A 57259-nucleotide genomic window follows, 5' to 3' on the forward strand; every position below is an offset into this window, starting at 1 on the left:
CGGGCGCTCATGGCAGGCAGGCGTTGGCTATGCTGCAAGTGTCCCGATCACGCCAGCAAGAGCTTATGGACGATCAAACCGATGACTCGTCAAAAGAGCCGGGCAAGCCGCCGACTTTCTGGCAAATGCTGCACAGCATCATGGCTGCAGCCTTTGGCGTGCAAAGCAACAGGAATCGCCAGCGCGATTTCACTCATGGCAAACCCATCCACTTCCTGCTGCTCGGTCTGTTATTTACCGGACTCTTCGCCCTGACGCTGTTTGGCATCGTGCAACTGGTGCTTTATTTCGCCTCAGGCTGAAGCTGCGGCAGCATGTTTTTCAGGGCGAACGGCGAGTCACCATCGAGCGGCTCACGCCGCAAAACCTGCGGATCAAGGTGGTAACGTTCGAGTTTCGCCGCCTCCAGAAAACGTCGGGCGTCATGGCGCTCGACCAGTTCCAGAACCCGCACGCTACGCTCGCCGATCCGCTTGCGGGTCCGGGCATCGGCAGTATCGTAGTCATGCAACAGAAGCATGGCCCAGCCGCCAATGGTGAAATGCCCGGTCGCCAACACACTCAAGCGGCCATTCAACTGCGCCTGCAGCGACACCGCGGTGCCGTTGATGGCACTGAACAGAATGTCCTTGCCGGGTTCTCCACCTCGCTCGCGCAATGCATCCATGGCACCGAAAGCCATTTGCTCATTCGCGGCCCAGATCAGGCGGATATTCGGGTAGCGCTTGAGCAGCACCCGCGCCTGCTCCTGCGCCCGGTCGCGGCGCCAGCCACCCAGTACGATCTGGCGCAGGTGAACCTGGGGAAACTCGGCAAGCGCCCGGCGCATGCCCTGCTCACGTGCCAGGGAAACCGGCGTCGAGTTGGTGCCGGAAAACGCCAGCATCTCGACCGGACGGCCATCGTCCACGCCGGGATACAGGCTGATCAGGCGCTTTGCAGTCAGATAGCCGCCCTCCTCGTCATTACCGACCAGGCTGCCGATGAAGTACGGATAGCGAATGGAGAGGTCACCGAGGATCCGCACCTGATCCTCGGTCAGGGTATTGTTGACGGCCAGCAGCCGGACGCCACTGCCTTCGGACAGGCGCAGCACCTCGGGGGCCACATTCAACTCGTTGGAAAACACCAGATAGTCAGGACGCGGTGCGTCGCCCTTCAGCGCTTCTCGCGCCATATCCAGCAACTTTCGGGTATCGCGATCGGTGTACAACACCTTGAGCGACATCCCGGTCGCATCGGCAGCCGTCTGCATGACACGGGCGTAGCTGTGCCAATAGCCATCGGAAGCAAAACCCGGGCTGAGAAAGACCACTGAAGCAGCCAGCAGCGGACCACTCCATATACAGCAGAGCAGCATCAGACAGCGGACAATCAAACCATTCATATTCACAGAGCCTTGAAAACAGCCAAGCGCTTACCGCTCCATGAATGGCTATCGGCTGCTCTCCCCGATTACTGGAGTGCAGCCGCACAATCCGACCCTTGCAGTGCCGGATTATTGGCTATTGGCCGCTAACCCAGAAAACAGCAGCGCCTACTGCCAGAAGAATAAGGAAGGAAATGGCCCAGGCGTCCACTTTGCTATCGGACCTGGTGGTTTTCGGGTGCTTGCTCATCGCATCGCCTCTTGTCGGTTTTGTAGGTGATTGCATATGAAAAATTACCGCGCGCCCCTCATCGGACATCGGTGAGAAATCAGTAAAGTCCAGACTTGACCACACTTCAAGCATGGACTTGCCTGGACCGGCGTTTGCTTATCGCTTTTAACGATTTGCATATATATAAACATCACTTTTACCGATATCCGCAAACTGGTATCTTCGCCGCGCTCCGTTGGGAGTGCGCGACCGTGCGCGCAGAATTGTTTAGATGGGGTAAGGCTTCGCAGGCGAAGACAGAAACTGTGCCAGCGCAGTCATGTTTGACGCAGCAGCCTTGCTTCATTACGAAGCCTGAGAACAGGACCTATATGTACGTATACGACGAGTACGATCAGCGGATCATCGAGGACCGCGTCAAGCAGTTCCGTGACCAGACCCGACGCTATCTGGCCGGGGAACTGAGCGAAGAAGAGTTTCGACCGTTGCGCCTGCAAAACGGCCTTTATGTCCAGCGTTTCGCGCCGATGCTGCGGGTTGCCGTGCCTTACGGCCAACTGACCTCGCGCCAGGTGCGCATGATGGCCAAGATTGCCCGCGACTACGACAAAGGCTATGCGCACATCAGCACCCGCCAGAACGTGCAGTTCAACTGGCCAGCGCTGGAAGACGTGCCGGACATCCTCGCCGAACTGGCCACCGTGCAGATGCACGCGATCCAGACCAGCGGCAACTGCCTGCGCAACGTCACCACCGATCAGTTCGCCGGTGTTGCCGCCGACGAACTGGTGGACCCGCGCCCATGGTGTGAAATCGTTCGCCAGTGGACCACTTTCCACCCGGAATTCGCCTACTTGCCACGCAAGTTCAAGATCGCGATCAATGGTTCGAGCAGCGACCGCGCCGCCATTGAAGTGCACGATATCGGCCTGGAGCCGGTACGCAACGCTGCCGGTGAGCTGGGCTTCCGTGTTCTGGTCGGTGGCGGCCTGGGCCGCACGCCGGTGGTTGGCGCCTTCATCAACGAGTTCCTGCCATGGCAGGACCTGTTGAGCTACCTGGACGCGATCCTGCGGGTCTACAACCGCTACGGCCGTCGCGACAACAAGTACAAGGCCCGGATCAAGATTCTGGTCAAGGCCCTGACGCCTGCCGTCTTCGCCGAAAAGGTCGATGCAGAAATGACTCACCTGCGCGGCGGCCAGACCACTCTGACCGAAGCCGAAGTGCAGCGCGTCTCGAAGCACTTCGTCGATCCGGAGTACAAGGCCCTCAGCGACCAGCACGCCGAACTGGCTGCCCTGGATGCGCAACACCCCGGCTTCGCCCGCTGGCGCACCCGCAATGTCCTGGCCCATAAAAAGCCTGGCTACATTGCCGTGACCCTGTCGCTCAAGCCGACCGGCGTTGCTCCAGGCGACCTGACCGACAAGCAACTGGATGCCGTTGCCGATCTGGCCGACCGCTACAGCTTCGGCCAGTTGCGCACTTCCCACGAGCAGAACATCATCCTCGCCGACGTCGAACAGTCCGAGCTGTTCACGCTGTGGAACGAGCTGCGCGAAAACGGTTTCGCCACGCCGAACATCGGCCTGCTGACCGACATCATCTGCTGCCCGGGCGGCGACTTCTGCTCGCTGGCCAACGCCAAGTCGATCCCGATTGCCGAATCCATCCAGCGTCGTTTCGATGACCTGGACTACCTGTTCGACATTGGCGAACTGGACCTGAACATTTCCGGCTGCATGAACGCATGCGGCCACCACCACGTCGGCCATATCGGCATTCTGGGCGTGGACAAGAAAGGTGAAGAGTTCTATCAGGTTTCCCTCGGCGGCAGCGCCAGCCGTGATGCAAGTCTGGGCAAGATCCTCGGCCCGTCCTTCGCACAGGACGCAATGCCGGACGTGATCGGCAAGCTGATCGACGTCTACGTCGAGAAACGCACCGAAGACGAGCGCTTCATCGACACTTACCAGCGTATTGGCATTGACCCTTTCAAGGAGCGCGTCTATGCAGCGAATAATTAAGAACAACGAAGTCATCGACGAAACCTGGCACCTGCTGCCCAAGGAAACGACCTTCGACAGCCTGTCCAACTGCGACGACCTGATCGTGCCACTGGCCTTGTGGCGTGAGCACGCGCATGCGCTCAAGGCGCGTGATGGCGGTCTGGGTGTTTGGCTGGACAGCGATGAAGAAGCCGAGGAAATCGGTGCCGACGTCGATCAGTTTCAGGTCATTGCCCTGAACTTCCCGGCCTTCACCGATGGCCGCAGCTATTCCAATGCCCGCCTGCTGCGGGATCGCTATGGCTACAAGGGCGAACTGAGGGCGATTGGCGATGTGTTGCGCGATCAGTTGTTCTACCTGCGCCGTTGCGGCTTCGATGCTTTCGCCGTACGCGCCGACAAGGATCCCTACGACGCCCTCGAAGGCCTCAAGGACTTCTCGGTGACCTATCAGGCAGCAACCGATGAGCCGTTGCCGCTGTTCCGTCGTCGCTGACGGATAGCTGCCTGCAACGAAAAAGCCCGGCCCTCTTTGTGAGGGCCGGGCTTTTTAATGCCTATTGAATTGCGTAAATCACCAGAAGCGCTGCTGGGTCAGGCGACTCCACCAGCCGGTAACCAGGCGATCCACCGACGAGGTAGCCGCCAGCCCGACACGTTCCTGCAGGCTTTTGCGCTGGGCATAATGCAGGTGGAACACCTCGGCATTTCTGGCCCGTTCCGCCAGGTACTGGTCGCTGGTCTGCAGTTCGTCGATCAATTGTTTTTCAAGGGCTGCCATGCCCAGCCAGACTTCACCGGTCGCCACTTCATCGATGGACAACTGCGGACGGTAGCTGGCGACGAAATTCTTGAACAGCTCATGAGTGATGTCCAGATCCTCCTGGAACTTCTCGCGGCCCTTCTCGGTGTTTTCGCCAAACACGGTCAGGGTGCGCTTGTATTCACCAGCGGTCAGTACTTCAAAATCGATGTCATGCTTTTTCAGCAAGCGGTTGACGTTGGGCAACTGCGCCACGACGCCAATCGAACCGAGAATCGCGAACGGCGCACTGATGATCTTGTTGCCGATGCAGGCCATCATATAGCCGCCGCTGGCCGCCACCTTGTCGATGCAGATGGTCAGCGGAATACCTGCCTGACGGATACGCGCCAGTTGCGACGAAGCCAGGCCATAGCTGTGTACCATGCCGCCGCCACTTTCCAGGCGCAGGACCACTTCGTCCTTTTCAGTCGCCATGGTCAGCAATGCAGTGATTTCATGACGCATGCTTTCAGTCGCCGAAGCCTTGATGTCGCCATCGAAATCCAGCACATAAACCCGTGGTTTCGGCTCGGGATCGACCTGCTTCTTCTCTTTCTTCAGGGCCTTGCCCTGCTCCTTGCGCAAGGCCTTGAGGCGATCCTTGTCGAGCAGCGCCTGTTCCAGGTGCTCGCGCAGGCCTTTATAGAATTCGTTGAGTTTGGTGACCTGAAGCTGTCCTGCCGTCCGGCGACGACCTTTTCCACGTGCTGACGCGATAGCCACCAGCACGACGACGATGGCAATGACCAGCGTAACCGTCTTGGCCAGAAAACTTGCGTAATCGGCAACAAAATCCACAGATGTTCCTCACTTGCGTTGCGCCCTTTCCAGTCAAGGGCTGCGATGGCTCAAGCATACCGAGGCGCCTTGCCGTGCACCAGCGGCACACCTGATCAGTCTATGTTGCAAAACATTAAAACGACGATTTCAAACGAGCGTATGTTTTTTCGTTGACAGGCCCCGGCCATCCCCCCTAACCTCGCCAGACTTTCAACGTACCGAGACGACACGGACGTGGGCAGCATTTATCTGATACGACATGGCCAGGCTTCATTCGGTGCAGACGATTACGACGTCCTGTCGCCTGTCGGTATTCGTCAGGCCCAGGTAATTGGCGAGCACCTGGCGCAACTTGGCCTGGAATTCGACCGCTGCCTGTCCGGCAGCCTGCGGCGTCAGCAAGATACCGCGCAGCATGCGCTGGCAAAGATGACCGAGGCCGGTGTTGGCGTCCCTGAGTTGCAGATCGACAGCGCCTTCAATGAATTCGACGCCGAAGGCATCGTCCGGGCCCTGATACCGGCCATGCTGGTCGATGAACCCGAAGCCCTGAATGTGCTGCGCAACGTTGCCCACAACCATGCCGAGTTCCAGCGCCTGTTCGCGCAGATCATCAGCCGCTGGCTGGGTGGCGAACACGACATGCCGGGCATGCAGAGCTGGCTGGAGTTTGTCGCCGGCGTGCAGGCGGGCCTGAACAGAATCATCGAAACCGCAGGCAGACATGAGCGCATCGCCGTGTTTACCTCCGGCGGCACCATCACCGCACTGCTGCATCTGGTCACCGGAATCCCTGCCAGGCAGGCCTTCGAGCTTAACTGGCATATCGTCAATACCTCGCTGAACCAGCTGGCATTCAGTGGCAGCAAGGTAACCCTGGCTTCCTTCAACAGTTACACCCACCTGCAACTGCTGAAGGCGCCGGAGCTCATCACTTACCGTTGAGCCCGGCCAATCGCGCCCTTAACGGCGCCAGAACCAACCATAAAAGGATAAGACCATGACCTCAGTAGCCGACGCCGTCCAAACCATGAAAGCCAAGTTCAACCCAAGCGCTGCTTCGGGCCTGGATCTGGTTTTCGGCTTCAACATCACTGACGAAGACAAGCAATACGCGCTGATCGTCAAGGACAGCACCTGCGAGCTGCAGGAAGGTGAAAACCCTGACGCCAACGTGACACTGGTCATGGACAGCGAAACCCTCAAAGGCATCGTCAGCGGCGAAACCGACGGCATGCAGGCTTTCATGGGTGGCAAGCTGCGCCTTGAAGGCGACATGATGCTGGCCATGAAACTGAGCGATCTGTTCCCGGCTTGAGCCAGGGACTGCACTCAATGCGCTGTACGAGAAACCGAAGCTCAAGGGCTTCGGTTTTTTTTCGCCTGTAATCAAACCGGTTGATCGACCAGCAACACGCTAGCCTATAAGGCTGCTGCAGTGTTGTTCGCCCGGGCCGCGCCTATTAGATTACTCAATGATCCTGCAAGACCATAATAAGCAGAAGGGATAAGTATGGCGTTAACCGATCAGTCCACAGCTATTCGTCCCGGTGAAGAGCTGGATGCACAGCTTATCGATCCTTACCTCAAAGCCCGGATTCCCGGCCTCAGCGGTGCGCCGCAGATCAGCCAGTTCCCGGGAGGCGCGTCGAATCTCACTTACCTGATCCGTTACCCCGAACAGGAGTTCGTCCTGCGTCGCCCGCCATTCGGGCACAAGGCCAGGTCGGCCCACGACATGGGCCGCGAATACCGCATTCTCAACGGCCTCAAGGATGCGTTTCCCTACTGCCCCAAGGCTTATGCGCACTGCACCGATGAAAGCCTGATCGGCTCCGATTTCTATGTCATGGAACGGGTCAAGGGCATCATCCTGCGCTCGGACCTGCCGCCTGAATTGAATCTGGATGCCGGGCAGACCGAAGCGCTGTGCAAGAACTTCATCGACAGGCTGGTGGAATTGCATCGGGTTGACTATCAGGCCTGTGGCCTCGCCGATCTGGGCAAGCCTCAGGGCTATGTCGAACGGCAGATCCTCGGCTGGAGCGAGCGCTATGAAAAAGCCATGACTCCCGACGCGCCCGCCTGGGAAAAGGTCAAGCGCTGGCTACAGGAAAAGATGCCGGCCGACCACCCGCAACCGGCCATCGTGCACAACGATTACCGCTTCGATAACGTGATTCTCGATCCTGAAAACCCGATGCACATCATTGGCGTGCTGGACTGGGAACTGACCACGCTGGGCGACCCTCTGATGGACCTGGGCAACACCCTGGCCTACTGGATACAGGCTGACGACCCGCTGCCGATCCAGTCGATGCGCCGCCAGCCCAGCCACGCACCCGGCATGCTGACGCGCCAGCAATTCGTCGACTATTACGCCGAACGTTCGGGCATTCGCATCGATAACTTCGATTTCTATTACACCTACGGTCTGTTCCGCCTGGCCGGCATCGTGCAACAGATCTACTACCGGTTCTTCCATGGCCAGACCCGCGACAAGCGCTTTGCACAGTTCATTCAGATGAACGCGCTACTGGAGCAGATGAGCCTGCAAGTAATCGAAAAATCCAGCCTTTGAGTGCAGTGACCCAAGGAAACCCACATGTCCAGAACCCAGTTATTCGATCTTGACGGCAAGATCGCCTTTGTTTCCGGCGCCAGCCGCGGTATCGGCGAAGCCATCGCCAGACTGCTGGCCGGACAAGGCGCGCATGTCATCGTCTCCAGCCGCAAGCTTGAAGGCTGCCAGCACGTTGCCGATGCAATCATTGCCGAAGGTGGAAAGGCCACAGCGATTGCCTGCCATATCGGTGAAATGGAACAGATCCGTAGTGCCTTCGAGCAGATTCGCCAGCAGTTCGGACGCCTGGACATTCTGGTCAACAACGCCGCCACCAACCCGCAGTTCTGCAATGTGCTGGATACCGACCTCAGCGCCTTTCAAAAGACTGTGGACGTGAATATTCGCGGCTATTTCTTCATGTCGGTGGAAGCCGGCAAGCTGATGCGCGAGAACGGCGGCGGCAGCATTATCAATGTCGCCTCGATCAATGGCGTTTCCCCCGGCGAATTCCAGGGCATCTATTCGGTGACCAAGGCCGCGGTCATCAACATGACCAAAGTGTTTGCCAAGGAATGCGCAGCATTCGGCATTCGCTGCAATGCGCTGCTGCCCGGCCTGACCGATACCAAGTTCGCCTCGGCACTGGTCAAGAACGACGCCATCCTCAACATGGCGCTGGCGCAGATCCCCCTCAAGCGCGTGGCCGCCCCCGATGAAATGGCCGGCGCAGTGCTGTACCTGGCCAGCGAAGCATCGAGCTACACCACTGGCGTGGCGTTGAATGTCGATGGCGGGTTCCTGTCCTGATTTGCCGGTCGCGGGCCAGCGCACTCAGGCTGCGCTGGCCCGGTCCCACACGGGTATGTGCTCAGGCAGTTCCCGGCGCAACAAGAGAATTAAATTTCCATAAATTTAATTTGTAGAATATATTTTCCGAAAACAATAATCCTTCACGGAGACTGTCATGCGGAAAACCCCTCTCGCTGCGCCACTGGGTATTGGTCTGATCGGCACCGGCTTCATGGGCCGTGCCCATGCCCTGGCGTTTCGCAATGTCAGCGCGGCCTTTGAGCTACCTGTCCCTATCCATCTGGCGGCCCTTGCCGATGCAGACAGTGCCCGTGCCGAGCAGTGTGCGCAGGCGTGGGGCTTCGATCACAGCCATGGCGACTGGCAGCAACTGATCGATGATCCCCAGGTACAGATTGTGGCAATCACCACGCCCAACCATTTGCACTTCCCGATGGCCATGGCCGCCATCGCCGCGGGCAAGACGGTTTACTGTGAAAAGCCGCTGGCTGTCAGCCTTGCCCAGGCCGACGAGATGCGTCGCAGCGCCCAGGCTGCCGGGGTGGTGACGCAAGTGGGTTACAACTATCAGCACAACCCGATGATCGGCCTCGCAAAAGAGATGATCGAAACCGGGGAACTGGGAGAAATCATCAGCTTCCAGGGCGAGTTCAGCGAGGATTTCATGGGTGACCCAAACTCGCCATGGTCCTGGCGCTGTGAAGCCGAGCATGCCGGTGGTGCGCTGGCTGACCTTGGCAGTCACTTGCTGGCCATGGCCCGCTACCTGCTGGGGGATATCGAGGCGGTATGCGCCGATTCCAATACCGTGCACCGCCAGCGCCCGGCCACTCATGGCAGCAGCGAACAGCGCCCGATTGCAGTGGACGACCAGACCCACGCCCTGCTGCGCTTTGCCAGCGGCGCACGCGGCACCTTCAGCAGCAGTTGGCTCAAACATGGCTACAAGAATCACCTGAGCTTTGAAATCAGCGGCACCAAAGGCACGCTGGCCTTCGATCAGGAGCGCCTGAACGAACTGCGCCTCTATCGGCCGGGCGCCCCCGGTCGCGATGGCTTCCAGCGCATACTCGCCGGACCGTCCCAGCCGGGCTATGCCGCTTTTTGCCCAGCGCCCGGCCATCAACTGGGCTACAACGAACTCAAGGCACTGGAAGTGCATTCGCTGATCCAGGCCGTCTGCGGTCTTGGCAGCCGCGGCCCGGACTTTACAGAGGCCTGGCAGATCGAACGTCTGGCCGCCGCGATTCGTCTGGCGGCACGCGAACAGCGCTGGGTCGCGCTGGGTGAAATCTGAGAAAACCTCTTCGACCATTGTCTACACCGGCCATACATGGGGGTAGAATGCGCGACCTTCGGGGCAGCCATTCTGCCCCTCTGTCCGATAAGCCGTGCCGACTATGCCTTTTGAACTCAGTGTCGACCTCACCACCCTCGCTGTTCTGATCGTCGTGGCTTTCATTGCCGGATTCATCGATGCCATTGCCGGAGGCGGCGGGCTGCTGACCACCCCTGCCCTGATGACTGCCGGGCTGCCGCCACACCTGGTGCTGGGCACCAACAAGCTCAGTTCGACCTTTGGCTCGGCCACGGCCAGCTTTACCTACTATCGGCGCAAACTCTTTCATCCCCGCCAGTGGACTCATGCACTGGTCGGCACCGCCGTGGGCGCCTTGATCGGCGCGGTCATCGCCCATTACCTGCCCGCCGAGTGGCTGAACCAGATGCTACCGGTGATTGTCTTTGGCTGCGGCCTGTATCTGTTGTTCGGCGGCACGCCCAAGGCGCCGCTGGACAGCAATGCGCCGATCAAGAAGAAATGGCAGTTGCCGCAAAGCCTGACCCTGGGCTTCTATGACGGCGTGGCAGGACCCGGCACCGGCGCCTTCTGGACCGTCAGCACCTTGCTGATGTATCCGGTGGATCTGGTGAAGGCCAGCGGCGTGGCGCGCAGCATGAACTTCGTCAGTAATGCCGTGGCCTTGTCGGTGTTCATCTTCTCGGGTCAGGTGGATTTCGTGATCGGCCTGAGCATGGGCCTGTCGGTGATGCTCGGTGCCTACTTTGGCGCAGGCACCGCGATCAAGGGCGGTGCCAAGTTCATTCGCCCGGTATTCATAGTCGTGGTCCTTGGCCTGACCGTACGTCTAGCCTGGCAGCACTGGTTCGGGGGCGCCTGAACGGCGCGCCAGATAGGCCTCGATCAGATAGCGCGCAATCGAACGGCTGGCCGGCAAGGGCGGCAGGTCGTCGATGTGAAACCAGCGCGCATCTTCGATTTCATCGGCCTGCGGCACGATTTCACCGCTTTCATATTCGGCATGAAAGCCCAGCATCATCGAATGCGGGAACGGCCAGCACTGGCTGCCCATGTAGGTGATGTTGCGGATACGCACCTGCACCTCCTCCATCACCTCCCGGCGCACGCAATCCTCGGCCGACTCGCCGGGCTCGGCAAAGCCTGCCAGGGTGCTGTAGACACCCGGAACGAACCGCGGTGAACGGGCCAGGAGGATTTCATCGCCGCGAGTGATCAGCACGATCATGCTCGGCGAGATACGCGGATAGAAACGCAGGTTGTCGTGTTCGCAGTACATGGCCCGCTCGCCGGGGATCTGCACGGCAGGACGACCACAGGCGCCACAGAAACGATGCTCGCGAGCCCAGGTGCTGATCTGCGCGGCATAGCCAAGCTTCTGATAGACCGCAAAATCGCCCTGCAACATGAACTGGCGCAAGCCCTGCCAGCTACAGCCTTCAACCTCGACGGCCTTCTCAAGCACCAGCACATACACCGGTTCGCCATCGAAATGACCGATGCCATGCTCGCTTTGCACTGGCAGTTCCAGACGCTTGAGCCATTCGCGCGCAAACATCACGCCATTGCCATCAAGCAGGAAACCCTGGTCGCTGTGGACCACGGCCCAACCGCCAGCAACGTTCGTATCCAGAACTGCGGTGGTCCAACGCGCCGGGCGTGTCATGGAAAAACTCCTCTGGTCACTGACAAGAATCTTCGTCCCTCAATTGTCGAACACAGGCTTCTGTTTGGCCATATGCGCAGCCATGGCCACCTTGAGGTCGCTAGATTGCAGCATGGCAGAGTTCCAGATGGCAACGTGCTCAAGCCCATCGTCGATACGGTGATCGCGCATATAGCCGATCATCTGCTTGGTGCCTTCGATGGCGATCGGCGATTTGCCGGCAATTTCGCGGGCAATGGCAAAGACGCCGTCCAGCAGAGCCGGTGTATCGGCAAAAGTGCGGTTGACCAGACCGATGCGCTGGGCCTCTTCGGCGCCGACGGTGCGTCCGGTATAAGCCAGTTCACGCAGCATGCCATCGCCAATGATCCGTGGCAGGCGCTGCAGGGTGCCGACATCGGCGGCCATGCCCATATCGATTTCACGAATCGAGAATTGCGCGTCGGCTGCGGCATAACGCATGTCGCACGCCGAAACAAGATCGATGGCACCGCCCAGGCAATAGCCGTGAATCGCGGCCAGCACCGGCTTGCGGCAATTGTCCACGGCGGTGAACGAGGCCTGCATCTGCTGGATCTTGCGCCGCAACAACCGCGCATTGCGCCCGACATCCTTGCCCATCTGGCCGGCAATCGACGCCAGCAGCGCCAGATCGATGCCTGAAGAAAAATGCTTGCCCGCCCCGCTCAGGACCACCACGCGAACCTCGTCGTTCGCTTCGATCCATTTAAAGACGTCAATGATTTCGCTCCAGAAGGCGGCATTCATGGCATTGACCTTGTCAGGCCGGTTGATCTGCACATGGGCGACGTGATCGGTCAGTTCGACGAGAAAGGCTTGGTATTCGGACACGGCATCATCCTCAGGCGATTTGTTGTTTTCGAGGGCGGACTATAACAAGCCGCTCATGACTGTCGTAAGGCGGCTGTTGTGCCATTTGCCGGACTCGCACACACTGACAGCTCCTTGTTCTCGATACAAAAAGTATGAACCGCCAGAATCCTCAGAGGTCAAGATCCATTGCCTGTTTCGGAAAAAAGAGGGCAATTCTTGAATAATCCAAAAGCAGCAACCGGTATTGAAGGTCTGGACGACATCCTCTCGGGTGGTCTTTCGCGCAGTCACGTTTTCCTTCTCGAAGGAGAACCGGGGACCGGCAAGACCACTGTTGCGCTGCAATTTCTGCTGGCGGGCGCGGAAGCGGGTGAAGTCGGCCTGTACATCACTCTCTCGGAAACCGAACGAGAGCTACGTGAAGGGGCCCGCTCCCACGGCTGGGAGCTGGACAAGAATATCGAAATCTTTGAGCTGACACCGCCTGAAAGCCTGCTCAATTCCGAGCAGCATCAGAGCCTGCTGTACTCCTCCGACCTTGAGCTGGGGGAAGCCACCCGGCAGATCTTCGAGGTCGTCGAGCGCGTCAAACCATCTCGCGTGGTCATCGACAGCCTGTCGGAAATTCGTCTGCTGGCGCAGAGTTCGTTGCGCTACCGACGCCAGATCCTGGCGATCAAGCATTACTTCGTGCGCTATGACGCCACGGTCGTGTTACTCGACGATCTGACCACCGAGGCGCTGGACAAGACCGTGCACAGCGTGGCCCACGGCGTGATTCGCCTGGAAGAACTGACGCCGAACTACGGTGCAGAACGCCGGCGCATAAAAGTTACCAAGTATCGCGGACAGAAGTATCGCGGCGGTTTCCATGACTTCACCATCATGGAGGATGGCATCCATGTGTTCCCACGGCTGGTCGCGGCCGAACACCGCAACAGTTATGAGCGCACGCAACTGAGCAGTGGCATAAAAGAGCTCAACGACCTGCTCGGCGGCGGTATAGACAGCGGTTCGAGCACACTGATCCTCGGCCCGGCCGGTACCGGCAAGTCGCTGATCTCGATGGTGTTTGCTGCACAGGCCGTGGCCCGTGGCGAACGGGTTGGCCTGTTCATCTTCGACGAAGAGCTGGGGCTGCTGTTCGATCGCCTGAAGAAGATGGATATCGACCTCAAGGCCCTGCAGGCCACCGGCAACCTGTTGATCGAGCAGGTCGATGCCGCCGAGCTGTCGCCCGGCGAGTTCTCCCATCGAGTCCGCCGCAGCGTCGATCAAAAGAAGATCAAGACCGTGGTCATCGACAGCATCAACGGCTATCAGGCTGCGATGCCGGAAGAGAATGCGCTGGTTCTGCACATGCACGAGCTGTTGCTCTATCTCAATCGCCAGGGTGCATCGACCTTCATGACCGTGGCGCAACATGGCCTGGTCGACGACATGAAAACCCCGGTCGACATCACTTATCTGGCGGACACCGTAATACTGTTGCGCTACTTTGAGGCACTGGGCCAGATTCGTCGGGCCATCTCCATCATCAAGAAACGCACCGGCACTCACGAATCGACGATCCGTGAATACCGGATCAGCAGCAATGGCCTGAAAATCGGCAAACCGCTTTCTGCCTTTCAAGGCGTGTTGCGGGGCGTCCCCAGCTACTTTGGCGAAAGCCAGCCACTGCTCAAGGATGACGACGAGTGAGCACCACCAGGCTGCTATCGGAGCGGGCAATCATTCTGGCGCCCAGAGGGCGTGACAGTCAGATTGCCGTCATGATCCTTCAGGAAGCGGGCTATCAGGCTACGGTCGCCCGCGATCTCAATGAACTGGGTCATGAACTGGCAGTCGGGGCAGGACTTGCGATCATTGCCGATGAAGCCTTGCGTGGTGCGGATATCAATCCATTGCTGAGCCTGCTGGCCAACCAGCCGGCCTGGTCCGACCTGCCCGTGGTGCTGCTCACTCACCATGGCGGGCCGGACCAGAATCCGTCGGCGCGGCTCGGCAGCCTGCTGGGCAACGTCACTTTCCTGGAGCGCCCTTTCCACCCGGTGACCCTGGTCAGCCTGGCGTCCACCGCCATACGCGGGCGAAGGCGCCAGTACGAAGCCAGGGCCCGCATGGAGGATCTGGTAGAGGGCGAGAGACGTTTGCAGAATGCCCTCAAGGCCGGCCGCCTGGGCTCCTGGCAACTGGAGGCAGGGTTTCTGGTGCTGACCTGCTCGGCCATCAGCAAATCCCACTATGGCCGCGAAGAACACGAAAGCTTTACCTACGACGACTGGCAGGAAACGGTTTACCCGGACGATCAACCGCGTATGCAATCGGCCTTGCAGCGCAGCCTGGATACCGGCGTCGACTTCATCATCGAATACCGCAATGTCTGGCCCGACGGTTCGATCAACTGGGTCGATGTGCGAGCCCGGGCGATCCGGGCCAAGAATGGCCAGGTCAGCTCACTGGTCGGGGTAACGTCCGACATCAGCGAGCGCAAGCAGGCCGAGGCCCAGTTGCGAAGCCTCAACGAAACCCTTGAGCAGCAGGTCGAAGAACGAACCTCGCAACTGCGCAATAAAGAAGAGATTCTGCGTCAGTCACAAAAGATGGAAGCCGTCGGCCAGTTGACCGGCGGCATCGCTCACGACTTCAACAATATGCTGACCGGCATCATCGGCAGCCTCGAACTGATCAGGCGCCGACTGGCACGCGGCCGCATCGAAGACCTCGACAACCTGATCGACCTGGGCGTGACCTCCGCCAATCGCGCAGCCGCCCTCACCCATCGTCTGCTGGCGTTTTCCAGGCGTCAGTCGCTGGACTCCAAGCCGGTCGACATGAATCAGCTGGTCAGCTCGATGGGTGAACTGATCCAGCGCAGCCTGAATGAAAGCATCGACCTGAAGATGCGCTTCAACGAGCAGCTATGGACCGCTGAAGCCGACCCCAACCAACTGGAGAACGCCCTGCTCAATCTGGTACTCAATGCCCGGGATGCCATGCCCGATGGCGGGGAACTGCAGATCGAAACTTCCAACCAGCGACTGGAAAAATCGTTCACCAACGCCCATGAAAACCTCTTGCCGGGTGACTATGTGGTGCTGAGCGTCAGCGACAATGGCTGCGGCATGCAGGAAGCCGTGGTCAGCCGTGCCTTCGACCCGTTCTTCACCACCAAACCCATCGGCCAGGGCACCGGGCTGGGCCTGTCGATGATTTATGGCTTCAGCAAACAGTCTCACGGCCATGTCGCGATACAGAGCGAGCTGGGCCTTGGCACGACCGTTCAGTTGTTCCTGCCGCGCTTCCAGGGCGATCAGCCGGAAATCGAGCAGAACTACCAAGGCAATACCTTGTGCGCCAGAGCAGGCGAAACCGTGCTGATTGTCGAAGACGATCCGGCCGTACGTGCTCTGGTCAGTGCGGTGCTGGGTGAGCTGGGCTATGCCTTCATCGAGGCGGGCGACGCGCGTGGCGCTGTGCCGATCCTGGAGTCGGAGCAACGCATAGACTTGCTGATCAGCGATGTCGGGCTGCCTGGCATGAACGGTCGGCAACTGGCGGAAATAGCCAGGCAACTCAGGCCAGAACTCAAGGTACTGTTCATTACCGGCTACGCCGAGCATGCAGCGGCACGCTCAGGTTTTCTGGATACCGGCATGCAGATGATCACCAAACCTTTTGCATTCGATCACCTGACGTCCAAGGTGCGGGAGATGATCGAGGCCTGACGACCTGTTCGCAGGGTTCTGGCGAAAAACACTACGTCGCCCGGCTCCGGGGCGCTAGAGGCGGCCTGGATTCAGGCCAGCAGGCTCTGGATCTGCGAGTGCAGGCTTTCCATGGTGAAGGGCTTGGCCAGGATAGGTGCCTTGCGGGTGATCGGGCTGTCGCAGTCGAGAATTTCCGCCGGATAGCCGCTGATGAAGATCACCTTCAGTTCAGGCCGCAGCTTGACCGCAGGTTCGGCAATCATGACCCCGGAGAATCCACCCGGCAGGCGATAGTCGGTGATCATCAGGTCCAGATGGGGCTTGGTCGCCAGAATCTCGAACGCTTGCTCGCCGTTGGTGGCCTGCAAGACCCGATAGCCTTCGCCCGACAGATAGTCGGCCAGCAGCATCAGGATCAGGGGTTCGTCTTCGACGATCAGTACGACGTTTTCTGCATCAGCGCTCATGAAACTGCCTTTATTGTATAAATAGCTGCCAATACGACCACAGCGCGTTGTAGAGGTTGCGCAAATTTATGCAAAACCTTTTGTTGGAGTGCACTTGCCCGCGACGGCTTTATTCCAGCCAATAAACAGGCCATCGGAGCTGTGGGGCGAATTCATTCGCGAAAAAGCCAGCGGATAAATCCACGCCTCATCATAAAGGCAGGCAGATCCTGAACATGGAGCCCTTGCCCTCTTCGCTCTCGACGACAATCCGGCCGCCGTGGGCAAGGATGATCTGTTCGGAGATGAACAATCCAAGGCCCAGGCCGGCCACGGCATGATTGGCCGTCACCCGCTCGAACTGCTGGAAGATGCGTTTGAGGTTCTCTTCGGAAATGCCGATCCCCTGATCGGTCACTTCGACCCGGGCTTCGCCATTTTCGCAATACACCCGCACCACGATCGGCTTGCGGGAGCCGTAGCGCATGGCATTGGTCAGCAGATTGGCCACCACCTGCTCAATGCGGAACTCGTCCCAGACGCCAATCACTGTTTCATCGGCATACAGGCTGACGCTGGAGTCGTTGGCGGCAATCTGGGCGGAAAAGTTTTCCAGCACCTGGCTGACCAGTTCGCTGAGGTCAAACGCACTTGGCCGGATGGATAGCTTGCCGGTGCGGATACGCGACACATCCAGCATGTCCTCGATCAGCCGGATCAGGCTCTGGATCTGCCGCTCATCGCGATCAACCATGCCACGCAGCTTGTCCATGGTGAACGCTGAAGCGTTGTCCTTGGCCAGATGCAACTTGCGCAACTGGGTTTCCAGGATCAGGCCATTGAGCGGTGTACGCACTTCATGGGAAACGATGGACATGAAGTCGTCGCGCATACGGATCGCATGCTCAAGCTCACCCTGAGTCGCCTGCAAACGCTTGAGCAGTGCTTCCTGCTCTTGGCGGCTCTGCTCCAGCGCCTCGACCTGCATTCTCACCGCCTTGCGCTGGCGGTACAGTTCGACGAACACGTTGACCTTGCTCTTGACCGCGTGGATATCCAGCGGTTTGTGCAGAAAGTCCACGGCGCCGCTTTCGTAGCCCTTGAAGGCGTAGTTCAGTTCACGTCCCGCCGCGCTGACAAACACGATGGGGATATGCTTGGTCTTCTCGGTACTGCGCATCATCTCGGCCAGCTCGAAACCGTTCATGCCAGGCATCTGCACATCGAGAATGGCCAGGGCGAATTCGTGCTGCAACAGCAGAGACAAGGCCTCGTCTGCCGACAGAGCCTTGTACACCACTCGGTCATCGCGCTTTATCAGCGCTTCCAGAGCCAACAGGTTTTCCGGCAAATCATCCACTATCAGCAGTTTTGCCTGGATTTCATTTAGCATGCGATTCGTTCCAGCTCGACCAGCAGTTGGCCTATCTCATTCAAAGGCAGAAGGTAGTCCGGCGAATGAAGCGCAAGAGCTGCCTCCGGCATGGTACGCGCCAGGGCCTGGTCCGGATCCTGAATCACGGTAAAACCACCGTATCTGTTTATCTGTGCCAATCCGCGCGCCCCATCGTTGTTGGCACCGGTCAGCAATATTCCCGCCAGGCGGGGGCCAAAGGCATCGGCGGCAGAATCGAACAAGATATCGATGCTGGGCCGCGAATGAAATACGCGATCTTCCTGGCTCAATGACAGGCTGTGATCGTTTTCCACCGACAGGTGATAACCGGCCGGGGCGAAATATAACGTGCCGGGCACAATCGACTCCTTGTCGTCAGCCTCCTTGACCGGTATGGGCAAGCGATTCTGGAACACATGCGCCAACTGGCTGCGACGTTCCTCGGGCAAATGCAGGACGGTAATGATCGGCAGGCGGAAGCCCGCACCGAGCATGCCGAAGATTTTCAACAACGCTTCCACACCGCCCGCCGAAGCGCCGACGACAATGGCATCCACTGCCGGCAGACTGAAATCGGCCGAACCTGCACTTAACGTTGTTCTCATGTTTTTCGGTAGATCCTTTCCGGCTTCACCAATGTCTCGAAAGAATTGCTGTACGCGGAAAAATCCAGAGTCTCCTTGCTGCCCAGTGCCAGGAATCCGCGATGGCACAATGACTCATGGAACAGCCCGAAGGTTCGATTCTGCAGTTTCTTGTTGAAGTAGATCAGTACATTGCGGCATGAAATGAATTGCGTCTCGGAGAACACGCTGTCGGTTGCCAGACTGTGGTCGGCAAAGGTGACATTCTCACGCAGGGTCTTGTCGAAGATCGCGTAATCATAGGCCGACGTGTAGTAGTCCGTGAACTCGCGCTGACCACCGGCCTTGCGGTAGTTGTCCGCATAGGCGCGCACGTTTTCCATGGAGAAGATCCCTTGCTTGGCCTTTTCCAGCGAGCTGGGATTGATGTCCGTGGCATAAATGATGGTGCGCTCCAGCAAGCCCTCTTCGCGCAGCAGGATGGCCATCGAATAGACCTCCTCGCCCGTGCTGCAACCGGCAATCCAGACCTTGATCGACGGATAGGTCCTGAGCAATGGCACCACTTCCTGGCGAATCGCCAGGAAGTGCGAGGGGTCGCGAAACATCTCGCTGACCGGAATGGTCAGCAATTGCAGCAACTGCATGAATGCCACCGGGTCGTGCAGCACCCGTTCCTGCAGAGCAGAGATAGTGTTGCAGTCGAACTGACGCAGCGCATGATGAACCCGGCGCTTGATCGAAGCGCCGGAGTAATCCCGAAAGTCGTAGCTGTACTTCAGGTAAATCGCCTCGATCAGCAGCCGCAGCTCGATGTCAGCGTTTCGCTCAAGAACCATGTAGAAACCTGAAAGAGTAAATCACTTGGGCCATTGCCACTCAGATACGTTCCATCTTCGGCAGCCAGACCCGAATCAACGAGAACAGCCGGTCAAGGTCGATGGGCTTGGCCAGATAGTCGTTGGAGCCCGCCTGCAGACAGCGCTCCTGATCGTCCTTCATCGCCTTGGCGGTCACCGCAATGATCGGTAGCTTGCGCCAGCGCGGATCCTTGCGGATCTCGATCGTCGCTTCGTAGCCGTCCATCTCCGGCATCATCACATCCATCAACACCAGATCGATGTCTTCGACCTCGTTGAGTCTGGCAATCGCCTCAAGACCGTTACGGGCGATCTCGACCACTGCGCCCTTGTGCTCCAGGGCACTGGTCAGGGCAAAGATATTGCGCACATCGTCATCGACCACCAGGATCTTGCGCGCCTCGAAGACCTTGTCACGGCTGCGCGCAGTCTTGAGCATTTTCTGCCGCTCGTTGGATAGCTGCGACTCGATCTTGTGCAGGAACAGGGTCACTTCATCGAGCAGACGCTCCGGCGAACGCGCGCCCTTGATGATGATCGAGCGCGAATACTTCATCAGTTCGGCTTCTTCGTCACGGGTCATGTTGCGCCCCGTGTAGACGATCACCGGCGGGAACGCCCGGATGTCTTCCGTGGACATGAGCTTGAGCAGCTCGTTACCCAGCATGTCCGGCAGCTTGAGGTCGATGATCATGCAGTCGTAGATATTCTCGCGCAGCAGATCCAGCGCCTCCTGAGCGAAGCCCACTGCGGTGATCTCGATATCGTCGTCGCCGATCAGGCGGGCAATGCTGTCGCGCTGCAAGGCATCGTCCTCGACCAGCAGGATGCGCTTGACCTTCTGGGTCAGCTTGGCCTCCAGGCGGGCGAACACATCCTTGAGCTCTTCGCGGGTCGTCGGCTTGACCGCATAGCCGATGGCACCCATGTGCATGGCGGCTTCCTGACGATCCTCGACGGAAATCACATGCACCGGAATGTGCCGGGTCGGCGCCAGTTCCTTGAGGCGCTGCAGTACGGTAAGGCCCGAATGATCCGGCAGGCGCATGTCCAGCAGGATAGCGTCGGGCGTGTACTCCGCGGCCAGATTGAAGCCTTCATCGGCGGCGTGGGCAACCAGACAGTCATAACCCAGCTCGTGGGCCAGATCGAACAGAATCTGCGCAAACTGCACTTCATCCTCGATGACCAGAATGCAGCGCCGGCTGAAAGGTGCCTTGTGACGGTCGTCGGCAAAGGTCGGCTGCGGCACTACCGGCAAGGGCTCGGCAACCGGCTGGCTTGCCATCGGCAGTGTGGTGACCGGCGAAGAGACGATTGTCGAGTGCTCGGCGGCGCTTTCTTCACCTTGTTGTTCGACGTATTGCTCAGGCAGTACCAGAGAGAAAATACTGCCCTGGCCCGGCGCACTGGTGACGCTGATCGCGCCACCCAGCAAGGCGGCCAGATCGCGGGAAATCGACAGCCCCAGGCCGGTGCCGCCATAGCGGCGGTTGGTGGTGCCATCAGCCTGGCGGAAGGCCTCGAAAATGCTCTGCTGATGCTCCTGGGCGATGCCGATCCCGGAATCTCGCACGGTAAATACAATGCCCGCCCCCGGCTGCCGGGAAACGATCATGCTGACGGTGCCGCTCTCGGTAAACTTGATGGCGTTGGACAGCAGGTTCTTGAGAATCTGCTCCAGACGCTGGCGGTCGGTGAACAGCATGGTCGGCGTGCCGGGCTGCACTTCCACGGTGAAATCCAGATGCTTGTCGGCCGCCAGCGGCTGGAACATGCCACGCAAGCCATCCACCAGACGCGACACGCTGCTGTTCTCCGGGCGGACTTCCAGCTTGCCGGCCTCGACCTTGGAGATATCGAGGATGTCGTTGATCAGGTTCAGCAGGTCATTGCCCGCCGAATAGATCGACTCGGCAAACTTGACCTGCTCTTCGGTCAGGTTGTCGGTCGGGTTTTCCGCCAGCAGCTTGGCCAGGATCAGCGAACTGTTTAGCGGCGTACGCAGTTCGTGGGACATGTTGGCCAGGAACTCGGACTTGTACTTGCTGGAGCGCTGCAACTCATCGGCACGCGCCTGCAACTCCACCTGGGCCAGGCTCAGCTCTTCGTTCTTGCTGTCCAGGATATCGCGCTGGTCTTCCAGCGCCTGACTCTGTTCAGCCAGTTGCTCGTTGGTCTGTTCGAGTTCTGCCTGCTGGGTTTCCAGATTCGCCTGGGATTCCTTGAGGATGCGCGACTGCTCTTCGAGTTCTTCGTTGGCGGTGCGCAATTCTTCCTGCTGGACCTGCAACTCTTCGTTGAGTTGCTGGGTTTCGGTGAGCACTTCCTGAAGTCGCTGGCGATAGCGTGCCGCTTCGATGGACGTACCGATATTGGCGGCTACCAGCTCAAGGAATTCGGAATCCTTTTCGGTCAATGGCCTCAGGAAGCCCAGCTCGATCACGCCGTTGACCTGATCGTCATTACTGGTCGGCACAATCACCACGCTGCGCGGCGAGCCCTCGCCCAGGCCGGTGCTGTACTTGAAGTAATCATGGGGCAGATCGTCGAGCGTGACGATACGATTCTGCTGCGCAGCCTGACCGATGACACCCTCGCCACTGTAGATCGACTGTTCCTTCAGCTCATGCTCGCGGGAAAAACCGTAGCTGGCGACACGCTGCAGGCCGCCGTGCTCCTGACGGACATAGACCGCCGCCACCACTGCCCCCAGATAGTGGGCAAAGAACTGCAGGATATGCAGCCCAAGGGTATTGAGCGTCAGTTGGCCCAGGACCTGCTCGGCCAGTTCGCTCTGGCCATTGCGCAGCCAGGCGACCTTCTGCAGGCGCTCGGCATTGTCTTCAAGAAGCTTGAGGTTATCACTGTAAGTATTTGAAAGAGAAAGCAAATCACGCCTTCCGAAATAAGCCAGGATGCCGCTGACCGCCAGCACAAAAATCAGGTACAGCACTACCGAGGCAATGGTGGTGCGGGTGACATCAGCGTTGCGGGTCAGGCGCAACTGTTGCTCCATGGCGACGGCCTGATCGTACTCGCTACGGATCTCATCGGTAATACGCTTGCCGCGCCCGGACTGGGTAGCCGCCAGAAACTCACCGTTCTGGCGGCGCATCTGAATCATTTCCTGAGCGAAACGCCCCCACTCCTCCTGCAGGGTGGACAGGCGACGGAAGCGATCCAGTTGCGTCGGGTTATCGGCAACCAGTTCTTCCAGGGTCTTGAGCTCTGCCTTGAGTACCGGCTTGGCGACTTCATAGGGGTCGAGAAAACTCTCCTGGCCGGTCAGCAGGAAACCACGCATGCCGGTCTCCATATCGATGGAGAGCTTCATCGAGCGATTGGTGCTGTTGATGACCCTGTCGGTGTGTTCGACCCACTGAATGACCGACAGCAGGTAACTGATCAGTGCAGCGAAGAAAATCGCACTGATAACGCCAACACCCAACGGCAGACTGACGTTACGAACCAATAACTTACGAAAGCGCTGCTCATCGACGACAGACGTCCGAATCATGAAAAGTCCCTGGCGATATATCAAAACGGTAGAGTTTGCCGTAATGGCAACAAAAAGACTCAGATTTCTCACATAGAGGATTGAAATCTCACACATAAATCGGCGATAAGCTCGCCCTGCCTAGCGAGTAAAGCCTAAAGGCGAAGGATAGCTATTCAATCGACGCAGATGGAACTTCTGGTGGTGTTTTATTTACTGATGGAAGGACTGGGCAAAAAGTCGGCCAACCTGGATCGGGCCAAACGTTTTTTTAATGGCGCCATGATCCAGACGCAGTGACTTTTCGTACAAAAGCCCGCAGGCTGCACATATGCGCAGCCTTCACTACCATTTTTTAGGAAACCGCCATGCCTGACGCAGCCAACACCATTCTTGTGGTCGAAGATGACAGCATCGTGCGCATGCTGATCGTCGATGTGCTCGAGGAACTGGAGTATCAGGTCATTGAGGCCTCGGATGCCCAGCAGGCGCTGGCGCATATCAAGGATCAAGCCATCCGCATCGACCTGTTGATGACCGATCAGGGCCTGCCGGACATGCGCGGCACGGAACTGGCCAGACAGACCCGGGAACTGCGCCCGCAACTGCCTATCCTGTTCGCCAGCGGTTATTCGGAAAACATCGAAGTGCCGCCAGGCATGCACTCGATTGGCAAACCGTTCTCCATCGACGACCTGCGCGACAAGGTAAAAAGCATCCTTGGCCAATAATCACCCTTCAGACCTGCAGATTCCGTCCCGAGCAAAAACCCGACTGTTGATCATTGGCTATGTATGGCCCGAGCCCCGTTCTTCGGCGGCCAGCGGCCATGTCATGCAACTGATCCAGTGTTTTCTCGAACAGGACTGGGAGATCACCTTCGCCAGCCCGGCAACGGAAGGCGAACACCGGGCCGACCTGAAAGGCCTGGGTATCGATGAAGTGCGCATCGAACTCAACAACAGCAGCTTCGATACCTTTATCAGCGAGCTACAGCCGGATATCGTGCTGTTCGACCAGTTTCTCATCGAAGAGCAATTTGGCTGGCGTGTCGAGAAGCATTGCCCGGATGCCCTGCGGGTTCTGGAGACGTCCGACTTCCAGAGTCTGCGCCACACACGGCAGCAACTCCTCAAGGAACATTTGCAGGAGTCATCCGCAGCGGATGATCTGCACGACCTTTTCGCCATTGATCATCCAAGTCTATTTGCCCGGATCGCCAGCAGCGATCTGGCCCAGCGTGAAGTCGCCTCGCTGTATCGCTGCGACCTTAACCTGATGGTTTCGGACGTGGAAATCGAGCTGCTTGGCAAACAGTTTGGCGTACCGAAATCCTTGCTGCACTGGTGCCCGCTGATGCTCGATGGCGTGCCGGAAAACATGACGCCTTTCGAGCAGCGGGCGCATTTCCTCAGCATCGGCAACTTTCGCCACGCGCCCAACTGGGATGCCGTGCTCTGGATGAAGAACGCCATCTGGCCGTTGATTCGCCAGCAATTGCCGGGCGCACAACTGCATATCTACGGCGCATACACGCCGCCCAAGGCCACTGCACTGCATAACGTGGCCCAGGGCTTTCATGTCATGAACTGGGCCGAGGACGCGCTGCAAGTGATGTCTGGCGCGCGCATATGCCTGGCTCCGCTGCGCTTCGGTGCCGGTATCAAGGGCAAACTGATGGATGCCATGCTCAGCGGCACGCCTTCGGTCACGACCCCGATCGGAGCCGAAGCCATGAGCGGCGACCTGCCATGGCCAGGCAGCATCGCCAGCAGTGCGACTGAAATCGCCAGTGCGGCGGTGCGCCTGTATCAGGATCAGACCTTGTGGAACGAGGCTCAGGCCGCAGGCCGGACGCTTCTGCAAGCGCGCTTCCAGCACAGGCAGCATTGCGACAGCCTGATCGAACGTATCGAAGCCTTGCGTCAGGACCTGCCCCGCCATCGCATCGCCAATTTCACCGGCGCTATGCTTCGCCATCATCACCACAAAAGTACCCAGTACATGGCGCAGTGGATCGAGGCCAAGAACCGCAAGGACTGAATCACTGCTTGCGCAGCAGGTAGGTGTCCATGATCCAGCCCTTGCGGCTGCGAGCTTCGTGGCGTAGCTGCTTGATCTGCGCACAGATCCGGTCCAGGGGGCCGGACAGCAGGATTTCGTCCGGCGTGCCAAGATAAGCGCCCCAATAGATATCCAGCCCCTGACCGACAAAACGCTCGAAGCCGCAATGCGCATCGAGCATCACCACTACGTTGCCCAGCTCACTGTCGGGGATTGTCGCCAGTCGCCGGCCAGTGGTGATCCGGATCGGCTCGCCAATCCGGTTCAGCGGCACGCGATGCCGGGCCACCAGCGCCTGGACACTGCTGATGCCGGGAATCACCTGGCAGTCGAAAACCTCCCGCCCCCGTGCCAGTACCTGCTCGAGAATCCGCAGGGTGCTGTCGTACAGCGATGGATCGCCCCAGACCAGAAAAGCCCCGACCTCCTCCGCGCCCAGATCCTCGCCGATCAGGCGCTCGAACAGGACCGCACGTTGCTCATGCCAGTGTTCGATCCCGCGCTCGTAGCCCTGGGGATCATCTTCACGCTGCGGGTCGAGGACCTGCACCAGTCGATAGTCGTCACCTTCGATATAGCGCTGGCAAATATCCTTTCTCAGGCGCAGCAAATCATCGTCGACATAGCCCTTGTCCAGCAGAAAGAACACCCTGGCGCGATTCAGCGCCTTGATGGCCTGCACAGTGATCTGCTCGGGGTCTCCGGCACCTATACCGATCAGCAGGATCTGTTTCATCAGGCAACGACTCCGGACAATTTGCGAAAGGCGGCTGGGCATGAACCCGATAATTAAGGCACATTAGCAGGCTGGTGCCTTCTGGAAACGCTCCAGCCATGTCAAGAACAACAAGAATCACCGACCCTTCCTACGAATTGATGGACGACCATAACGGTCTGTCGATCATCTATCGCGAGCATGGTTTCCCCTGCCCGCTGGTGCGCTGGCATTTCCACAAGGAATACGAGCTGCACCTGATCGTCGCCAGCTCCGGCAAGGTGTTCATTGGCGATTACATTGGCAACTTCAACCCCGGCAGCCTGTTTCTGACCGGGCCGAACCTGCCGCATAACTGGATCAGCCAGATCCAGGAACAGGAAGTCGTGCCCAAGCGCGACATGCTGGTCAACTTCACCGATGAACTGCTTGAAAGCGGCAATCAGGTGTTTACCGAACTCAAGAGCCTGAATCCGCTGCTGGAGCGCGCCCAGTACGGGATCGAGTTCCGCTGCAAGCGCACGATTCGCCAGGCCATGAAGCTGATGCAGAAAATCGCCGATTCCAACGGCATCACCCGGCTCGGGCATTTCCTGATTCTCCTGGAACTGCTGGCAGCCAGCGATGATTTCCAGTTGCTGTCGGGCACCACCGCTTCCCATATCGCCGACGAGCACAGCGTAGACCGCACCAACCGTGCAGTGGATTACATCTTTGCCCACTACGGACGCGAGCTGCCCCTGGAGGAAGTCGCCGATTATCTGGGCATGAAGCCCACCTACTTTTCCCGCGTATTCAAACAGGCGACAGGGCGCTGCTTCGTGGAATTCGTCAATCGCCTGCGCATCAGCAAGTCCTGCGAGTTGCTGGCCGACGGCGACAAGCCGGTGACTGACGTCTGCTTCGAGTCGGGTTTCAATAATATTTCCAACTTCAATCGCCGCTTCCAGCAGCTCAAAGGCATGACCCCATCGCATTATCGGCGCCTTGCCGTCCAGCGCCTTACCGAGCAAAACCTGTACTGATTCGTCCTGCCTGCTGTCCCCTCGTCTACGCTGAATCTGCATTGCAGCCTGCCGGAGCGCGGCTGCAGTGAGTTTTCATAACACCATCGAGTGCAAGAAAGTATCAGTCACAGTGCGGTGCAGGATTTGTCATTGCGCCTCAAGGCCGTTGTAATCAGCCCACATCTTCCTACCTCCGGAAGATACAAAAACAATAACCAACCTTCTGTAGCTCACCGAGCATGGAAGAGGAGTGATCAATGAAGAACCCAGCAAAATCCCTGCTTGCCACTTCAGTCCTCAGCGCTTGTTTCATGCTTGGCGGCAACGCTGTGGCAGGAACCGTGACCATCGCCACGGTCAACAACAGCGACATGATCCGCATGCAACGCCTCTCCAAAACCTTTGAAGAACAGCATCCCGATATCAAGCTCAACTGGGTGGTGCTGGAAGAAAACGTCCTGCGCCAGCGCCTGACCACGGACATTGCCACCAAGGGCGGTCAGTTCGACGTATTGACCATCGGCATGTACGAAGCCTCACTGTGGGGTGCCAAGGGCTGGTTGCAGGAAATGAAAGACCTGCCAGCCAGCTACCAGCTCGATGACGTGTTCCCCTCGGTGCGCGACGGACTCTCCGTGGATGGCAAGCTGTTCGCCCTGCCGTTCTACGCGGAAAGCTCGATTACCTACTACCGCAAGGACCTGTTCCAGAACGCCGGTCTGAGCATGCCCGAGCGGCCGACCTGGACCCAGATTGCCGAGTTCGCCGGCAAGCTCACCGACAAGTCCAAGGAGCAATACGGCATCTGCCTGCGCGGCAAGGCCGGCTGGGGCGAAAACATGGCGCTGATCACTACAGTGGCCAACGCCTACGGCGCCCGCTGGTTCGATGAGCAATGGAAACCCCAGTTCGACCAACCGGAATGGAAGGAAGCTCTCAATTTCTACGTCAACACCATGAAGCAATCCGGGCCACCGGGCGCTTCGAGCAATGGTTTCAACGAAAACCTGGCGCTGTTCAACAGCGGCAAGTGTGCGATCTGGGTCGATGCCAGCGTGGCCGGCTCGTTCGTCACCGACAAGAGCCAGAGCAAGGTTGCAGACAACGTCGGCTTTACCTATGCACCGCATCAAGTGACGGATAAAGGTTCGTCATGGTTGTACTCCTGGTCACTGGCGATCCCGACCAGCGCCAAGAATACCAAGGACGCCCAGGCCTTCACTCAATGGGCAACCTCCAAGGAATACGCCACGCTGGTTGCGCAAAAGGATGGCGTCTCCAACGTGCCGCCAGGCACCCGCGCCTCGACCTACACCGAGGAGTACAAAAAGGCTGCGCCTTTTGCCGACATCACCCTCAAGTCCCTGATGGCCGTGACGCCCAAGACGCCAACCCTCAAGCCAGTGCCGTACGTGGGCATCCAGTTGGTGACGATCCCCGAGTTCCAGGCCATCGGCACCAGTGTCGGCCAGCAGTTCTCGGCAGCCCTGATCGGCCAGGCGACCGTCGAAAATGCCCTGAAAAGCGCACAGAACTCGACCGAGCGCGACATGAAACGAGCTGGCTACCCGAAAAAGTAAGCCTCACGACTCAAGCCGGGGGGCGCCTGCCCCTCGACTCCCGCTGGCAGGCATACGGAGCTACTCATGAAGACCTCAGCCATTGACCCTCGCCCGGAGCATTCCGGCGACATCCCCAAGGCCCGCAGCCACCGTTTCAAACCCGGCTGGTTCCTGGTCAGCCCTTCGGTGGCGCTCTTGCTGATCTGGATGATCGTGCCGCTGGGCATGACCATTTATTTCTCGCTGATCCGCTACAACCTGCTGAGCCCCGGCGAGAACGAATTCGTCGGTCTGGAAAACTTTGAATATTTCGTCACCGACAGCGGCTTTCTGCCGGGTGCCGGCAATACCCTGCTGCTGGTCGGCAGTGTTCTGGCGATCAGCGTGATCCTTGGCGTGCTGATTTCGGCCCTGCTGGAAGCCAGCGAGTTCTTTGGTCGCGGCATCGTACGAGTGCTGTTGATCTCGCCGTTCTTCATCATGCCGACGGTCAGTGCCCTGATCTGGAAAAACCTGATTTTCCACCCGGTTTCCGGTGTACTGGCCGCCGTCTGGCGTTTCTTCGGCGCCGAGCCGGTCGACTGGTTCGCTCATTACCCCATGCTGTCGATCATCATCATCGTTTCCTGGCAATGGCTGCCCTTCGCGATCCTGATCCTGATGACCGCCATGCAGTCGCTGGATCAGGAACAGAAAGAAGCCGCCCGCCTCGATGGCGCTGGCCCGATTGCGATTTTCTGGCACCTGACCCTGCCCCACCTGGCCCGGCCGATTGCCGTGGTGGTGATGATCGAAACGATTTTCCTGCTCTCGGTATTCGCCGAAATCTTCACCACCACCAATGGCGGCCCGGGCTTTGCGTCGACCAACCTGGCGTATCTGATCTACATCCAGGCGTTGCTCCAGTTCGACGTCGGCATGGCTTCGGCGGGCGGTCTGATCGCAGTCGTCATTGCCAATATCGCGGCGATCATCCTGATCCGGATGATCGGCAAAAACCTCACCGACAAGTCATGAGGACCTTGCCATGATGACGCTCAAACAATCACGCCGCCTGCAAAGCCTGCTGCTCGGGACCTTGTCCTGGCTGATCGCGGCACTGATCTTCTTCCCGATCTTCTGGATGGTGCTGACCAGTTTCAAGACCGAGATCGATGCCTTTGCGACGCCGCCGCAACTGTTCTTCACCCCGACGCTGGAGAACTACCTGCACATTCAGGAGCGTAGCGATTACTTCCACTTTGCCTGGAACTCGGTGCTGATCTCCTTCAGCGCCACGCTGCTGGCCATGTTGATCGCCATTCCGGCGGCCTACTCCATGGCGTTCTTCGAGACCAAGCGCACCAAGAGCACGCTGCTGTGGATGCTCTCGACCAAGATGCTGCCACCGGTGGGCGTGTTGATGCCGATCTACCTGCTGGCCAAGACCTTCGGCCTGCTGGATTCGCGCCTGGCGCTGATCATCATCTATACGCTGATCAACCTGCCGATCGTGGTCTGGATGATCTACACCTACTTCAAGGACATTCCGGGAGAAATCCTCGAAGCCTCACGGCTGGACGGCGCCAGCACCCGCCAGGAAATATTCCGGGTACTGATGCCGATCTGCAAAGGCGGCCTGGCTTCGACCGCGCTGCTGTCATTGATCCTGTGCTGGAACGAAGCTTTCTGGTCGTTGAATCTCACCTCGTCCAGCGCCGCACCGCTCACCGCACTGATTGCCTCGTATTCAAGTCCTGAAGGGTTGTTCTGGGCCAAGCTCTCGGCCGTTTCGACCCTGGCCTGTGCGCCGATCCTGATTTTCGGCTGGATCAGCCAGAAACAACTGGTTCGCGGCCTGTCGTTCGGCGCCGTCAAATAGCCCGGATCCAAGAATAAAAACGGAGTTAAGCATGGCTAACCTCAGCATCAGAAATCTGCAAAAAGGCTTCGACGGCCACCAAATCATCAAAGGCATCGACCTGGACGTGAAGGACCGTGAGTTCGTGGTCTTCGTCGGTCCTTCGGGCTGCGGCAAATCCACTCTGCTGCGCCTGATTGCCGGGCTCGAAGAAGTCACTTCCGGGAGCATCGAACTCGATGGCCGGGAGATCACCCAGGTCACCCCGGCCAAGCGCGACCTGGCCATGGTGTTCCAGACCTATGCGCTGTATCCGCACATGACCGTGGGCAAGAACCTGTCTTTCGCGCTGGATCTGGCGGGCGGCGACAAGGCCGAGATCAAGAAGAAGGTCGATGAAGCCGCACGCATCCTCGAACTGGGGCCGCTGCTGGAGCGCAAGCCCAAGCAGCTTTCCGGTGGCCAGCGCCAGCGGGTCGCAATCGGCCGGGCCATTGTGCGCAATCCGAAAATCTTCCTGTTCGACGAACCGCTGTCCAACCTCGACGCCGCCTTGCGGGTCCAGACCCGGCTGGAGCTGTCGCGCCTGCACAAGGAGCTGCAGGCGACGATGATTTACGTGACCCACGATCAGGTCGAGGCCATGACCCTGGCCGACAAGGTGGTGGTGCTCAATGGCGGCAAGGTGGAACAGGTCGGCTCGCCACTGGAGCTGTATCACCACCCGGTCAACCTGTTTGTCGCGGGCTTTCTCGGCACGCCGAAAATGGGCTTTCTCAAGGGCCGGATCAGTCGCGTCGACAGCCAGGCCTGCGAAGTCGAGCTGGATGCCGGTACACGCATCAGCATGCCGGTCAGCCGTCCGGGATTGGCGGTCGGTGCGCCGGTCACGCTGGGCATTCGCCCCGAGCACCTGAATATCGCCCAGGACAGCGATTGCCAGTTGCAGGTCACCGCCGATGTCAGCGAGCGTCTGGGCAGCGATACCTATTGCCATGTGCGTACCCGTTCCGGCGAAGCACTGACCGTGCGCATCCGGGGCGACCTGGCCAGCCAGTACGGCGAAACCCTGAATCTGCATCTCGATAGCGCCCACTGCCACCTGTTCGACGAGCAGGGACTGGTGATTGCCAAGGCCTTGCAGGTCGCCGCTTAAGTATTGGAGAGCCGTGCCATGAAACTGAACAAGCAGAACCTGTCACAACTGGGCGCCGATATTGCCCGTCCGGCCTACTCACCCGGCGAAACCCGCCAGGGCATCGCCCATATCGGCGTCGGCGGCTTCCACCGGGCGCATCAGGCGTTTTATACCGATGCGCTGATGAACAGCGGCGACGCCCTGGACTGGAGCATCTGCGGCGTCGGCCTGCGCCCCGAGGATCGCGCCGTACGCGATGCCCTGGCAGGCCAGGATTATCTGTACACCCTCTATGAACTGGGCGACACGCCGGACACCGAAACCCGGATCATCGCCTCCATCAGCGGCATGTTGCTGGCCGAGGACGATCCCCAGGCGCTGATCGACAAACTGGCCAGCCCCGAGATTCGCATCGTGTCGCTGACGATTACCGAAGGCGGCTATTGCATCGACGACAGCAACGGCCAGTTCATGGCGCACTTGCCGCAGATCCGCCACGACCTTGCCCATCCCAACACGCCCGGCACGGTGTTCGGCTTCATCTGCGCAGCCCTGGCCCGCCGTCGTGCTGCCGGCGTACCGGCCTTCACCCTGATGTCCTGCGATAACCTGCCGCACAATGGCGCGGTGACCCGCAAGGCGCTGCTGGCCTTTGCCGCCCTGCGCGACGCCGACCTGCATGACTGGATCGCCGAACATGTCAGCTTCCCGAATGCCATGGTCGACCGCATCACGCCGATGACCAGTTCTGCCCATCGCCTGAAACTGGCCGATGAAAAGCATATCGACGATGCCTGGCCTGTGGTCTGCGAACCCTTTGTGCAATGGGTGCTGGAGGACAAGTTCGTCAACGGTCGTCCGGCCTGGGAGAACGTCGGCGTACAGTTCACCGACGACGTCACGCCTTACGAGGAAATGAAGATCAAGCTGCTCAACGGCAGCCATCTGGCCCTGACCTATCTGGGCTTTCTCAAGGGCTATCGCTTCGTTCACGAAACCATGAACGATCCACTGTTCGTGCGCTATATCCGCGCTTACATGGACCTGGATGTCACGCCGCAACTGGCCTCCGTACCGGGCATCGATCTGGAAGGCTACAAGGACACCCTGATCGAACGTTTCTCCAATCAGGCGATTGCCGACCAACTGGAGCGCGTGTGCTCGGACGGCTCCTCGAAATTTCCCAAGTTCACCATCCCGACCATCAACCGCCTGATTCTCGATCAGGGCAATCTGCAGCGCGCCTCGCTGGTGGTTGCCGCCTGGGCCTTGTATCTCAAGGGCGTGGACGAGAACGGTACGACCTACAAAATCCCCGACCCGCGGGCCGACTTCTGTCAGGCGCTGGTGGCCGACGATGTGCTGCTGACCCAACGGCTGCTGGACGTGGAAGAAATATTCGGCCTGGCGATTCCGCGTTCGGCCGAGTTCGTCGCCGCCTTCGAGCAGAATCTCAATAACCTGCGGGAGCTGGGAGTCAGCGGCACTCTGGAAAAAATCCTGGCCAACGGCCTTTGAGGAACTGCCATGTTTCTTGGAATCGATTGCGGTACGCAAGGCACCAAGGCCATCGTTCTGGATGCCGAGAGCGGTCAGGTACTGGGTGAAGGCTCGGCGCCGCACAGCCTGATCAGCAACGCTCATGGCCGACGCGAACAGGACGTGCAGCAGTGGCTGGATGCGCTGCAGCAGGCGACCACCAGCGCGCTGGCCGAGGCCGGGATTTCAGGCCAGCAGATCAAGGGCATCGGGGTTTCCGGCCAGCAACACGGGCTGGTGCTGCTGGACGCCGAAGGCCAGGTGCTGCGCCCGGCCAAGCTGTGGTGCGACACTGAAAGCGCGCCTGAAAACCAGCGTCTGCTGGATTATCTGGGCGGTGAGCAAGGTTCGCTGCAACGCCTGGGGCTGGCCATCGCGCCGGGCTATACGGTTTCCAAGCTGTTGTGGACCAAGGAGCAGCACCCGGAACTGTTCGAGCGTATCGACAGGATCCTGCTGCCTCACGACTACCTCAATTACTGGCTGACCGGACGTTGCTGCACCGATTATGGCGATGCCTCGGGCACCGGCTACTTCAATGTGCGCAGCCGGGAATGGGATCTGCCGCTGCTGGCGCATATCGACCCGACGGGCCGGCTGGGCAAGGCTCTTCCGGAGTTGCTGCCGGCACAGCACAAAGTGGGCACCCTGCGCGACGAGGTCGCCCGGCTGCTGAACCTCAATCCGCAGGCCGTGGTGTCCAGCGGTGGCGGCGACAACATGATGGGCGCCATCGGCACCGGCAATATCCAGCCGGGGATGATCACCATGAGCCTAGGCTCGTCAGGCACCGTGTATGCCTTCGCCGACCAGCCGCAGGTCAGCGAGCAGCCTTCGGTGGCGACGTTCTGTTCCTCGTCCGGTGGCTGGCTGCCGTTGATCTGCACCATGAACCTGACCAACGCGACCAGCGCGATCCGCGAGCTGTTCGCCCTGGATATCGGCGGTTTCAATCAGGCCATCGCCCGCTCGCCGATTGGCGCGGAAGGTGTACTCATGCTGCCGTTTCTCAATGGTGAACGGGTCCCCGCCCTGCCCGATGCCACCGGCAGCATTCTCGGCCTGAACAGCACCAATCTGACCCAGGCCAATCTGTGTCGGGCGGTAGTGGAAGGCACCAGCCTTGGGCTGCGCTACGGCCTTGACCTGCTGCGTGCCAGCGGCATCAAGAGCCAGACCATCCGGCTGATTGGCGGCGGCTCGAAAAGCGCGATCTGGCGCCAGATGATCGCCGACATCATGGATACTCAGGTCATCTGTACCGAATACGCCGAGGCGGCGGCATTGGGTGCGGCTATTCAGGCGGCCTGGTGCTGGTCTGGCGAGAACGGGCAGGCAACGGATTTGCAGACGCTGTGCGAACGTTGCGTCAGACTCGACCCCGACAGCGAGACTCATCCCGTCGCCGAGAATGTGGCCGCTTACGAGCGTGTCCATGCACGTTACCAAGATCACTTGCGGGCAGTCTGATCACTGTCCTTTGATGGAGCACGTATGTTTCTGGTCTGCGGCGAAGCGCTTTTCGATATTTTTACCCGGGCGGACGATAACGGTCCGCTCAACATGCTGGGCTTTGATGCGATTGCCGGTGGTTCACCATTCAACGTCGCCATAGGTTTGCGTCGCCTGGGTGTGCGGGGCTGTCGACCGACTATCTGGGCCAGCGCCTGCGTGCAGTGCTGGAACAGGAAACGGTGAGCCCCGACTACCTGATCGACTTCGACGCGCCTACGACCCTGGCCATGGTGGCCGTCGGAGCAGACGGTTCGCCCACCTACAGTTTCCGCGGTGAAGGTTGCGCAGACCGACAACTGCGGCTGGAGCATCTGCCGGCGCTCGACGGGCAAGTGCGCGGCATTCACGTGGGTTCGTTTTCGCTGGTGGTGCAACCGATTGCCGATACCTTGCTGGCCCTGGTCGCCCGGGAAAGCAGCCAGCGCCTGATTACCCTGGACCCTAACGTGCGGCTCAATCCCGCGCCGGATATCGAGCGCTGGCGCACCCAGATCCGTGCCTTTGCCGAGCACGCGCATATCATCAAGGTCAGCGACGAGGATTTGCATCTGCTCTACCCGGACAGCGATCCGCAGAGCATTGCCCAGGACTGGCTGGGCAAGCGCTGCCAGTTCGTGGTCCTGACCCGTGGCGCGCAAGGCGCGAGTATCTTTACCCGGCAGCATGGAAGCTGGTCGGTTGCGGCGCAAAGCGTCAAGACGGTCGATACGGTAGGCGCGGGAGATACCTTCCAGGCAGCCTTGCTGACCTTCCTCAGCGAGCGCCAACTGGATAGTCCGCAAAGCCTGGCGTCCCTGTCGCGGGAAACCCTGGATGAAATGCTCGGCTTTGCCGTCAAGGCGGCAGCCCTGACCTGCACCAAGGTTGGCCCGGATCTGCCTTACAGGAATCAGTTGTAACGTACCGTGTGGGTGCCAATTCATTCGCGAACTGCTTCGCGAATGAATTCGCCCCCACTCAGACTGTGTGAAAACGCAGCATGACCGAGCGCAGTAGTTTTCACACAATCTGAGTCTATCAGGCGACCATACCGGCCTTGATCCCATTGATCCTGGCATTGATATCCTCAACCGCAGCATTCTGCTGCTCCTTGAGGGCTTCCTGGACTTTCTTGTCCAGCGCCAGTTTCTCTTCAGGACTCATGGCGTCGTATTCGTCCTTGCTGACGCCGGTGAGTTTTTCGCGCATCTTCTCTTCGGCAGACTGTTTCATGTAATCCATGAATTCCTGCTGTATCGAGCTGATGTTCGAGCTGCCGTTGCTGCTGGTGGTGCCGGTCGAAGCGGTAACGCCGTTATCGCTGTCGGCGGTTTTCTCGGACAGGGTCTTCTCAGCCAATGTCTTGATGTTGAACATCATCCGGGCAAAGGATTCATCATAGCCATTGTTGCTCTTGGTACTGTCTCCCGACGCGGAGCTGTCTGCCCGAGCCGTCACTGGAGTGACAGCAGGGACCATGCTTTCCGCAGCCGCAACGGTACTGAATGAGCTCTGGGAGACTTCATCCACTGCCTTGCGCCCGACGAATCTGGAAACCAGACCTTCGAGCGAGCCGTTGTTGATAATCATCTTTCACCTCCTGCGATGGGTGCGACCCTTACGCAGCAAAACCAGTGCCAGTTACCTTTAAAGACATAAGCCACTGATTTTAAAAGGCCAATCTCAAGTTATCCGGTCCAGAACCTGTTCGGGGCGGAAGTCGGCTGCCGGTCATGGCAAGTCATTGCCGGTCTGGGTCCAGTGCTGGCCAAGCTCGATATCCTTGCTCAGGTCGAGCTGTTCCAGTGGCAATGGCTTGGCAAAGTGATAACCCTGAGCCTGCCCTGCTCCCATCCCGCGCAGCAATTCCAGAGTGGCATGGTCTTCCACCCCTTCGGCTACGACGGTCAGATCGAGCGATTCGGCCATCCGTACGATGGCGCGCACAATCGCCCGGCTTCTGGAACTGGTGGTCAGTTCCAGAACAAAGGATTTGTCGATTTTCAGGCCGCTGAAGTGGTACTGATGCACGTAGCTGAGCGAGGAAAACCCCGCGCCGAAATCGTCCAGCACCACCGACATGCCTTTGTCGGCCAGTTGCTTCATGGACTGGCGCGCCTGCTCGGGGTCCGCCACCAGCGCGCCTTCCGTCAACTCAAGGCACAGGCGCGAAGGCGCAACGTCATGCTCATTCAGCAGGGCCAGGACTTCGGCAGCGAATTCCGGGCGGGTAATGCTGTAACTGGAGCAGTTCACATGCACCGGCGGCCAGTGGGCATTGGCCGGATCGGCCAGGATCGCAACGACGCGCTGCAACATGTACAGATCCAGACGCCCGATCAGGCGCAGGCCTTCCAGAGCCGGCAGAAAGCTGCCGGGCGCGATCACGCTGCCGTCGGGCTGGCGCCAGCGAATCAGGGCTTCCAGCGCAAACAGCCGACCAGTGCTGACGCAGACAATCGGCTGGAAATACGGGACCAATTCATTGGTACGCTTGAGCGCCTTGCGCAATGCACCTTCGCGCTCGACCTGATCCGAAACCTCGCGACGCAATTCCTGGTTGAACACCACGAAGCTGTCACGCCCACCATTCTTGGCGCGATACATCGCCGTGTCGGCATCGCGCAACAATTCGGCGGGTTCCTGGTGAAACTGCCGGTCAGCCCCTACCACGCCAATACTGCAGGACGAAAACACCGCATGCCCGCCGATAAAGAACGGCAGGTCGAACGCCTCCAGAATGCGTTCGGCAATCCCGACCCCGACCGCCAGCGGCGCGCCGATCCCGAGCACCGCAAATTCATCCCCGCCCAGACGCGCCAGCAGATCGCAATCGCGAATACAGCTACGCAAGCGTGCAGCCGCCTGGACCAGCAGGATATCGCCGAAGTGATGCCCCAGGCTGTCGTTGACCACCTTGAAGCGGTCCAGATCGATGAACATGACCACCAGTTGCTGGTCATGGGCACAAAAATCCTGCCAGGCATCTTTCAGGCGCTGCTGCAGATGGCTGCGATTGGGCAGACTGGTCAGCGAGTCATGGGAATTTTCATGCTGGAGCCGGGCATTGGCCAGATCCAGTTCACGGGTACGATCCTGGACCCGCGCCTCAAGCCGCAGATTGACCGTATGTATCGCTTCGGCTGCGCTGCGCCTGGACAGAGCCGTGTCGATATGCCGCGATACGAAGGTCAGCAACTCCTGGTCGCGCAGGGTGTAACTGACGCTTTGCGAGTAACTCTGCACCGCCAGCACGCCACGCACATCATCACCCTCGAACAGCGGGATGCCCAGCCAGGATGACGAGCGATTGGCGTCATTCTGGGTCTCGATCTCACCTGACCTTTCCAGCTTGCCAGCATCTTCCTGATCGATCAGGCAAGGACGGCGCTGGCGAATGACGTACTCGGTAAAGCCACGCTGACCACGCCGCGCCCGGGGAGTCGTCGCCAGTCGCTCATCACTGTAATAGGGAAATGTCACCTCGCCCGTGGCACTGTCGTACAGGGCGATATAGAAATTGTACGCCACCAGCAACTCGCCGACGATCATGTGCAGGCTATGGAACAACTCCGCCATGTCGCCCGGCTGGCTGGACAACTCGGTAATCTGGAACAGCGCACTCTGCAAGTGCTCCGCCCGCTCACGGTCAGCCACTTCCTGCCTGAGCGCATCGTTGGCCGCCGAAAGCTGCTGGGTGCGCAGTAACACCGTATGCTCAAGGTCAGCACGGTGCAGAATCCGGTCCAGCGCCATTGCCACATGCCGGGCAACCACCAGAAACAGTGCACGGTCCTCGACACTGTAAATCCGCGAGACGTCATACACCTGCATGGCCAGCATGCCGAACACTTCGTCAGAGGCTTTCTTGAGTGGCGCGCCCATCCAGAACTCGGGCAGCCGCCCCACACAGTAGAAGCGGCCCTGAGCCTGGGCCTGACGAATGTCGAAGGCATCGACAAACATCGGCTGGCCGGTGGTCAGGACATAGCCGGTCATGGACAGCCGTGAGCGGTCCAGATACTCGAAACTCTCCGGCTCTCTGGCTTCATGATCAGCCACGTCGATGTAATAGGGATAAGTGATCTTGTCCCTCTGGCCATCGAACAGGGCCAGATAGAAGTTCTCGGTATCGATCAGTGTCGCAAGCTGTTTATGGATACCTTTGAGAAAGGTGCTGCGATCACGTGTCGAGCTGGCCAGATAGCTGATTTCATACAGGACACGCTGGGTATTCTGCGCCCGGACCAGCGCCGCACTCTGCAATAGATACCCCAGGCGCATGGCCAGATCGGCCAGCTCCGGGTTGGCCTCTTCGGCCATGGGCGCCAGGAGCCAGCCCAGCGCAGCTTCGCCCATGCCCATGACCCAGCGCTGCAATTGCCGCTTGCGGCAGAAATCGTCGAAGCCGTCACTGGGTATCTGGGCGGGCCAGTCGGCCTGGGCACACCCGTTCCCCAACAGGCGCTTTTGCGTCCCGGCACCATAGGCCGCCCAGACCACACTGGGCATGCGCTTTCGCGCCTCGTCCAGCAGGGATTGAATGGATTCTTCATTTGTCAGTGCCGGTTCTGCTGCACAAAAGTCATCAGTGGACTGGTACAAGTCTGGGGACAAAGGGGGAACCTGCATGAAAAACACCAAATCCTGTAACTGACTGTGACTATCTTCGGCGGCAGCGCCCAATGCTGGCAAGCAGGATATGTGATTGAAGCCAAGAAAACCCGCTTTACACAATGCGCAGCGGACTCATCGCCCGATCAGAAAAACCGAGGCGAGTGGCACTATTCGATCCTTGGCCGGGTCAAAAACGCTCACGCTGCCACGCTGCAAGCCCTGATCAACAGCTATGCTGGCTTTCGATTTCTAACCCATCTGCAAAAGGTGATCGCAATGGCCAAGACCTACAGTTACGCCGCAAAAGAACCTACCGACACTCTCAAGCCCTATCATTTTGAACGCCGCGCTCCCGGCGCCGACGATGTGCAGATCGACATTCTGTACTGCGGCGTCTGCCACTCGGACCTGCATACCGTCCGCAACGAATGGCACAACACTCTCTACCCTTCGGTACCCGGCCATGAAATCGTCGGGCGCGTCACTGCCGTGGGCGCTGACGTCAAAAACTTCAAGGTCGGCGATCTGGCAGGTGTCGGCTGCATGGTCGACAGCTGCCAGCAGTGCGCATCCTGCGCCGAAGGCGACGAGCAGTACTGCGAGAGCGGCTTTACCGGCACCTATAACGGGCCGGTGTTCGGCGGTGAAAATACCTTTGGTGGCTACTCCGACAATATCGTGGTCAAGGAGAAGTTCGTCCTGCGCATCTCCCACAGCGACAATCTGGCCGCGGTCGCACCGCTGCTGTGCGCCGGCATCACTACCTATTCACCCTTGCGCCACTGGAAAGTCGGGCCTGGCAAGCGCGTTGGCGTGGTCGGCCTTGGCGGGCTGGGCCATATGGCGGTGAAGATCGCCCATGCCATGGGCGCGCATGTGGTGCTGTTCACCACATCGCCCAACAAGCGCGAAGACGGCCTGCGCCTGGGTGCCGATGAAGTCGTGGTTTCCAGGGATCCGGCAGAGATGGCAGCCCAGACCAATAGCCTGGACTTCATCCTCAATACCGTGGCCGCGCCCCATGATCTTGACGCTTTCCTGGCATTGCTCAAACGCGACGGCACCATGACGCTGGTCGGCGCGCCAGCCGAGCCTCATCCGTCACCTGCGGTATTCGGGTTGATCTTCAAACGCCGCAGCCTGGCTGGCTCGTTGATCGGTGGCATCCAGGAAACCCAGGAAATGCTGGATTTCTGCGCGGAACACGGCATCGTTTCCGATATTGAGGTCATCGCCATGCAGGACATCAATCACGCCTATGAGCGCATGCTAAAGGGCGATGTGAAATATCGCTTCGTGATCGACATGGCCACTTTGAAACAGGAAGCTTCGGCAGCCTGACACTCGATAACCGGACTGTCCGCTCAGCGAGGGCAGTCCATTCATCCATGACAGCTTTATGAAACATAGCTTCGTTTTGGAGCACGCTAATAGCCAATGCTGTTATTGACATATCTTGCTGCAATTAACCTTGAACACCGTTAAACCATTCGTCATAAAGCCCTTCTCCCGAACTCCTACGCTGTTGACATGCCCTTTTATGGGGCGCGCAATAGGTATTGGCTGAAACAATGGAGAAATACACATGGCTAAGATCAATGTTTTAGCGGGTGACTTTCTTCAAGGTAATGGGGAATATCGTTCTGGCACCATTACTCTTGTAACCCCACTTCATCCATGGCCCGGGATCTGTTTCAAACAGGATGAAATAAAGTCTGTGGAAATTGCCAGTCAAGCATCGAGCAGGAAAATGGATGGTGCTCTGGCAGGCGCTCTGGTGCTGGGCCCCGTAGGCGCTGCCGCTGGTGCGCTGCTGGCCAGCGAAGAGAAGGAAATAACCTTTGTGGCAACCCTCAAAGATGGCAGAACCCTGCTGGCTGCCACCGATGAAAAAACCTACCGGAAAATGGCGCAACATATCCCCGCAGCAGATTTTATGTGAAAGCGCTCAAAATACCTGACAAGAGCCCGGCACTGCGTCGGGCTCTTTCATTACGGCACGACTACTCTTTCCTGTAACCGTCCGGCATGGATGTGATTGATTGAAAGTTAAGTTTTTATTACATGTTCCTGCATTCGCGTATTGCTCATCGATTGCCTCAAGTTCGTGGCGCCGATGCAGATAGATATCTAAAGGACTGGACGTTAACAGGTGAAAAGATGAAACAACGAGCCACAGTCATCTGCAAGCGTGACGACCAGGTCCTCTACGTTCGCAAGCCAAAATCGAAATGGTCACTGCCCGGCGGCAGGATTGAAGCGGGCGAAACGCCCGCCCAGGCAGCCGTGCGCGAACTGAGCGAAGAAACCGGCCTGGAAAACCTGGAGCTGCTGTATGTGGATGAATACGAGAATGAAAGAGTCCTGCATCACGTATTCCTGGCCATGATCCCGGCCTCCAGCGAACCGTCACCGCAGAACGAGATTTCCGCCTGCAAATGGCTAGAGGCCAGAAATATCAGCGACCTCAAGACCAGCACGGCGACCAGATTCATCGTCAAGTCATTCGCCCAGAGATAAGGCCTTCCTTTCGAGAATCCGAAACGAAAAAAGGGCAACCCTTTCGGATTGCCCTTTCACACCGCCCAGCAGAGCGGATTTTGTTTGGTAGGCGCGATTGGACTCGAACCAACGACCCCCACCATGTCAAGGTGGTGCTCTAACCAACTGAGCTACGTGCCTGCTGTGGGAGCGCATTCTACGGATATCGACAGGCGTGTCAATGGCTTTTCGCAGTAACTCTCTGAATATCCGGATTTTTTCTGCGTGCATTTCCTGAGCGCACAGCAAAAAGGGCGACCTTTTCGGATCGCCCTTTCACACCGCCCAGCAGAGCGGATTTTATCTGGTAGGCGCGATTGGACTCGAACCAACGACCCCCACCATGTCAAGGTGGTGCTCTAACCAACTGAGCTACGTGCCTGCTGTGGGGCGCATTCTACGGATATCGACAGGCGTGTCAATCTGTTTTTTCAGCTAAGCCTATGAATTCGCGAAGCTTTTAAGCTCTGCGCAGCGATATATGTTTTTCTGGATGACTGGTAGAGGATTTTTATCTCGGGTAGGATCACTGCACTCGTCAAGAATTTTAAACGGAGTCTCAGGATGGCGAACACGCACTATCCGCAGTCCTACTACGCCGCCTCGTCCAACCCGGTGCCCGAACGCCCTGCTCTGCACGGCGAGGTCGAAACGGATGTGTGCATCATCGGCGCGGGCTACACCGGGCTGTCCAGCGCCCTTTTCCTGCTTGAGTATGGCTTCAAAGTCACCGTACTCGAAGCCGCGAAGGTTGGCTTCGGTGCGTCGGGACGAAACGGCGGGCAGATCGTCAACAGCTACAGCCGCGACATCGATGTCATCGAGCGCAGCGTTGGCCCAAGACAGGCGCAATTGCTGGGGCAAATGGCGTTCGAGGGCGCGGCGATCATTCGTGATCGAGTCTCCCGCTACGGCATTCAATGCGACCTGAAGGACGGCGGCGTATTCGCTGCACTCACCAACAAGCAGATGGCACACCTGGAAGCGCAGAAGCGTTTGTGGGAGCGCTACGGGCATACCCATCTGGAACTGATGGACAAGCGTCGCATCGGTGAAGTGGTGGCCTGCGAGCAATATATCGGTGGCATGCTGGACATGACCGGCGGCCACATCCATCCGCTGAACCTGGCCCTTGGCGAGGCCGCTGCCGTGGAATCCCTCGGCGGCGTGATCCACGAACAGTCGGCGGCCATTCGTATCGAGCGTGGCGCCAGTCCGGTGGTGCATACCGCACAAGGAAAGGTACGCGCCAAATTCATCATCGTGGCCGGCAACGCCTATCTGGGCAATCTGGTGCCGGAGCTGGCGGCCAAGTCGATGCCTTGCGGCACTCAGGTCATCACCACGGAACCACTGAGCGAGGAACTGGCAAACACCCTGCTCCCTCAGGATTACTGTGTCGAAGACTGCAATTACCTGCTGGACTACTATCGCCTCAGCGCCGACAAACGCCTGATCTTTGGTGGCGGCGTGGTGTATGGCGCGCGGGACCCGGCCAATATCGAAGCCATCATCCGCCCCAAGATGCTCAAGGCCTTCCCGCAGCTCAAGGATGTGAAAATCGATTACGCCTGGACCGGCAATTTCCTGCTGACCCTGTCACGCCTGCCACAGGTCGGACGCCTGGGCGACAACATCTATTACTCGCAGGGTTGCAGCGGCCATGGCGTGACCTATACCCATCTGGCGGGCAAGGTGCTGGCCGAAGCGTTGCGTGGCCAGGCAGAACGTTTCGATGCCTTCGCCGACCTGCCGCACTACCCATTCCCCGGCGGTCAGCTGTTACGCACTCCGCTCACGGCCTTGGGCGCCTGGTATTACAGCCTGCGCGACAAGCTGGGTTTCTGAGCTTGAAGGCGGTGTGAAAACCGGTCCATGCGACATGGTTTTCACACTGCCCGCAGAGAAGTGCTGTTTTTATTTAACACCCGTTTTCATTTGGCGCCCTGGCGTGCCAGCGCCTTGACCGCTTCACCTGCCGCCTGCTCCTGCCCGGCCCGGGACAACTCATCGGCAGCCTTCAACCAGCGCTGCCGGTCGACATTGGCAGGCAGTTGCCGCGCCCCCTGAATCAGCACCGCCCAACTGCCCGCCTCCTTCCAGGCCGAGTCGAAGCCGGAAAAGCTCATCAGTTGCCGACGATTCATGCCCGCCTGCAGCAGAACCGTCTGCTTGATGCGGTTATAGCCCACCAGCACGACGTAGCGCGGGCCTTTCCACCAGGCCGATCCTTCAGAGATCCGCAACATCACCGGATACCCCGCAGACACCTGCTCCAGCAGCGCATGCAGGTCGCCATCGAGGGGATACACCACAAAGCCGTACTCGCGCGCCACATTCTGCATGTTGCGCTCCAGTCGATCTTCGCCTCCCGGTAATTGCAGCGGTTTGTCGAGCAAGCCAGGGGTAATCAGCACCTGGTGACTGGACAGCATGCCCGCCAGCGCTCCCGGTGCGCTTTGATAGGCGTTACCACGAAAGAAAGGCACGGAGTTGAGTTCCACCCGATCCGGCAAGCGCTGGATTTCAGGCGTGACCATCGAGGCACAGGCCGCCAGGGTCAGCACAAGGGCAACCACCCAGGCGGATCTGGCGGTTTTGGACAGGAAAGATACCGGCAGCATGTTCACTCACTTCAGCAGGCGTCAGGCAGTACACGACCTGACTCGGACCCCGATCATAGAGCTGCGCAAGGCATGGGTATAGCCTTGTGACGCAGTCAAGCTCACTGGATAGATCAATTCGGTCATAGCAGTCAATTAACCGAAACATGTGCGGTACTAGACTGTCAGTTATTCAGACAGCAGAAAAATGCAGCAAATGCGGAGGCGCTTATGAGCCTGGAAATGACAATCGTGATGCTGATCGTGGCATGGCTGATGGTTGCAGGTGCCATGCTTTGGGGGGTACTACGGATTTCTCGCCGCCATCAACCGCGCACAGTGCGACCGACACCAAGGGTCAGCCTGGACAAGAGACAGCCTGTAGCAGCTCATTGATACACCCCATGAAATGCAAAATGGTCGGCCCCATTACAGGGCCGACCATTTTTTTACAGCCGTCGATCCGAAGGATCAGACGTTGGCGGCTTGTTGAGCGGCAGCCTTTTTCCGCTTGGCCTTGCGAGCCAGGATGTTGAGGATCTCAACCGCAGCCGAGAACGTCATGGCGGCGTATATGTAGCCTTTAGGCACATGGGCACCGAAACCTTCAGCGATCAGCGTCATACCGATCATGATCAGGAAGCCCAGGGCCAGCATGACCACCGTCGGGTTGTCATTGATGAACTTGGCCAACGGGTTGGCAGCCACCATCATCACGATCACGGCAGACACCACAGCGATAATCATGATCGGCAAGTGTTCGGTCATGCCCACAGCCGTGATGATACTGTCGATGGAGAATACCAGGTCGAGCAGCAGGATCTGGAAGATTGCCGCGCCCATGCTCAGGGTCACAGCGGATCCGATCGTCTTTTCCTCTTCAGCCTTGCTGTCCATGCTGTGATGGATTTCCGTGGTCGCCTTCCAGACTAGGAACAAGCCACCCGCGATCAGGATCATGTCTTTCCAGGAGAACGCCTGGCCGAACACGTCGAGCACAGGTTCGGTCAACTGGACGATGAAGGCCACGGTACTGAGCAGGCCCAGACGCATGATCAAGGCAGCACTGATACCCAGACGACGGGCCTTGGCGCGCTGATGTTCCGGCAACTTGTTGGTCAGGATCGAGATGAAGATCAGGTTATCGATACCCAGCACGACCTCCATGACCACCAGGGTGGCCAAGGCAATCCAGGCTGCGGGACTTGAAGCGAGTTCTAAAAGGTATTCCATAGATCATGTCCTGCTTGGGCCAATGTTAAGCGTTAGATTTCTTTACCGGACTTCTCTTCAGAAGGCTCGGGCTGTTTCTTGGGTTCGAGTATCGAAAGATCCTTGCGGGTGTCTTCCAGCGCATCGGTTGCGGCCTTGTGGGTATCGTCAATAGCCTGCTTGGCCGAGTTGGCAGCCGTATCCAGCATCTGTTTGGTCGATGTTTCAACCTGGTCACAGCCAGCCATTACAACCAGCGAACATGTCAGCAATGCGGCGTAAATAGGTTTGATCATGATTCCCTCGATAAGCAAGGCCGGACATCAACGTTTGGTCCGGCGTCAGCGAAGCATTCTAGGGACATGGAAACATCAGGAAAATTCGATTTTTCAAGGTGTATACTTCGGTTTTACCGAATCGGCAATCTTTATGCTCAACTATCGTCAACTCCACTATTTCTGGGTCGTGGCCAGGACCGGCAGTATCGTGCGTGCCTGCGAGCAACTGAACCTCACTGCGCAAACCATCAGCGGCCAGATCAGCCTGTTCGAGCAGACCCTTGGTGTGGATCTGTTCCGCCGCGCAGGCCGGCAACTGGAGCTGACCGAAGCCGGCCGCCTGGCCCTTCCCTACGCCGAGCAGATGTTTCAACTGGGTAATGAACTGGAAACCATGCTCCGTTCACAGCCCGATGAGCAACAGATCCTGTTTCGCATTGGTGTCGCCGATGTCGTGCCCAAATCCATCGTCTACCGACTGATAGCACCGACCATGGAGCTTGATGAGTCGATCCGTATCACCTGCCGTGAAGACAAGCTCGAACGCCTGCTGGCCGACCTGGCGATCCAGAAACTGGACATGGTGATATCAGACAGCCCTATGCCACCACATTTGGACATCAAAGGCTACAACCAGAAACTGGGAGAATGCGGCGTCAGCTTTTTCGCGACCCGGGCCGTGGCGGAAAATCTGCATAGCGATTTCCCCAAATGCATGCATGGCGCGCCGTTATTGATTCCCGGACAGGACACGGTGGTGCGTGGCAGGTTGATGCGCTGGTTCGCCGAACAGAAGATCCAGCCGCGAATTATCGGCGAGTTCGATGACAGCGCCCTGATGAAGGCTTTCGGCAAGTCCGGTAGCGGCGTGTTTGTCGCGCCCAGCGTGATCGCCGATGAAGTGCAGAGCCAATACGACGTGGTGGTCATTGGCCAGACCGAAGCGGTCAGCGAGTCGTTCTATGCGATTACCGTCGAAAGAAAGGTCAGGCACCCCGGTATTGTCGCCATTACCGAGAGTGCCCGAAACAAGCTGTTTACCGATTAAACGGCGGGCAGCTTAAAACTTGCCCATGTAATCGCGCTTGCCGATTTCCACGCCGTTGTGGCGCAGCAGGTCATAGGCCGTGGTGACATGGAAGAAGAACTGCGGCAAGGCATAGCTGAGCAGATAAGCCTGACCGTTGAGACGTTTTTCCTTCTCGGTGCCCGGGCGCAAGACGACTTCAATGCCTTCCTTGCCATCCACCTGCTCCGGCTTGATGCTGCCGATGAACTCCAGAGCCTTGCCGATCAGCGCTTGCAGCTCGGCAAAGGTGGTTTCGGCGTCTTCATACTTGGGGATATCGACACCAGCCAGACGCGCCGAAGCGCCCTTGGCGAAATCCACGGCAATCTGGATCTGCCGGGTGAAAGGCAACATGTCCGGAAACAGACGCGCCTGCAACAGGGCCTCAGGCTGGATTTTCTTCTCGGTAGCGTGGGCCTCGGCCTTGACGAGGACGTCGTTGAGCGCATTGAGCATTTGCTGGAAGACCGGAACGGAAGCGGCGTACAGGGAAATAGACATGACAAATCCTGAGAGTGAAAGTCGGAATTATAGACACGCTCTTCGGCGCACTGGAAATAATCCGGCTTAGCCAATAGGCTGACAAACCGCCATCGCCCAGGGAAAGCGTAATGTCCACAGAAGCCTCTTCAACCGAATCGACCGATGACGCCACCCAGGCGCTGAAACTCAGCAGCACCGAAGTGCGCATTCTCGGCTGCCTGATCGAGAAACAGGCCACCAGCCCGGAAACCTACCCGCTGACCCTCAATGCCCTGGTCATCGCCTGCAACCAGAAAACCAGCCGCGATCCGGTGATGAACCTGACTCAGGGCCAGGTTGGCCAAAGCCTGCGCGCCCTTGAGAGCCAGGGCCTGACGCGCCTGGTCATGGGCAGTCGCGCCGACCGCTGGGAACACAAGGTCGAAAAGCACTTGGAGCTGGTACCCGCCCAGGTAATTCTGACCGGCCTGCTCCTGCTGCGCGGCCCACAGACCGGCAACGAACTGCTGACCCGCAGCAACCGCATGCACGATTTCGAGGACAGCGAGCAGGTCGTCCACCAACTCGACCGCCTCATCGCCCGCGGTCTGGCCACCCTGCTCCCACGACAATCCGGCCAGCGCGAAGATCGCTATATGCATGCACTGGGAGATCCGGCGGATCTGCAGGAACTGCTTGCCGCCCGCCAGAATCCGCCGGAACGCGCAGCGCCGTCGAGCGAGCGTCTGGATGAACTGGAGGCCAGGATTGCGGCGCTTGAAGAGCGATTGGCGCGCCTGGAATAGCGAAAAGTGAGTTGCGTAAGCACACCGCGAAAGAAAAGTATGTGTGTTCTGAAAAAAAACTGGAAAGTGTGTATGGCGCCCCGGCTTTCTACCGAACGGTATTGGATTAAATCCCGGACTCGAGCGTAGAATCGGCAACCGTATCGACGATTAACAGGCAAGCTGAAACATCGCCGGACGCCTTACACAAAATTTACCTAACGGCTTCGCAAATTTCTCCAATTACGATGTCTTAGAATTATCCCGTGGCAGTGCTTGAGAAGTAATGCAGGCCCGCGACAACGGGTTGAGAGCCGAGGAACCGTCATGATTCGTCATATCCCCAAGATTGCCTTGTTTATAGGTGCCCTGGCACTGGCAGGCCAGGCCAACGCTGATCATCGTGGCTGGGGTGGCCCGGCCGTACTGGGTGCAATCGTCGGTGCTGCCGTGGTTGGAGCCGCTGTTTCGTCCAGCCGTGACAGAACGGTGTATGTAGAACGCCAGCCGGTCTATGTACAACAGCAGCCGGTGTATTACGCACCGCCACCTCCTCCGCCCGTGGTCTATTACCAGCCGGCGCCGGTGTACGAAGTCGTGGAGCGTTATCCCGCACCACCGCCAGGCTACTACCGTCGCTATGGCCCGCCACCGGCCTACTACGGCCCACCACGTGGTCACTGGTAACTGACAAAAAACCCCGCGAAAGCGGGGTTTTTCATTGCTCTGTCACGATCAGGGGGCTCCCCGTCAAGGGCACAACCCTGTCGATCATCAATGACGACTATCGAGGACGATGATTTTTGCCAGACCCGATGGCTGGGTAAAGTAGCGCCATCGATTGATGGAGACAGCCATGAACAAGGTTCAGATCATGTCAGTAGTTGGCAGCGCCGTCCCGGCCAGCCTCAGAGAGCGCGGCCTGTTGGCCTGCTGGTACCTGATGCATAACGGCGAGCCGGTCAGCGGCCCCTTTGTGTCACTGCCGGCAGCACAGGCCCGCTCCGAAAAACTGGAAAGCCACATGCTCAACGGTTGATACCACTACGTATTCAGACTTCGTGCGTTGCTCCGCACATCCCCTTGCCCACATCCTTTGATGTGGGCTTTTTTATGGGCCTGAAACGCGCTCAGACGCGCTCGGCCATCGCCGCATTGACCTGGCAGCGGTGGGTCAGTTTCTGCAGGCGCTTTTCCAGGGCAATGAACACGACGCGATCGGTACGGCCGCTGTCCAGTTCGTCGATCAGGTCGTTGGCAACCTGGCGCAGTTCATAGGCAAGCACCACGCGGTCATCGTTCAGGTCCTGTTTATGGGACTCGAACAGACGGTGCAGGTAGTCCTGCAAGGTGTACTTCAAGCGATGCCGGTCGCTGGCCCGCAAGTGAGTGAGGTTGAGACTGGTTCTGGCCTGCAGTTCGGTCAGCTCGCCGCACAGGTATTGAATACGCCGGGCATAGCCGGTTTCACGCTCGCGCACTTGCTTGTGTGCCACGACCGCTTCCTGCTTGCGCTGGATGGCCGGAATCCCCACCGCAACCATCATGCCGACGATCAGCCCGGTCGCCTGGACCCAGCCGGCCCAGTCGGCGGGACGCGAGAAAAAGCCCGTGACCAGCAGCACTACCGCCACCAGAGAGGCAGCGATCACCAGTACAACGTAATCCTTGCTGATAAACCCAGTGGGCATTGCACAACTCCTTACATCGATGACCATTGATGGCGTGGATGCTAATCGGTGCGAGCCTCTGACACCACGAATATTCAAGGCACAACCTCAATTGCACGCCTTTCCTACTTAACAGCAACTTAATAAAACCACGATTCCTCGATTAATTGACGAAACACCCTGCCCGCCCCATCGACTTTGAGCAAAGCCCACTCCTAAAATGCAGCGTTTTTCCTATATCCACGTGCAAAACCGCACATTTATCGAGTGAGCCTTGCTCTTGAAAATTCGTCTGCCACTTCTGGGTCTTTTATTTGCACTTACAGGCCCTGTAGTTTCCACCCATGCCATGGCAAACGAAGCCGCGGCCCTGAACCGGGACCCGTCACAACTTCATCTGGCTTCCGGCAGTACCCTGGTCGTAGACCTGCAAACCGACAAGGTCCTTTATTCACACAATCCGGACGTAATCGTGCCGATCGCTTCGGTCACCAAGCTCATGACGGCGATGGTGGTGCTGGATGCAAAGCAGCCTATGGATGAAATGATTCCGGTCAACATTTCGCAGACGCCGGAAATGAAAGGCGTGTTCTCCCGCGTCAAGCTCGGCAGTCAACTGAACCGCAAGGACATGCTGCTGATCACCCTGATGTCATCGGAAAACCGTGCCGCCGCGAGCCTGGCCCACAGTTATCCGGGAGGCTACCCGGCCTTTATCCTGGCCATGAACGCCAAGGCCAAGGCGCTGGGCATGAAGCATACGGCGTATGTCGAGCCTACCGGCCTGTCGGTCTATAACGTTTCCACGGCACGCGACCTCACCAAACTGGTGATGGCTGCCCGCAAATACCCGATGCTCAGCGAATTGAGCACCACCCCGGAAAAGACCGTGACCTTCCGCAAGCCCACCTACAGCCTGGGTTTCAGCAACACCGACCATCTGGTTCGCAAGGACAACTGGGATATCAAGCTGACCAAGACCGGCTTCACCAATCAGGCAGGTCATTGCCTGGTGCTGTTGACCAGCATGGCTAATCGTCAGGTGTCAGTGGTGATTCTCGATGCCTTCGGCAAATACACCCACTTCGCCGATGCCAGCCGACTGCGCCGCTGGATGGAAACCGGCCAGAGCGGCCCGGCGCCGGAAGTCGCCATGCAGTACAAGAAAGAGAAGAATCTGATGATGAAGCAGAATGGTATTCAGCAGGCCAGGGAATAAACGACCTTTTCGCGAATGAATCCGCTTCCACTTCACTGTGTGGAAGCGGATTCATCCGCGAAGGCAGCCGTCAGTTGAACTGCGTCACCAGCTTGGTATTGAGATAAGCCTCAATGGCCTCGGTGCCGCCTTCGGAGCCGTAGCCTGAATCCTTGATTCCGCCAAACGGAATCTCCGGCAGGCCAATACCCTGATGGTTGATCGACAGCATGCCCGCTTCGATGCCATTGCTCAGTGCCTGCGCGGTCTTCATCGAGGTGGTGAAGGCATAGGACGCCAGACCGAACGGCACTCGATTGGACTCGGCAATCACTTCTTCCAGCGTGTCGAACGCGACCAGCAACGCCACCGGGCCGAAAGGCTCTTCGTTCATGATGCGCATCTCGCGGGTCAGGCCGCTCAATACGGTTGGCTCGAAGAAGTAGCCTGGCCCCTCGATCTTCTTGCCACCGGTTTCAACCTTGGCACCGGCAGCGACCGCATCTTCGACCAGCTCCAGCAGCGCTGGAATACGCCGTTCATTGGCCACCGGCCCCATTACCGTACCGGTTTCCAGACCATTGCCGACCTTGACCTCGCGGGTCTGACCGACGAACTTTTCAGTGAACGCTGCCAGCACCTTGCGTTGCACCAGGATCCGCGTCGGTGAAACACAGACCTGACCGGCATTGCGGAACTTGGCAGTCGCCAGCACCCGCGCTGCCAGATCCAGATCGGCATCGTCAAATACCAGTGCCGGCGCATGACCGCCCAGCTCCATGGTTGCGCGCTTCATATGCTGGCCAGCCAACGCCGCCAGTTGCTTGCCCACCGGCGTGGAGCCGGTAAAGGTCACCTTGCGGATCACCGGATGCGGGATCAGGTAATTGGAAATCTCGGCCGGAATGCCATACACCAGACCGATCACACCCGCCGGAACGCCTGCATCGGCAAAGGCACGAATCAGTTCGGCAGGCGATGCCGGGGTTTCTTCCGGTGCCTTGATGATGATCGAACAACCGGCAGCCAGCGCCGACGACAGCTTGCGCACCACCTGGTTGATCGGGAAGTTCCAGGGTGTGAACGCGGCAACCGGACCGACCGGCTCCTTGATCACCTTCTGCTCGATGGCAGGATTGCGCGATGGCACCAGGCGGCCATAGCTGCGACGCCCTTCCTCGGCCAGCCAGTCGATGATATCGGCGGCGGACAGGGTTTCCATGCGTGCTTCGGCCAGCGGCTTGCCCTGTTCCTGGGTCATGATGCGAGCGATGTTGTCAGCACGCTCGCGCAGCAGTTGCGCAGCCTTTTGCATGATTTTGTAGCGGTCATAAGCAGAAGTGGCGCGCCATGTTGCAAAGCCTCGCTCAGCCGCTGCCAGGGCGTCATCCAGATCGGGAATGCTGGCATGCGCCACCGTTCCCAGGGATTGGCCGGTGGCTGGATCGATGACAGGCAATGTGCGGCCATCGCGGCTTGCACGCCATTGGCCATCGATATAGAGCTGGACGTCGGGATACATGACAATTCTCCTGAGGCAGTTGAATGACTGAGCAATCCAACATACGGGGATATCCCCGCATAAGTCAAGGCACAGTCAGGAATGGGTGTATATACACAAGCAGCAGCGGCCTGCCAGTCGTTGACTGAACAGGCCATCGCTATATGGGATTGCATCGACAACAGAATGTTCGCTACAGAATGGGCTTGCCGCCAGTAACGCTGTACAGCGCTCCCGAGGTGTAGCTGGACTGATCGGATGCCAGCAGCACATAAATCGGCGCCACTTCCACGGGCTGGCCAGGACGTCCCAGCGGAGTCTGGCTACCGAAATTGCGAACCTCTTCCTCGGGCATGGTCGAGACGATCAGCGGCGTCCAGATCGGTCCTGGCGCCACGCTGTTTACCCGAATGCCGCGCTCACCCAGCATCTGCGCAAGGCCGCCGGTGAAGTTGGCAATCGCGCCTTTGGTGCAGGCATAAGGCAACAGGGTCGGCTTGGGCATATCGGCGTTCACCGAACTGGTATTGATGATCGAACTGCCTGCGGCCATATGCGGCAAGGCCGCCTGACAGATGCGAAATATCGCAGTGATATTGATATCGAAGGTCTTCACCCATTCCTCGTCGGTGATTTCTTCAAAGGTCTGGTGGGACATCTGGAAGGCTGCGTTATTGACCAGCACATCGATGCGGCCAAATTGCTCGACAGTCTGGTCGACGATATGCCGGCAATGTTCTTTCTGTGCCAGATCACCGGGCAGCAGCAGACATTGCCGGCCGGCCTGCTCGACCCAGCGGGCGGTTTCCTGCGCGTCTTCATGTTCATCGAGATAAGACAGCGCGACATCGGCGCCTTCACGGGCAAAGGCAATCGCCACCGCACGGCCAATGCCGCTGTCGGCGCCGGTAATCAGGGCAATCCGGTTTTCCAGCCGGCCTGCGCCGCGGTAACTCTGCTCGCCGCAATCGGGATAGGGCTCCATCTTCGCCTGCGAGCCGGGAACCGACTGCGCTTGATTCGGGAAGGGAGGTCTTGGGTAATCAGTCATTTGTTTCTCCTGAGGTGAAGTGAAACAGGCAGGAGCCGTGCATGGCCCATGAAATATCTGGCCCGCAGCTCGGGAGCATCGTTCACACAACCGCAGGCAATGACTGACGAATGGTCTTTGAGCGAGGTTTTTGCGCTCACCTCGAATAAAGCACTTGCACGCACAATCTTATGGTATACCATCATACGAAATACAACAGCGCTCGATCCGGGAGTCCTACATGAGCTTTGAAATTCGCAAGATCGTTAATTACACCGAAGAGACGTTCATCGAAGGCGGTAAGGCGACCGACAAGCCAGTGACCATGGTCGGCCTGGCCGTGGTGATCAAGAACCCTTGGCTCGGTCGTGGTTTTGTCGAAGACCTCAAGCCTGAAATCCGCGCCAATTGCTCCGAGCTGGGTGCGTTGATGGTCGAGCGCCTGACTGCTGCCATCGGCGGCGCCGACAAGATCGAAGCCTACGGCAAGGCCGCTGTGGTCGGTGCCGAAGGCGAGATCGAACACGCCTCGGCCGTGATCCACACCCTGCGCTTCGGCAACCACTACCGTGAAGCGGTCAAGGCCAAGAGCTACCTGAGCTTTACCAACAAGCGCGGCGGCCCGGGCACTTCCATCCAGATCCCGATGATGCACAAGGATGACGAAGGCCTGCGTTCGCACTACATCACCCTGGAAATGCAGATCGAAGACTCGCCACGCGCCGATGAAATCATTGTCGTGCTGGGCGCTGCCAACGGTGGCCGTTTGCATCCGCGCATCGGCAACCGTTACATCGACCTGGAAGAACTGGCTGCCGAGAAGGCCCAGTAATCAACCTCCTCCATCAACAATGCTGCGCAGGAGCGATCCATGATTCAGCTCACCGCTGAACGCACCCCGGCCGGGACCAGTTATCTGGCGACCGGCCAAGGCCACCCTGTGGTGTTGATTCACGGGGTTGGTCTGAATAAAGAGATGTGGGGCGGACAGATCGTCGGTCTGTCTCCACACTACCGAGTCATTGCCTACGACATGCTGGGTCATGGTTCGAGCCCGCGCCCGGACCCGGATACCGGTCTGCCCGGTTATGCCGAGCAACTGCGCGAACTGCTCGATCACCTGGGCCTGCCCCAGGCCACGGTGATCGGTTTCTCGATGGGCGGACTGGTGGCACGGGCTTTCGCCCTGCACCACCCGCAGTACCTGTCGGGCATGGTGATCCTCAACAGCGTGTTCAATCGCACCGCCGAACAACGCGCCGGCGTGATCGCTCGCACCAGCCAGGCTGCCGAACACGGGCCGGACGCCAATGCCGCCGAGGCCTTGTCGCGCTGGTTCAGCCGTGAATACCAGGCTGCCAACCCGGCGCAGATCGCAGCCATTCGCCAGAACCTGGCCAGCAACGATCCGCAGGGTTACCTGACCACTTACAAGCTGTTTGCTACCCAGGATATGTACCGCGCCGACGATCTGGGCGATATTCGTGCCCCGACGCTGATTGCCACCGGCGAGCTTGACCCAGGCTCCACCCCGGACATGGCCCGCCAACTGGCGATGCGCATCCAGGGTGCCGAGGTTGCGATCCTGCCCGAGCAGCGGCACATGATGCCGGTGGAATCGCCGCGTCTGGTCAATCAGGTGTTGCTGGACTTCCTCGACAAGTCGGCGGCTCTACACAATCCGGTAAAGGGAATCGTTGCATGACTCTCACCCGCTTTCAGATGTGCATCGACGGCCAATGGGTCGATGCACTTTCCGGCAAGACCTTTGACAGTCTCAACCCTGCATTGGCCGAACCCTGGGCACAATTGCCCGATGCCGATGAAGCCGACGTGGAACGCGCCGTACAGGCCGCGCAAAAGGCTTTTGAAGGCAAGGCCTGGCGTGGACTGACGGCAACTGCGCGGGGCAAGTTGCTGCGCAGGCTGGGCGACCTGATCGCCGAGAACAAGGAGCAACTGGCCCAACTGGAAAGCCGTGACAATGGCAAGCTGATCCGCGAAACCCGCGGCCAGGTGAGCTATCTGCCGGAGTTCTTCCACTACACGGCCGGCCTTGCGGACAAGCTCGAAGGCGGCACCCTGCCCCTCGACAAGCCTGACCTGTTCGCCTACACGGTTCACGAGCCGATGGGTGTGGTTGCCGGGATCATTCCCTGGAACAGCCCGCTGTACCTGACGGCTATCAAACTGGCGCCAGCACTGGCGGCAGGCAACACCATCGTACTCAAGCCTTCCGAACACGCCTCGGCAACCATTCTGGAACTGGCGCGCCTGGCGCTGGAAGCCGGGATTCCACCGGGCGTGGTCAACGTGGTGACCGGCTACGGTCCCAGCACCGGCGCGGCCCTGACCCGCCATCCGCTGGTGCGCAAGATCGCCTTTACCGGCGGCGCAGCGACTGCTCGCCATGTAGTGCGCAGCAGCGCGGAAAACTTCGCCAAACTGTCGCTGGAACTGGGCGGCAAGTCTCCGAATATCATCTTTGCCGACGCCGATCTGGACAGCGCCATCAATGGCGCAGTGGCCGGCATCTATGCGGCCTCGGGACAAAGCTGTGTATCCGGCTCGCGCCTGCTGGTGCAGGACGAGATCTACGACGAATTCGTCGAGCGCCTGGCCGAACGAGCCAGCCGCATCCGGATCGGCAACCCGCAGGACGAAACCACCGAAATGGGCCCCATGGCTACCGCCCAGCAACTGGCGGTCGTCGAAGGTCTGGTGGCCGATGCCCTGGCCGAAGGTGCACGCCTGCGGCTGGGTGGCAAACGTCCGCAAATGGCCGGCGAAGGCTGGTTCTATGAGCCGACCCTGTTCGAGTGCGATAGCAACTCGATGAAGATCATGCAGGAAGAGGTGTTCGGCCCCGTCGCGTCGGTCATTCGTTTCAAGGACGAAGCCGAAGCGCTGGCGATTGCCAACGACTCGCAGTTCGGCCTGGCAGCCGGTATCTGGACCCGCGACCTGGGTCGCGCGCACCGTCTGGCCCGCGACGTGCGTTCAGGTATCATCTGGGTCAATACCTATCGAGCCGTATCCGCCATGGCCCCCATCGGCGGATTCAAGAACAGCGGCTATGGCCGTGAAAGCGGTATTGACTCGGTACTGGCCTATACCGAGCTGAAAACGGTATGGATCAATCTATCGCAGGCCCCTATGCCTGATCCTTTTGTAATGCGTTAAGTGAGGCGGCGGCAATGATAGAACCCGGCATTTATAAAGAAGTCATGGCGTCCTTTCCTTCGGGCGTCACCATCGTCACCACCCTGGACCCCGAAGGCAGCCTGGTCGGCATCACCGCCAGCGCGTTCAGCGCACTGTCCATCGATCCGGCACTGGTACTGTTCTGCCCGAACTATGCCAGCGACACCTACCCGATCCTGCGCGACAGCAAGAAGTTCGCCATTCACCTGCTGTCTGCGGAACAACAGGCCGAAGCCTATGCTTTTGCCAGCAAGGGCAAGGAAAAGACCAAGGGCATCGAGTGGCACCTGAGCGAGCTTGGCAACCCGTTGCTGAGCAAGGCGACGGCGATCATCGAATGCGAGTTGTGGCGCGAATATGACGGCGGCGATCACGCTATCATCGTCGGCGCCGTGAAAAACCTGATCCTGCCCGAGACACCTGTGACCCCGATGATCTATCACCGTGGCAAACTGGGAGCCTTGCCACCTTTTGCATAAGAGGCGCGCTTGGTGGTTCGCGGCAACGGCGTGATAAACTCGGCACTTTCCGGGCGATGTATGCCCGGTCATGTGCCAGCCCGGCGATTGGCCAGGCTGACGCCATGAACGCGACCGCATTGTTCTGGCCGTGTTTTTCACATAGACAGCCTCACTGAGCACAACCGATGAAACGCCTGCCACTCGACGACAACTTCAAGGTCAATCGCAATCCCGTTACCCTGCGGGAGATCGTGCTCGACAAATTGCGTAGCGCGATCATGAACTTCCAGCTTCTGCCGGGCGACCGCCTGGTCGAGCGGGACCTGTGCGATCGTCTGGGTGTCAGCCGCACATCGGTGCGCGAAGCCTTGCGGCACCTGGA

The 57259-nt window shown here is 58.8% G+C and carries 53 protein-coding genes, 2 tRNA genes and 1 pseudogene (1 of these 56 cut by a window edge); 35 read left to right on the plus strand and 21 right to left on the minus strand.

Annotated features, from left to right (window positions below; all coding sequences use genetic code 11):
* Positions 1-65: 65 nt before the first annotated feature.
* Positions 66-302 (plus strand): DUF2970 domain-containing protein, encoded by a 237-nt coding sequence (locus ALQ04_RS24065; RefSeq protein ID WP_122318226.1) that lies wholly within the window; start codon positions 66-68, stop codon positions 300-302.
* Here the strand turns inward: ALQ04_RS24065 and ALQ04_RS24070 are convergent.
* On the minus strand, positions 284-1387 hold the full coding sequence (locus ALQ04_RS24070; RefSeq protein ID WP_409077289.1) for an ABC transporter substrate-binding protein: 1104 nt from the start codon (positions 1385-1387) through the stop codon (positions 284-286). The two genes, ALQ04_RS24065 and ALQ04_RS24070, sit on opposite strands and share 19 nt — an antisense overlap.
* A 585-nt stretch (positions 1388-1972) precedes the next feature.
* Here ALQ04_RS24070 and ALQ04_RS24080 point away from each other — a divergent pair.
* Complete coding sequence (locus ALQ04_RS24080; protein ID WP_122318230.1) at positions 1973-3631, plus strand: nitrite/sulfite reductase; 1659 nt, start codon at positions 1973-1975, stop codon at positions 3629-3631.
* Complete coding sequence (locus ALQ04_RS24085) at positions 3615-4109, plus strand: DUF934 domain-containing protein (protein WP_122318232.1); 495 nt, start codon at positions 3615-3617, stop codon at positions 4107-4109. The genes ALQ04_RS24080 and ALQ04_RS24085 overlap by 17 nt, the downstream gene beginning before the upstream one ends.
* 78 nt (positions 4110-4187) lie before the next feature.
* Here the strand turns inward: ALQ04_RS24085 and sohB are convergent, their stop codons facing one another.
* Entirely contained in the window at positions 4188-5216 is a 1029-nt protein-coding gene (sohB, locus tag ALQ04_RS24090; RefSeq protein WP_122318233.1) for a protease SohB, read from the minus strand.
* 216 nt (positions 5217-5432) lie between these two features.
* Between sohB and ALQ04_RS24095 the strand changes: the two genes are divergently transcribed.
* The 6 genes from ALQ04_RS24095 (at position 5433) to ALQ04_RS24120 (ending at position 10754) form a co-directional block, all read left to right on the plus strand.
* On the plus strand, positions 5433-6143 hold the full coding sequence (locus ALQ04_RS24095) for a histidine phosphatase family protein (RefSeq protein WP_122318235.1): 711 nt from the start codon (positions 5433-5435) through the stop codon (positions 6141-6143).
* A 55-nt stretch (positions 6144-6198) separates the two neighbouring features.
* Positions 6199-6516, plus strand: coding sequence for an SCP2 sterol-binding domain-containing protein (locus ALQ04_RS24100; RefSeq protein ID WP_122318237.1), 318 nt, complete (start codon positions 6199-6201; stop codon positions 6514-6516).
* A gap of 195 nt (positions 6517-6711) precedes the next feature.
* Positions 6712-7779 carry a phosphotransferase family protein gene (locus ALQ04_RS24105; RefSeq protein WP_122318238.1) on the plus strand — a complete coding sequence of 356 codons (1068 nt, stop codon included), beginning with the start codon at positions 6712-6714 and terminating at the stop codon, positions 7777-7779.
* 24 nt (positions 7780-7803) lie between these two features.
* Positions 7804-8571 (plus strand): SDR family oxidoreductase, encoded by a 768-nt coding sequence (locus ALQ04_RS24110; RefSeq protein ID WP_122318240.1) that lies wholly within the window; start codon positions 7804-7806, stop codon positions 8569-8571.
* Positions 8572-8728: 157 nt separating this feature from the next.
* A complete protein-coding gene (locus ALQ04_RS24115; RefSeq protein ID WP_122318242.1) occupies positions 8729-9871 on the plus strand; it encodes a Gfo/Idh/MocA family protein in 1143 nt (380 codons plus the stop codon).
* Between the two features lie 103 nt (positions 9872-9974).
* On the plus strand, positions 9975-10754 hold the full coding sequence (locus ALQ04_RS24120) for a TSUP family transporter (protein ID WP_122318244.1): 780 nt from the start codon (positions 9975-9977) through the stop codon (positions 10752-10754).
* Here the strand turns inward: ALQ04_RS24120 and nudC are convergent.
* Positions 10722-11558, minus strand: coding sequence for an NAD(+) diphosphatase (gene nudC / locus ALQ04_RS24125; RefSeq protein WP_122318246.1), 837 nt, complete (start codon positions 11556-11558; stop codon positions 10722-10724). The two genes, ALQ04_RS24120 and nudC, sit on opposite strands and share 33 nt — an antisense overlap.
* A gap of 39 nt (positions 11559-11597) precedes the next feature.
* Complete coding sequence (locus ALQ04_RS24130) at positions 11598-12410, minus strand: crotonase/enoyl-CoA hydratase family protein (protein WP_122318248.1); 813 nt, start codon at positions 12408-12410, stop codon at positions 11598-11600.
* 198 nt (positions 12411-12608) lie between these two features.
* Here ALQ04_RS24130 and ALQ04_RS24135 point away from each other — a divergent pair, with 198 nt between their 5' ends.
* Both ALQ04_RS24135 and ALQ04_RS24140 read left to right on the plus strand, forming a co-directional pair.
* Entirely contained in the window at positions 12609-14093 is a 1485-nt protein-coding gene (locus ALQ04_RS24135; protein ID WP_122318250.1) for an ATPase domain-containing protein, read from the plus strand.
* Positions 14090-16120 carry a response regulator gene (locus ALQ04_RS24140; RefSeq protein WP_122318252.1) on the plus strand — a complete coding sequence of 677 codons (2031 nt, stop codon included), beginning with the start codon at positions 14090-14092 and terminating at the stop codon, positions 16118-16120. Before ALQ04_RS24135 ends, ALQ04_RS24140 begins: the two co-directional genes overlap by 4 nt.
* Positions 16121-16191: 71 nt before the next feature.
* Here ALQ04_RS24140 and ALQ04_RS24145 read toward each other — a convergent pair whose 3' ends face one another.
* The 5 genes from ALQ04_RS24145 to ALQ04_RS24165 form a co-directional block, all read right to left on the minus strand.
* Positions 16192-16569 (minus strand): response regulator, encoded by a 378-nt coding sequence (locus tag ALQ04_RS24145; RefSeq protein WP_122318254.1) that lies wholly within the window; start codon positions 16567-16569, stop codon positions 16192-16194.
* A gap of 190 nt (positions 16570-16759) precedes the next feature.
* Positions 16760-17941, minus strand: a complete 1182-nt coding sequence (locus tag ALQ04_RS24150) for a hybrid sensor histidine kinase/response regulator (RefSeq protein ID WP_122318256.1) — start codon at positions 17939-17941, stop codon at positions 16760-16762.
* Entirely contained in the window at positions 17935-18549 is a 615-nt protein-coding gene (locus ALQ04_RS24155) for a chemotaxis protein CheB (RefSeq protein ID WP_122318258.1), read from the minus strand. Before ALQ04_RS24155 ends, ALQ04_RS24150 begins: the two co-directional genes overlap by 7 nt.
* Entirely contained in the window at positions 18546-19367 is an 822-nt protein-coding gene (locus ALQ04_RS24160) for a protein-glutamate O-methyltransferase CheR (protein ID WP_122318259.1), read from the minus strand. The genes ALQ04_RS24155 and ALQ04_RS24160 overlap by 4 nt, the downstream gene beginning before the upstream one ends.
* Positions 19368-19407: 40 nt before the next feature.
* Entirely contained in the window at positions 19408-22908 is a 3501-nt protein-coding gene (locus ALQ04_RS24165; protein ID WP_122318261.1) for a response regulator, read from the minus strand.
* A gap of 347 nt (positions 22909-23255) precedes the next feature.
* Here ALQ04_RS24165 and ALQ04_RS24170 point away from each other — a divergent pair, with 347 nt between their 5' ends.
* Positions 23256-23618 carry a response regulator gene (locus ALQ04_RS24170; protein ID WP_122318263.1) on the plus strand — a complete coding sequence of 121 codons (363 nt, stop codon included), beginning with the start codon at positions 23256-23258 and terminating at the stop codon, positions 23616-23618.
* Positions 23608-24930: a glycosyltransferase family 4 protein gene (locus ALQ04_RS24175; protein WP_259645085.1), complete on the plus strand. Its 1323-nt coding sequence runs from the start codon at positions 23608-23610 to the stop codon at positions 24928-24930. Before ALQ04_RS24170 ends, ALQ04_RS24175 begins: the two co-directional genes overlap by 11 nt.
* A 1-nt stretch (position 24931) precedes the next feature.
* Here the strand turns inward: ALQ04_RS24175 and cobF are convergent, their stop codons facing one another.
* The gene (gene cobF, locus ALQ04_RS24180; protein WP_122318265.1) at positions 24932-25687 is read right to left on the minus strand and encodes a precorrin-6A synthase (deacetylating); all 756 of its coding nucleotides are present in this window, start codon (positions 25685-25687) and stop codon (positions 24932-24934) included.
* A 98-nt stretch (positions 25688-25785) separates the two neighbouring features.
* Here cobF and ALQ04_RS24185 point away from each other — a divergent pair, with 98 nt between their 5' ends.
* From ALQ04_RS24185 to ALQ04_RS24220, 8 genes and pseudogenes are all read left to right on the plus strand, one after another.
* Positions 25786-26691 (plus strand): AraC family transcriptional regulator, encoded by a 906-nt coding sequence (locus ALQ04_RS24185; RefSeq protein ID WP_122318267.1) that lies wholly within the window; start codon positions 25786-25788, stop codon positions 26689-26691.
* 293 nt (positions 26692-26984) lie between these two features.
* On the plus strand, positions 26985-28253 hold the full coding sequence (locus ALQ04_RS24190; RefSeq protein WP_409077292.1) for an ABC transporter substrate-binding protein: 1269 nt from the start codon (positions 26985-26987) through the stop codon (positions 28251-28253).
* 66 nt (positions 28254-28319) lie between these two features.
* Complete coding sequence (locus ALQ04_RS24195) at positions 28320-29252, plus strand: carbohydrate ABC transporter permease (protein WP_122318270.1); 933 nt, start codon at positions 28320-28322, stop codon at positions 29250-29252.
* A gap of 10 nt (positions 29253-29262) precedes the next feature.
* Positions 29263-30096 carry a carbohydrate ABC transporter permease gene (locus ALQ04_RS24200; protein WP_122318272.1) on the plus strand — a complete coding sequence of 278 codons (834 nt, stop codon included), beginning with the start codon at positions 29263-29265 and terminating at the stop codon, positions 30094-30096.
* A gap of 31 nt (positions 30097-30127) precedes the next feature.
* Complete coding sequence (locus ALQ04_RS24205) at positions 30128-31231, plus strand: ABC transporter ATP-binding protein (RefSeq protein ID WP_122318274.1); 1104 nt, start codon at positions 30128-30130, stop codon at positions 31229-31231.
* An 18-nt stretch (positions 31232-31249) separates the two neighbouring features.
* The gene (locus ALQ04_RS24210; RefSeq protein ID WP_122318276.1) at positions 31250-32731 is read left to right on the plus strand and encodes a mannitol dehydrogenase family protein; all 1482 of its coding nucleotides are present in this window, start codon (positions 31250-31252) and stop codon (positions 32729-32731) included.
* 9 nt (positions 32732-32740) lie between these two features.
* Positions 32741-34222, plus strand: a complete 1482-nt coding sequence (gene xylB / locus ALQ04_RS24215; protein WP_122318277.1) for a xylulokinase — start codon at positions 32741-32743, stop codon at positions 34220-34222.
* Between the two features lie 24 nt (positions 34223-34246).
* Positions 34247-35166 (plus strand): annotated as a pseudogene (locus ALQ04_RS24220) (carbohydrate kinase family protein).
* Between the two features lie 118 nt (positions 35167-35284).
* On the opposite strand, the gene ALQ04_RS24225 reads toward ALQ04_RS24220, so the two are convergent.
* The gene (locus tag ALQ04_RS24225; protein WP_122318279.1) at positions 35285-35836 is read right to left on the minus strand and encodes a hypothetical protein; all 552 of its coding nucleotides are present in this window, start codon (positions 35834-35836) and stop codon (positions 35285-35287) included.
* A gap of 141 nt (positions 35837-35977) precedes the next feature.
* Positions 35978-38878 (minus strand): EAL domain-containing protein, encoded by a 2901-nt coding sequence (locus ALQ04_RS24230; RefSeq protein WP_122318281.1) that lies wholly within the window; start codon positions 38876-38878, stop codon positions 35978-35980.
* 261 nt (positions 38879-39139) lie between these two features.
* Here ALQ04_RS24230 and ALQ04_RS24235 point away from each other — a divergent pair, with 261 nt between their 5' ends.
* The 3 genes from ALQ04_RS24235 (at position 39140) to ALQ04_RS24245 (ending at position 41383) form a co-directional block, all read left to right on the plus strand.
* Complete coding sequence (locus tag ALQ04_RS24235) at positions 39140-40204, plus strand: NAD(P)-dependent alcohol dehydrogenase (RefSeq protein WP_122318480.1); 1065 nt, start codon at positions 39140-39142, stop codon at positions 40202-40204.
* A gap of 244 nt (positions 40205-40448) precedes the next feature.
* Positions 40449-40805, plus strand: a complete 357-nt coding sequence (locus ALQ04_RS24240; RefSeq protein ID WP_122318283.1) for a hypothetical protein — start codon at positions 40449-40451, stop codon at positions 40803-40805.
* A 218-nt stretch (positions 40806-41023) separates the two neighbouring features.
* On the plus strand, positions 41024-41383 hold the full coding sequence (locus ALQ04_RS24245; RefSeq protein WP_122318285.1) for an NUDIX hydrolase: 360 nt from the start codon (positions 41024-41026) through the stop codon (positions 41381-41383).
* A gap of 85 nt (positions 41384-41468) precedes the next feature.
* Here the strand turns inward: ALQ04_RS24245 and ALQ04_RS24250 are convergent.
* Positions 41469-41545, minus strand: a tRNA-Val gene (locus ALQ04_RS24250).
* Positions 41546-41709: 164 nt separating this feature from the next.
* Positions 41710-41786, minus strand: a tRNA-Val gene (locus ALQ04_RS24255).
* A gap of 182 nt (positions 41787-41968) precedes the next feature.
* Here ALQ04_RS24255 and ALQ04_RS24260 point away from each other — a divergent pair.
* Positions 41969-43252, plus strand: coding sequence for an FAD-binding oxidoreductase (locus tag ALQ04_RS24260; RefSeq protein ID WP_122318287.1), 1284 nt, complete (start codon positions 41969-41971; stop codon positions 43250-43252).
* A gap of 86 nt (positions 43253-43338) precedes the next feature.
* Here ALQ04_RS24260 and ALQ04_RS24265 read toward each other — a convergent pair whose 3' ends face one another.
* The 3 genes from ALQ04_RS24265 to ALQ04_RS24275 all read right to left on the minus strand — a co-directional run bounded on the left by ALQ04_RS24265 (position 43339) and on the right by ALQ04_RS24275 (position 45515).
* Entirely contained in the window at positions 43339-44028 is a 690-nt protein-coding gene (locus tag ALQ04_RS24265; protein ID WP_122318289.1) for a peptidase C39 family protein, read from the minus strand.
* A 450-nt stretch (positions 44029-44478) separates the two neighbouring features.
* Positions 44479-45240 carry a TerC family protein gene (locus ALQ04_RS24270; RefSeq protein WP_122318290.1) on the minus strand — a complete coding sequence of 254 codons (762 nt, stop codon included), beginning with the start codon at positions 45238-45240 and terminating at the stop codon, positions 44479-44481.
* A 32-nt stretch (positions 45241-45272) separates the two neighbouring features.
* Positions 45273-45515: a hypothetical protein gene (locus tag ALQ04_RS24275; protein ID WP_122318292.1), complete on the minus strand. Its 243-nt coding sequence runs from the start codon at positions 45513-45515 to the stop codon at positions 45273-45275.
* 133 nt (positions 45516-45648) lie between these two features.
* Between ALQ04_RS24275 and nhaR the strand changes: the two genes are divergently transcribed.
* Positions 45649-46545, plus strand: a complete 897-nt coding sequence (gene nhaR, locus ALQ04_RS24280) for a transcriptional activator NhaR (protein ID WP_122318481.1) — start codon at positions 45649-45651, stop codon at positions 46543-46545.
* Between the two features lie 12 nt (positions 46546-46557).
* Here the strand turns inward: nhaR and ALQ04_RS24285 are convergent, their stop codons facing one another.
* A complete protein-coding gene (locus ALQ04_RS24285) occupies positions 46558-47067 on the minus strand; it encodes a DUF1993 family protein (protein WP_122318294.1) in 510 nt (169 codons plus the stop codon).
* 110 nt (positions 47068-47177) lie between these two features.
* Here ALQ04_RS24285 and ALQ04_RS24290 point away from each other — a divergent pair, with 110 nt between their 5' ends.
* The 3 genes from ALQ04_RS24290 (at position 47178) to ALQ04_RS24300 (ending at position 48852) form a co-directional block, all read left to right on the plus strand.
* Complete coding sequence (locus tag ALQ04_RS24290) at positions 47178-47834, plus strand: YceH family protein (RefSeq protein WP_122318296.1); 657 nt, start codon at positions 47178-47180, stop codon at positions 47832-47834.
* A gap of 306 nt (positions 47835-48140) precedes the next feature.
* A complete protein-coding gene (locus ALQ04_RS24295) occupies positions 48141-48500 on the plus strand; it encodes a hypothetical protein (RefSeq protein ID WP_122318297.1) in 360 nt (119 codons plus the stop codon).
* 169 nt (positions 48501-48669) lie between these two features.
* Positions 48670-48852 carry a hypothetical protein gene (locus tag ALQ04_RS24300; RefSeq protein WP_122318300.1) on the plus strand — a complete coding sequence of 61 codons (183 nt, stop codon included), beginning with the start codon at positions 48670-48672 and terminating at the stop codon, positions 48850-48852.
* Between the two features lie 91 nt (positions 48853-48943).
* Here ALQ04_RS24300 and ALQ04_RS24305 read toward each other — a convergent pair whose 3' ends face one another.
* A complete protein-coding gene (locus ALQ04_RS24305) occupies positions 48944-49504 on the minus strand; it encodes a hypothetical protein (protein ID WP_122318302.1) in 561 nt (186 codons plus the stop codon).
* Positions 49505-49757: 253 nt separating this feature from the next.
* On the opposite strand from ALQ04_RS24305, the gene pbpG reads away from it, so the two are divergent.
* The gene (pbpG, locus tag ALQ04_RS24310; RefSeq protein ID WP_122318304.1) at positions 49758-50702 is read left to right on the plus strand and encodes a D-alanyl-D-alanine endopeptidase; all 945 of its coding nucleotides are present in this window, start codon (positions 49758-49760) and stop codon (positions 50700-50702) included.
* 70 nt (positions 50703-50772) lie between these two features.
* Here pbpG and ALQ04_RS24315 read toward each other — a convergent pair whose 3' ends face one another.
* Both ALQ04_RS24315 and ALQ04_RS24320 read right to left on the minus strand, forming a co-directional pair.
* Positions 50773-52203 carry an NAD-dependent succinate-semialdehyde dehydrogenase gene (locus tag ALQ04_RS24315; protein ID WP_122318305.1) on the minus strand — a complete coding sequence of 477 codons (1431 nt, stop codon included), beginning with the start codon at positions 52201-52203 and terminating at the stop codon, positions 50773-50775.
* Between the two features lie 172 nt (positions 52204-52375).
* Entirely contained in the window at positions 52376-53233 is an 858-nt protein-coding gene (locus tag ALQ04_RS24320; RefSeq protein ID WP_122318307.1) for an SDR family oxidoreductase, read from the minus strand.
* Positions 53234-53453: 220 nt separating this feature from the next.
* On the opposite strand from ALQ04_RS24320, the gene ALQ04_RS24325 reads away from it, so the two are divergent.
* The 5 genes from ALQ04_RS24325 to ALQ04_RS24345 all read left to right on the plus strand — a co-directional run.
* Positions 53454-54044: an amino acid synthesis family protein gene (locus ALQ04_RS24325; protein ID WP_122318309.1), complete on the plus strand. Its 591-nt coding sequence runs from the start codon at positions 53454-53456 to the stop codon at positions 54042-54044.
* 39 nt (positions 54045-54083) lie between these two features.
* Entirely contained in the window at positions 54084-54917 is an 834-nt protein-coding gene (locus ALQ04_RS24330; RefSeq protein WP_122318311.1) for an alpha/beta fold hydrolase, read from the plus strand.
* Positions 54914-56395, plus strand: a complete 1482-nt coding sequence (locus tag ALQ04_RS24335; RefSeq protein WP_122318313.1) for an aldehyde dehydrogenase — start codon at positions 54914-54916, stop codon at positions 56393-56395. The genes ALQ04_RS24330 and ALQ04_RS24335 overlap by 4 nt, the downstream gene beginning before the upstream one ends.
* 14 nt (positions 56396-56409) lie before the next feature.
* Positions 56410-56895 carry a flavin reductase family protein gene (locus ALQ04_RS24340; protein WP_122318315.1) on the plus strand — a complete coding sequence of 162 codons (486 nt, stop codon included), beginning with the start codon at positions 56410-56412 and terminating at the stop codon, positions 56893-56895.
* Between the two features lie 167 nt (positions 56896-57062).
* Positions 57063-57259: the 5' portion of a GntR family transcriptional regulator gene (locus ALQ04_RS24345; RefSeq protein ID WP_122318317.1), read on the plus strand. 556 nt of this gene lie beyond the right edge of the window; 197 of the gene's 753 nt are visible here — the first part of the coding sequence; it begins with the start codon at positions 57063-57065; its stop codon lies beyond the right edge, outside the window.

This window comes from Pseudomonas cichorii (assembly GCF_003700275.1).
GTDB classification, from domain to species: domain Bacteria; phylum Pseudomonadota; class Gammaproteobacteria; order Pseudomonadales; family Pseudomonadaceae; genus Aquipseudomonas; species Aquipseudomonas cichorii_B.

Bases quoted from the DNA above. Each gene is read 5' to 3' on its own strand.
- ALQ04_RS24065 (WP_122318226.1), top strand. From the start codon at position 66: ATGGACGATCAAACCGATGACTCGTCAAAAGAGCCGGGCAAGCCGCCG.
- ALQ04_RS24070 (WP_409077289.1), bottom strand. From the start codon at position 1,387: ATGAATGGTTTGATTGTCCGCTGTCTGATGCTGCTCTGCTGTATATGG.
- ALQ04_RS24080 (WP_122318230.1), top strand. From the start codon at position 1,973: ATGTACGTATACGACGAGTACGATCAGCGGATCATCGAGGACCGCGTC.
- ALQ04_RS24085 (WP_122318232.1), top strand. From the start codon at position 3,615: ATGCAGCGAATAATTAAGAACAACGAAGTCATCGACGAAACCTGGCAC.
- ALQ04_RS24100 (WP_122318237.1), top strand. From the start codon at position 6,199: ATGACCTCAGTAGCCGACGCCGTCCAAACCATGAAAGCCAAGTTCAAC.
- ALQ04_RS24105 (WP_122318238.1), top strand. From the start codon at position 6,712: ATGGCGTTAACCGATCAGTCCACAGCTATTCGTCCCGGTGAAGAGCTG.
- ALQ04_RS24110 (WP_122318240.1), top strand. From the start codon at position 7,804: ATGTCCAGAACCCAGTTATTCGATCTTGACGGCAAGATCGCCTTTGTT.
- ALQ04_RS24115 (WP_122318242.1), top strand. From the start codon at position 8,729: ATGCGGAAAACCCCTCTCGCTGCGCCACTGGGTATTGGTCTGATCGGC.
- ALQ04_RS24120 (WP_122318244.1), top strand. From the start codon at position 9,975: ATGCCTTTTGAACTCAGTGTCGACCTCACCACCCTCGCTGTTCTGATC.
- nudC (WP_122318246.1), bottom strand. From the start codon at position 11,558: ATGACACGCCCGGCGCGTTGGACCACCGCAGTTCTGGATACGAACGTT.
- ALQ04_RS24145 (WP_122318254.1), bottom strand. From the start codon at position 16,569: ATGAGCGCTGATGCAGAAAACGTCGTACTGATCGTCGAAGACGAACCC.
- ALQ04_RS24150 (WP_122318256.1), bottom strand. From the start codon at position 17,941: ATGCTAAATGAAATCCAGGCAAAACTGCTGATAGTGGATGATTTGCCG.
- ALQ04_RS24155 (WP_122318258.1), bottom strand. From the start codon at position 18,549: ATGAGAACAACGTTAAGTGCAGGTTCGGCCGATTTCAGTCTGCCGGCA.
- ALQ04_RS24160 (WP_122318259.1), bottom strand. From the start codon at position 19,367: ATGGTTCTTGAGCGAAACGCTGACATCGAGCTGCGGCTGCTGATCGAG.
- ALQ04_RS24165 (WP_122318261.1), bottom strand. From the start codon at position 22,908: ATGATTCGGACGTCTGTCGTCGATGAGCAGCGCTTTCGTAAGTTATTG.
- ALQ04_RS24170 (WP_122318263.1), top strand. From the start codon at position 23,256: ATGCCTGACGCAGCCAACACCATTCTTGTGGTCGAAGATGACAGCATC.
- cobF (WP_122318265.1), bottom strand. From the start codon at position 25,687: ATGAAACAGATCCTGCTGATCGGTATAGGTGCCGGAGACCCCGAGCAG.
- ALQ04_RS24185 (WP_122318267.1), top strand. From the start codon at position 25,786: ATGTCAAGAACAACAAGAATCACCGACCCTTCCTACGAATTGATGGAC.
- ALQ04_RS24190 (WP_409077292.1), top strand. From the start codon at position 26,985: ATGCTTGGCGGCAACGCTGTGGCAGGAACCGTGACCATCGCCACGGTC.
- ALQ04_RS24195 (WP_122318270.1), top strand. From the start codon at position 28,320: ATGAAGACCTCAGCCATTGACCCTCGCCCGGAGCATTCCGGCGACATC.
- ALQ04_RS24200 (WP_122318272.1), top strand. From the start codon at position 29,263: ATGATGACGCTCAAACAATCACGCCGCCTGCAAAGCCTGCTGCTCGGG.
- ALQ04_RS24205 (WP_122318274.1), top strand. From the start codon at position 30,128: ATGGCTAACCTCAGCATCAGAAATCTGCAAAAAGGCTTCGACGGCCAC.
- ALQ04_RS24210 (WP_122318276.1), top strand. From the start codon at position 31,250: ATGAAACTGAACAAGCAGAACCTGTCACAACTGGGCGCCGATATTGCC.
- xylB (WP_122318277.1), top strand. From the start codon at position 32,741: ATGTTTCTTGGAATCGATTGCGGTACGCAAGGCACCAAGGCCATCGTT.
- ALQ04_RS24225 (WP_122318279.1), bottom strand. From the start codon at position 35,836: ATGATTATCAACAACGGCTCGCTCGAAGGTCTGGTTTCCAGATTCGTC.
- ALQ04_RS24230 (WP_122318281.1), bottom strand. From the start codon at position 38,878: ATGCAGGTTCCCCCTTTGTCCCCAGACTTGTACCAGTCCACTGATGAC.
- ALQ04_RS24235 (WP_122318480.1), top strand. From the start codon at position 39,140: ATGGCCAAGACCTACAGTTACGCCGCAAAAGAACCTACCGACACTCTC.
- ALQ04_RS24240 (WP_122318283.1), top strand. From the start codon at position 40,449: ATGGCTAAGATCAATGTTTTAGCGGGTGACTTTCTTCAAGGTAATGGG.
- ALQ04_RS24245 (WP_122318285.1), top strand. From the start codon at position 41,024: ATGAAACAACGAGCCACAGTCATCTGCAAGCGTGACGACCAGGTCCTC.
- ALQ04_RS24260 (WP_122318287.1), top strand. From the start codon at position 41,969: ATGGCGAACACGCACTATCCGCAGTCCTACTACGCCGCCTCGTCCAAC.
- ALQ04_RS24265 (WP_122318289.1), bottom strand. From the start codon at position 44,028: ATGCTGCCGGTATCTTTCCTGTCCAAAACCGCCAGATCCGCCTGGGTG.
- ALQ04_RS24270 (WP_122318290.1), bottom strand. From the start codon at position 45,240: ATGGAATACCTTTTAGAACTCGCTTCAAGTCCCGCAGCCTGGATTGCC.
- ALQ04_RS24275 (WP_122318292.1), bottom strand. From the start codon at position 45,515: ATGATCAAACCTATTTACGCCGCATTGCTGACATGTTCGCTGGTTGTA.
- nhaR (WP_122318481.1), top strand. From the start codon at position 45,649: ATGCTCAACTATCGTCAACTCCACTATTTCTGGGTCGTGGCCAGGACC.
- ALQ04_RS24285 (WP_122318294.1), bottom strand. From the start codon at position 47,067: ATGTCTATTTCCCTGTACGCCGCTTCCGTTCCGGTCTTCCAGCAAATG.
- ALQ04_RS24290 (WP_122318296.1), top strand. From the start codon at position 47,178: ATGTCCACAGAAGCCTCTTCAACCGAATCGACCGATGACGCCACCCAG.
- ALQ04_RS24295 (WP_122318297.1), top strand. From the start codon at position 48,141: ATGATTCGTCATATCCCCAAGATTGCCTTGTTTATAGGTGCCCTGGCA.
- ALQ04_RS24300 (WP_122318300.1), top strand. From the start codon at position 48,670: ATGAACAAGGTTCAGATCATGTCAGTAGTTGGCAGCGCCGTCCCGGCC.
- ALQ04_RS24305 (WP_122318302.1), bottom strand. From the start codon at position 49,504: ATGCCCACTGGGTTTATCAGCAAGGATTACGTTGTACTGGTGATCGCT.
- ALQ04_RS24315 (WP_122318305.1), bottom strand. From the start codon at position 52,203: ATGTATCCCGACGTCCAGCTCTATATCGATGGCCAATGGCGTGCAAGC.
- ALQ04_RS24320 (WP_122318307.1), bottom strand. From the start codon at position 53,233: ATGACTGATTACCCAAGACCTCCCTTCCCGAATCAAGCGCAGTCGGTT.
- ALQ04_RS24325 (WP_122318309.1), top strand. From the start codon at position 53,454: ATGAGCTTTGAAATTCGCAAGATCGTTAATTACACCGAAGAGACGTTC.
- ALQ04_RS24330 (WP_122318311.1), top strand. From the start codon at position 54,084: ATGATTCAGCTCACCGCTGAACGCACCCCGGCCGGGACCAGTTATCTG.
- ALQ04_RS24335 (WP_122318313.1), top strand. From the start codon at position 54,914: ATGACTCTCACCCGCTTTCAGATGTGCATCGACGGCCAATGGGTCGAT.
- ALQ04_RS24340 (WP_122318315.1), top strand. From the start codon at position 56,410: ATGATAGAACCCGGCATTTATAAAGAAGTCATGGCGTCCTTTCCTTCG.